The sequence below is a fragment of the Bacillus sp. JJ1122 genome (assembly GCF_036964885.1).
Classification (GTDB): Bacteria; Bacillota; Bacilli; order Bacillales; family Cytobacillaceae; genus Mesobacillus.
The window spans coordinates 305,935-363,605 of record NZ_JBALQL010000014.1 but is presented as its reverse complement, the minus strand read 5'-3'; the positions used below and the strand labels follow the sequence as shown (position 1 = coordinate 363,605).

Below are 57,671 nucleotides of genomic sequence, written 5' to 3'. Positions count from 1 at the left end.
CAGCAGACAAAATTCGTGATCACTGGTTACACACAGGGGATATAGGCTATTTAGACAATGATGGTTTCCTGTATGTCCTTGATCGGCGTTCTGATTTGATTATTTCTGGCGGAGAGAATATATACCCTGCTGAGATTGAAGGTGTACTGCTTTCTCATCAAGGCGTTGCGGATGCCGGTGTGATCGGAGCAGAGGATGAACAATGGGGACAGGTTCCGGTTGCGTTTATTGTTCAGAAGGATGGAGTTGATGACTTAGAGGAAGAATTACTCGAGCTTTGCGGGCAAAAGCTTGCAAAGTACAAGCTTCCGAAAAAAATCTTACTTGTCGACAGCCTGCCCAGAAATGCTGCAAAAAAATTGTTAAGGCGAAAGCTGCGGGAATGGCTTGAATTGGGGCGTCCATGAATATTAAGTCAATCAAATTATCTTTGATAAAAATGCCATTAAAGCAGCCATTTACAACCCACTTAGGTACAGTAACCGAAAGGGAAGCAATTATTGTTGAAGTGGAGGGAAAAGATGGCGTCAGCGGTTTCGGTGAAGGAGTTGCCTTTTCCTCACCCTGGTACACAGAAGAAACTGTTCAGACATCCTGGCATGTACTTAAGGATTTTATCATTCCACTACTCAAGGAGAAAGGAATAGTCCACCCTGATGAAGCCCTTGCTATGTTCAGTTCAATCAGAAGAAACCAAATGGCAAAAGCGGCGATTGAAACAGCCTTGTGGGACATGCAGGCGAAGCGGGAGGGTAAGCCGTTATCGAAACTGCTGGGAGGGACGGTCGACACCATTCCTTCTGGCGTTGTCGTAGGGAATCCTAATTTGCCAGCTGCGATCTCTCAGATAGAAAGCTATCTAGAAAAAGGTTATACTCGTGTGAAAGTGAAAATCAGCCCGGAAAATGACATTCAGTTTATCGCAGGGATTCGAAAAAAGTTTCCGGATTTGCTATTGTTGGCTGATGCGAACTCCGCCTATACATTAGAAGATGCCGAGCGCCTTAAGGCTCTGGATGAATATGGCCTGCTGATGATTGAGCAGCCACTGGACTATGATGATATTGTTGATCATGCCAAGCTCCAGTCTCAAATTTCGACGCCAATTTGCCTTGATGAAAGCATCCTAACCTTTAATGATGCAAGAAAAGCAGTCGAGCTAGGAAGCTGTAAAGTCATTAATATAAAAATTGGCCGGGTAGGCGGCTTAGGGGAAGCAAAGAGGATCCATGATTTTTGTGCAGACAAGGGTATTCCTGTCTGGGCAGGTGGAATGATCGAATTCGGAATATCCAGAGCCCATAATCTCGCTCTAGCTTCAATGCCAGGGTTCACCATTCCAGGTGACATTTCCGGTTCTGACCGCTATTGGGAAAAAGATATTATCGATCCTGAAATTAAAGTCCAAGGTGGTTCCATTACATTGCCGGATCGTCCAGGAATCGGTTTTGAACTTAACAGGAAGCGTCTGAAGGAAGTAACGATTTTTGAGGAAAAAATTATATTTTAGGATAACAGCACTGGTTTTTTCGTGCTGTTTTTTTATTTAAAATTAGCCCGAATTAACTATTTTGCGATAGTGTGATTTGCATCACTTACTCGCTATGTGTAATTTTATATAATCACTATGGGAATGAGGTTAACGCCTCTGCAAAATAGATAAGACATAAGGGAGTGTAAAGAATGCTAAACGCTAAAACAATTGAAATCATAAAATCTACAGTACCTGTACTAGAAGTTCATGGTGAACAAATCACAACTGTTTTTTACAAAACAATGTTCGAAAACCATCCAGAACTTCTTAATATTTTTAACCATGCTAATCAAAAGCAAGGCAGACAGCAAAGGGCATTGGCTGGGACTGTTTATGCCGCTGCAAAATATATCGATAACCTGGAAGCGATCCTTCCGGTTGTGAACCAAATCGCACATAAGCACCGCAGCCTTGGAATCAAACCAGAGCATTATCCGATTGTAGGAAAGCATTTGCTCCTTGCAATTAAAGAAGTGCTTGGAGAGGCAGCAACGGATGAAATTATCAATGCATGGGCAGAAGCATATGGTGTGATTGCAGACGCCTTTATTTCAGTGGAAGCAGAAATGTATGATGCAGCTGCGAACCAAAAAGGCGGCTGGGATGGTTTCCGTCCTTTCATTGTCGATAATAAAATTGAGGAAAGTGAAGTCATCACTTCATTTTACTTAAAGCCAGTTGATGGAAGAGCCATCGCTGATTTTAAGCCTGGCCAGTATATCAGCATCAAGCTTGAGGCAGAAGGGGAAGAGTTTACACATATCCGCCAGTACAGCCTGTCTGATGCACCAGGAAAAGGCTACTACCGTATCAGCGTAAAAAAAGAAGCGGGTATGCAAACTCCAGACGGCAAAGTTTCCAATTATCTTCACAGTAATGTAGAGGAAGGCGAAATTCTTCATATTAGTGCTCCAGCAGGCGACTTCTTCCTGGATAGTGAGAAAAAGTCACCAGTTGTGCTGCTTAGCGGAGGGGTTGGCTTGACTCCAATGGTCAGCATGCTGAACACTCTGGCAGATCTTCAGCCAGAAAGAGAAGTCACTTTCGTCCATGCTGCCGCAAACGGAAAAGTACATGCCTTAAAGGATGAAGTAGCAGCAACAGCTGAAAAAGCAAAAGTAAATTCATTCGTATTCTATGATGCGCCGACAGAAGAAGACCGCCAGAACAACAGTTTTGACGCACAAGGATATGTAACGAAAGAATGGCTCCAGGAAAATGTAAATCTTGAACAAGCAGATTTTTATTTCTGCGGACCTGTCCCATTCATGAAATCGATTAACGCATCCTTAAAAGAGCTTGGAGTTACTGAAGATCGAATTCACTTCGAATTCTTTGGACCAATGGCAAGCCTTGAAGCATAAAAAAGAGATAAAACACCCCTGTAATAAGGGGTGTTTTTCATGTTCTTTTTGATATTTTAGCTATTCTAACGGCTCAAATGTATGGCAGTCGGTTTCCCTGGTGCTGTCCGCCGTTTCGCCTGTATGGCTGACAACGTATATTTGATCAGCACTGCAGCGGTTGCCGTGCTTCCAATATTGACAGTTATTTACCTCACATAAAACATCCTTCGCCATGATGTACCACTCCTTTTTTGGTTGATACACCATTAGCATGCAATTTTCACAGCATAGCTATTCTAGCTAAAAAAAGGCAGAGAATCAGGACTGTTCTTTTACTTTTTTTTGTCTTAAATATCGCTTGTCCTGCATGAAAAGGCTCCAGAAGTAAACGAACCCTGGGAAAAGTATCAGGAAGCCTACTATATATGTCGTAAACACGGCCCGAAAGGAATTCGGGTCTGTGAACGCTGACTGGATGGTAACCTCAGGATATACGATGTAGGGAAGATGTGCTTTTCCATAAACATAGCTCGCTGCAAGATACTGAAGTGTAATCATGATGACCGCAACTCTTGGCATGCCGCGCAGCTTTTTTTTGCCTATGGATGGTACGACAAGTGCCAATCCGCCGATGATGAACATTATAACTGAAGCAACCAAGATAGTAAGGTCTTCCATCATTTTTGTATAAATCCACTGTGCTTCATTTCTTAAAGTGAGCATGATTGAAAATGCCATCACGAGTGAGATGGGCCCAAGAATTAACGCATCCCTCCGATATACGTAATAGGCAGCAATTTCATCGGATGCTTTAGAATAATCCGCAAGCAGGAGGGAGGAAAGGAACAAGGTGCTGCTGACAGCAAAACCGATAAAGGCATATTCATTTGGGCTGCTGAACAGCCTGACCAGATTCAGGTTCTGGAAACCATCAGCAAAATCTACGAACCCGCCATGAGTGATTGGCAAAACGCTTATAAGTAAACCGGGTATAAGGATGCCGCATATTCCTGAAATATACGTGAGCACTTTGCGATAATCTTCCGCAATGTTTGAGAACACAAGAAAAGCACTTCTGACAGACAGCAGCAGCAAAATCATGCTCCCAGGAATCAACAGCACAGTACCGAGCGTGTAAGCTGCCTTTGGAAACATACTATACACAGCGACAACGAGAGCAACGATGAAAGTATTGGTTACTTCCCATGTTGGAGATAGATAACGGTTGGCGATATTCGTGGCCTTTGTCTTCGTTTTATTAATATAAACCATCGACCAGAAACCTGCACCGAAATCCATCGTTGCCATCACGGCATAAATAAAAACAAATCCCCATAAGACGGTTATGGCAGTAAGAGCATCAGTCACATCTTTTCAACCCTTTCACGTGTTTGACCCATACAGAGGAATCTCTTTTTGGTGCGCTCTGTTAAGATCATCCGCGACTGTATTTTTACGGAAATAGTAGCGAAGGACGATAATTTCCATAACACCAAGCAATACATACACTGCGGCAAACAGCACAAATAGGATGCCGAGATTTGTCGCTGTTGTTGCTGAATCCTCAGTCGTTAAGACATGGTAAATATTCCACGGCTGTCTTCCGGTACAGGCAAAAATCCAGCCAAATTCGATTCCGAGTATGGCAAGCGGACCTGATAATACAAAAAGCCACATTAAAAAGCGAGGGAATTTCTCCTTTTTCAATAGCTTGTTCCAGGCAAACGCAATCATGGAGAGAGTGATCAGCAGCATACCAACTCCGACCATTGCGTTAAATAAAGTATGTATGAAGAGCGGCGGCCAATGTTCTTCCGGGAAGTCATTCAGCCCTTTCACTTCGGTTTCAAATGAATTTCCTGCAAGGAAGCTTAGGGCCCATGGAATCTCAATTCCCCATTTTACGGATTCCGTCTCCCTGTCTGTGATTCCGCCAATTGCCAAGGGAGCGTATTTTTGCGTTTCAAAAAGTCCTTCTGCTCCCGCGAGCTTTTCAGGCTGGTATTCATGCAGGTATTGAGCAGCCGCGTGGCCGTTAACGGCTGTCAGGATAGAAAAGACACCACCAATCATCAAACTTGCCATCAATGCTTTATGATGAAACTTGTACAGCTTCGAACCAAAATCTGCTTTCAGCATCTTATAGGCTGCAACGGTGGCAATGATAAAGGCTCCTGTCGTATAAGCTGTAAAAACGACATGAACAGCGGTTACTCCAAAGCTTGGATTAAAGAATGCAGCCCATGGGTCAATGTCAACTAATTCACCGTTTTCGATCCTGAATCCAGCAGGAGTTCCCTGGAACGCGTGGACGTTTGTAATGAGCACTGCAGAAGCAAGGGCCCCGAGTGCTACAAGTGAAAGGCTGACAATCCGCATCCACGGAGCAATTCGATCCGCAGCATAAACATAAATAGACATAAATAATGCTTCAACAAAAAAAGCATAAATTTCAATTTGGAATGGCAACGCCATAACTCTCCCAATGACCTCCATAAAACCTGGCCATAGAAGCGAAAGCTGGACTCCGGCGATTGTACCAGTAGGAATGCCCACTCCAAGAGTGACAGCGAAAGCCTTCGTCCATCTTTTAGCCATTACCGCATAATCAACATCTTTCGTTCTTTGGTATAAAAGCTCAGCTGCTAGAATCATCAACGGCAGTCCAACACCTATGGTTGCATTAATGATATGGAAACCCATCGTAGTTCCAAACAGTGAGCGAGCGATTAATATATCATCCATCGTTCATCTTCCTTTCGCATTTATGCATTTCACTATTTTCTTCATTTCTCGGAAAAATATGTAATCAATACCATTTAAGACAACAAAAAAACCTCCCAAAAAGGGAGGCTTTCACAAATTATTCATTTAATGCCTTCTTTAATGTGGCAATATTGTCTTCCATCAAGGTAAAATACGTATCCTTGTTTTTTATGTTTTCATCTGTCAGTACAGCGAGGTTATGAAGAGTCATCGATTTAGCGCCTAGTTCCTCCTGTACCATCTTTGCCAGTTTTGATTCAAAGTTTTGTTCCTTTAAAACATATTTTATTTTTTCGTCTTTAGCGTGAGCTATTAATTTTTGAAGTTCTTTTTGAGACGGTTCATTCGTCGTTGATTGGCCCGAGATGCTGATTTGATCAATGCCATAACGTTTCTCCCAATAGCTGTATGCGGAGTGAGCTACGATGATTTCTTTACGTTTTGCTGATTCAGTAACCTCGGCAAATTGCTGGTCAAGTGCTTTAAGTCTGCCAGATAGTTCTGAGTAATTCTTTTCAAAAGTCTCTTTATGTTCTGGCATTTGTTCGGCCAATTGATTTTTAATAACTAAAGCCAGTTCATTTGCGTAAATTGGATCAAGCCAGACATGCGGATCGACATCGCCATGTCCGTGACCATCTTGGCTGCCCTCTTCGTGGCTGCCATGGTCTTCAGCAGCAGCTTTATCTTTGTGTCCGTCTTCCTCCAAATGTAATTCTTCGGCAACCGGCACTAGTTTTACATCTTCATTCTCCAAACTATTGCCGGCTTTATCAACAAACCCCTCAAGACCAAGTCCCACGTATAAAAATAAATCTGCATCAGCAAGTGCCATCATATCTTTTTGCGAAGGTTCAAAGGTATGCTCATCAGATCCAGGCGGATAAATGGTTTCAACATTGACATATTCACCGCCAATTTGTTCTGCAAAATATTGAAGCGGGTAAACAGTTGTATAAACCTGCAGCAGATTTTCATTTTTCTTTTTTGTATCCGCAGACTCTTTTCCGCAGCCGCCTAAAAAAGTGCCGATGATAATAAGTATGGAAAAAATTAAAGCAGTTCTTTTCATTATAGAAGCCCCCTGATTATTAAAACGGACTCATTACGATTTAGAAACGAATTTTTTAGCAATATTAGTTTACAAATTCAAGTATGAATTTATTAATTCGTAATGGTTACGATTTATCCTTTGTATCTTACAAAATGTTTGAAGTAAATGCAAGTAAAAAATTTGGGATAGAGGACGGTTTGCGGTATCCTATAAATATGAGAATATTTTTTAAAAAGGAGTAGTCATAATGAAAATGCTTGAAGAAATTCTAACGTTTAATGAAAAATTCGTAGCAGAAAAGAAATATGAAGAGTTTACCACCACAAAATTCCCTAATAAAAAAATGGTGATTTTAACATGTATGGACACTAGGTTAGTTGAACTTTTGCCTAGAGCTTTAAATCTCAAGAATGGCGACGTGAAAATCGTCAAGAATGCCGGTGCGCTGATCATGCATCCATTTGGCAGTATCATGAGGAGCCTGCTGGTGGCTGTTTACCAGCTTAAAGCTGAAGAGGTAGCCATCATTGGTCATTACGACTGCGGAATGAGCGGGATGAAGCCGGATGTGGTCATTGATGAAATGAAAAAACGTGGGGTTTCAGAAGAAACATTCGGAACGTTAAATTATTCAGGAATAGATGTAACCGAGTGGCTTCATGGCTTTGACAATGTGAAAGACAGTGTTTCACACAGTGTTGAAATCGTCAAAAACCATCCATTAATGCCGAAAGACGTACCAGTCCATGGATTGGTAATCGATCCGGCTACAGGCAGGCTCGATCAGGTCATCAATGGTTATGAGGCTTAATTTTCTTCTTTGACGGCCATTCATCCGGGACTGGATCCATTCCTCCTGGATGGAAGGGCTGGCACTTCAGAATGCGGACAATCGTAAGCCATCCGCCTTTTATAGGACCGAATCTCTTAATCGCCTCGAGGCCGTAATGGGAACAGGTAGGATAGAAGCGGCAAGTTGGCGGTTTTAATGGTGAAATGACAACCTGATAAAATCGAATGATACCAATCATGGCTTTTTTTAGCATAGTTATGCTCCTTTCTTATCGAGAAACATATCATATTTTCTGCCGACAGTCTAAAAGGAGCTGATATCAGCTCCTTTAATTATTTTGACCTTCAGTTTCATCTGCTGGCGGTTTGGCTGTATCTTGGCTGCGGTTGCTTTGATCTTGTTCGACAGGGTCGACGGTATGTTTGAATTGATAGGCTTTAGATGTAGTCACAACGCTTAACACCAAAACGATGATGACAATGATGACTGCGATAATTAAAACTGTATACATAAAAATGCCTCCTTTACTTCAAAATTATTGTAGCATGTTCTTTTCTGCCATAGGAAAAAAGTTGCGGGTTCTATGTTTTTAATTGTGGCGGCAGGGGAATATACAAGCATGAGGAGGATGAACTATTATGGCAAAAAAAGATGTTATTCAAGCAGTTAATCAGCAGGTAGCAAACTGGACTGTCCTGTACACTAAAATTCACAACTATCATTGGTATGTGAAAGGACGTCACTTCTTTACGCTGCATGTGAAATTTGAAGAGTTATATAATGAAGCAGGCATGATCATAGATGAGTTTGCTGAAAGAATTCTTGCTCTTGAAGGAAAGCCTGTGGCAACTCTTAAAGAATGTCTGGAAATGTCTACAATCAATGAAGCAAAAGGGAATGAAAAGGAAGAAGACATGGTCAGCCAACTGCATGACGATTTCTCCAAACTAGTGGACGAACTTCAGCAGGGCATCGAAGTTGCTGAGCAGGAAGAGGACGCAGCTACAGCGGACATGCTGACTGAGGTTAAAAAGAGCCTGCGTAAGCATATGTGGATGTTCAAGGCTTATCTTGGATAAAAATAAAACTGGCGATTTGGCCTAACGGGTTCTTTTACTTGTTATAAAAATCCAATATGTATATTAAAATGACCATCAATCTGTATGTGAATTTGATGGTCATTTTTTAATGATATAACGCAAATAATGATAAAAATAGGCTTGAAAATGTGTTCCAATTTGTATCTCCAAATGTAAGATTGCAGAGATTTCTGTTACCTCATAAATCGGACTGCAAAATGCTGTGTTTTTTATTTGCTAAAATACGTTTTTCTTTGGCTCTGTAATGATTCATTGATGATTTTCGTATAGGTATGAGAATGAATAAGCGGAGAATTTCCGGCTAATGTATATTGAGGAGGCTTAACAATCAAAGATAAGCGGAGGAATTCCGGTTAACTGCTCTAAATAAGCTGAAACCCAAAGGCTTGAGTCATATAAGCGAAAAAACTCCGCTTATTCTTAAGGAAATATGGGTGTTTCCCAATTTAAACGGAATTTTTCCGGTTATTTTTCTAACACCGTTCAGTTTTATAACAATACTTTGGTCATAAAACGCATTATACATTAGGTGGCCATTTGTAATATTCTTACATAACAAAAAGCCCTGCATTTTGCAGGACAAAGTATATAACAAATTTAAGCGGATTTTTAAATGTATTTTTATAAAAAATGGCTGGTATCCGAACTCGATACTTTTGGCCAGTTTTTTATGTGTTTTGAAGAGTTCCAAAGCCCATATTTAATTTTAAGCCGAAAGTAAACACTTAGAGAATGTTAAAAGAGCAAAAAAAAACCGGCTGGGAGCCGGCTGTTTATGTATAGTCTATTACAAAATAAGGTCAATGTATATTGCGTGAGGGATATGAGTTGACTGAACGAGCCCCGAAATCATCCTGAGCAAACTTTCCTTTTAAGCTCTCGATTAAATAAAGGCCCATCAAATCATAAAGCTCCTGCTTATCGAGGTCCTGTATAATTTTTAACAAGTCTTCGCGGCTCATTTCCTCGAGAAAGGCAAAAGCCAGCATATCAATATCCTCTTCATCACCGGTCAATTTGTTGCGATATAGCTCGTATAGCTCATCAATAAGTTTCAATTCATTTCACCTCTCATTCTTTCGTCCAAACCATTTGTATCTTATATTTATTAAATACCCTCAATAGGAAAAAATATGCCTTGAAATTGAAGTATTTTCCTGAGGATCCACCCTGCATCTATCTCTGTATTTGGTTTTCATTTTAACATAATACCAGCTTGAAAAGTAATCAGCGGACTGAAAAAATAAATAATTTTAACGTTATTCAGTATAAACAAATATGCAGGCAGGGAACGATATGCATGAGGTGAGCCACATGACAGAAGGCAAAAAAACATACTATATAAATATTAGTGAAGGTGAAATTTCGAGCGTATCGACTGCCTCTCCGTGGAATTTTAAAATTGAAGCTAGTGACGAAGAAATCACTGGGTTGAGAGAGATTTTTGAACAAAGCTATTCGACTGGATGGCAGGGCTTCCTAAGAACGCATGTACCATATGTTCAATATCATTATGACAGAGAAAATGACGCTTTGGACCGGCTCCTCGTTCAAGCATATGGAATGATCTACAAGCTCGGAGATGATGAAGCAAAGAAGCATATAGAAAGCATGGGAATCCTTCCTGAAGAATAGAATCCACGTGGCCGCAGGCGATAGCCTGTGGTTTATTCATTTTGTTTCACCCCACGAGCGTTATTCCTTATAATAAAGACATGTTAAAGTCGGGGGAGATTACTTAATGGAGAAGTTTACAGATCTGAATGGAGCAATAGTCACCCTTGCTTTCCAGGAAAACGTCTTTGAAAAAAGACCCAGGCATATCCTGGTAATTTGCAGATATAACGATGCATGGCTGCTGACGAGGCACAGCAATAGAGGGCTTGAATTTCCTGGTGGAAAAGTTGAGGAAGGGGAAACCCTTGAAGATGCTGCCCGCCGTGAGGTTATCGAGGAAACTGGAGGCATATTAGGGAACCTTGTCAGCATTGGGGAATACAAAGTAGCTGATGGAGCCGGGTCTTTTGTAAAGCGTATTTTCTATGGTGAAGTAATCGAACTTGTCCTGCGGGATGATTACCTTGAAACAGCAGGACCAGTCCTGGTAAATGGAGATTTGCTCACTGAAAGGATGAAGGAAGGGTATAGTTTTATTATGAAAGATAATGTGGTAAAAAGGAGCTTGGAGTTTTTAGCGGAGAAGTTTGATCTAGAATAAAAATAGGGCTGTGCTGGAGTTTAGGCTGCTTTGTCTCGTATGAAAATAGTTTGGATTTGTCAAATCCTCCCCCAAAAAACAAAACCGGACAGAGCTGCCCGGTTGTTTCGTTACTGATTATTTTTAATAAGCTTCTTTTCCAGTAGCTCCACCAGCTGATACATAAGTGTTGCGAACACGGCTATGACGAATAGAGACAGGAAAACCAATGTGAAATTGAAAACCTGAAATCCGTAGATAATCATGTATCCAAGCCCTCGTGCGGAGACGAGGAATTCTCCGACAATGACCCCTACCCATGAAAGGCCGACGTTGACCTTCAGAGTTGAAATGATGGTCGGGAACGATGCAGGCAGGATCGCTTCCCGGAAGCATTGTGTTCTCGTTGCTCCGAATGTCTGCAATACCTTCAAGTAATTGGGATCGACCTCTTTAAATGCAGTATAAACAACAATTGTCGTAATAATGATTGAGATAATCGCGCCCATTGCCACGATGGAGGTTAAGTTTGTTCCGAGGGCAACGATTAATATCGGACCCAGTGCTACTTTGGGCATTGAGTTGAGTACGACCAGATAGGGATCCAAAATTTTTGAAAGAATGGGTGACCACCACAAAAGGGCTGCAAGAACAGTACCCATTAGCGTTCCGAGGATAAAGCCCAAAACAGTTTCTGCCAGTGTCACCCCAATGTTCACTGCAAGTGATCCATCCAGCGTCTTCTCGATAAGCAAGTTCCAGATCTTTGAGGGAGAGCTGAACAGGAGCGGATCAATCCACTTATATTGACTGGCTGCTTGCCAGCTAGCAAAGAAGGCAACAAATATTAAAAGCTGATAAATACGTACGATATTTTTTTCACGCCGGATATCTTTTAAATACTGCTTGTGAAGGAGTTCAGTATTCTTCTGGTTCAAGGGATTCCAGCTCCTTCCATATCACCTGGAATAATTCATTATATAAAGGGTGGTTCCTTGCTTCAAACGGCCGAAGAGTTCGTAACTCTTCCGGAATGATGAAGGTTTTGTGCAATCTGCCTGGCCGAGGTGAAAATAGAAAGATTCTGTCGCTCATCGCTATCGCTTCCCCGATATCATGAGTAACAAGGATTGCAGTCTTCTCAAATGCTTTGAAAGTAGTTGCGACCAGATCCTCAAGCTTTAGTTTCGTTTGGTAATCCAATGCAGAAAAAGGTTCATCAAGCATGAGCAGCTTTGGCTCCGTCGCTAGTGTCCTGACCAGGGCCACACGCTGGCGCATCCCGCCTGAGAGCTGTTTAGGATAGAGGGATTCGACGTTGCCTAATCCCATTTGCCCTAGCAGGTTCAGAACGTCTTTTTTTCTGACATCATTCAATGTGCCGCTTATTTTTAAGCCGAGGAAGATGTTTTCTTCAATCGTCTTCCATGGAAACAAATAATCCTGCTGTAACATATAGCCAGTTTTATCAGCAGCATCCTTAACTGATTTTCCTTCAAGTGCGATTTGGCCATCTGTAGGTTCAATCAGTCCTGCAATGATCGAGAGCAGCGTTGTTTTGCCGCAGCCGCTCGGACCCAGGAAAGAGACAAATTCTCCTTCCTGGACATCGAGTGAAATGTCATTTAAAGCAGTGACTGCAGAAGTTTTTGTGAAATATGTGTGATGGATTCCCCTTAATGTCAAAAAGTCCATTGGGCTGCAACCTCCTGTGTTATTTCATGACTTTTCCTGCAACCTCTGTATTGACTAGAGTTTTGTGGTCGACTTCTTTAGGAAGTTCTCCTGCTTCATCCATGATATCCTGCAGGTTATTCCATTCTTCCTCATCAAGAATCGGATCTGTTGCGAATGATCCCTGGCTCTTATACCTTTCAACTACTGTTTCGATTAACGCAAGATCTGTATCTTTAAAAAAAGGCTGGATTGCTTCAGCTGTCTCTTTCGCGCTGTGAGTTTCTACCCACTGCTGAGCCTTGTATATGGCACGAGTGAACTTCTCGATTGTTCCAGGGTTTTTCTTCATATAGCTTTGCTTTGCCATAAATGTGGTATAAGGAACATGACCGGATTCCGTTCCGAATGAAGCAACAATATGTCCTTTGCCTTCTTTTTCAAACAAGCTTGCAGTTGGCTCGAACAGCTGAACAAAGTCTCCTGTTCCGGATGCAAAGGCGTTTGGAATATTCGCATAATCAATATTTTGGATCATTTTTAAATCTGATTTAGGATCGATTCCGTGCTTCTTGAGTACGAATTCGCCAACCATTTGCGGCATCCCGCCTGTGCGCTGTCCAAGATACGTAGACCCTTTTAGCTGATCCCATGAGAAGTTATCGATTTTGTTTCTGGAAACGAGGAAGGTGCCGTCTGTCTGTGTCAATTGCGCAAAATTGATAACGGGGTCATTGGATCCTTGGGCATAAACATAAATCGATGTCTCGGAACCAACAAGGGCTACATCTGCTGCGTTTGAAAGAACTGCGGTCATGGTCTTGTCGCCGCCCCATGTCGTAGTCAACTCAACTTTTAAACCTTCATCCTCAAAAAATCCTTTTTCAAGGGCAACATACTGAGGAGCGTAAAAAATCGAACGTGTTACTTCTGCAACCTTGACTGTCTGTACCTTGTCTTTACCGCAAGCTGCAAGAGGTATAATAAGTACAGCAATCATCAATAAAGCAAAACCGGCTTTTAGCCACTTTTTCATAAAAATGCCTCCTCATAAATGGGCTGATTTTTAACTTACGATATCGTATGAAACGGGAAAAAATGTGTGAATGCCCAGTGGCAAAAATGAAAAAATTTCATATTAGAGGAGTGGTCTTGTTGGATAATGATGGGCAAATCATATCGGCATATAAATTCCCATCCCCAAACCATGCTGTCGATCTGGAGATGGTCACCTATTACGCTGGGGGCTTAAGGGTAAAGGGTCTTTTGGCAAAACCTTTGGACGGAAGCGGTACAGAAGGCTTTCTTTACTTGCGAGGAGGGATCAAAAATGTCGGGAAGGTTCGGCCGGCAAGGATTGCTCAATTCGCATCCGAAGGATTTACGGTATTTGCGCCATTTTACCGTGGAAACCAGGGGGGAGAAGGGGACGAGGATTTTGGAGGAGAAGACCGGGTCGATGCATTTGCTGGTTTCGAGCTTCTTCAATCATTGCCCTGGGTAAATAATATACACATCTTTGGTTTTTCCCGGGGTGGCTTGATGGCGTTGCTGACAGGCATTAAATTTCCTGAGGCTGCTTCCGTTGTGACCTGGGGCGGTGTGACGGATATGTCCTTAACATATGTAGAAAGAAAAGATTTGCGTAGAATGATGAAGAGGGTTATTGGCGGAACTCCAACCAAGTATCCGAAAAGGTATAAATTCAGGACACCTTTGTATCAAATTGAACATCTGAAAGCACCAGTTCTGCTGATTCATGGAAGGATTGACCACAATGTTTCAATCGAACATTCCTATCGTATTGAGAAGAGGCTGAAGGAATTGGACAAGCCCGTGGAAAGCTGGTATTTTGATGAATATACGCATTATTTTCCGCCCGTAATGAACCGGAAAATTGTAGAGGATTTAACGAATTGGATGAAAACACAATCACAGCAATGATAAAATGGATGTATAAGTACCAGGAAGAGGAGCGAGAATGATGGGAATGCCATTAGAGTTAAATACAATGATCGTAACAAAGGGCCGGGAGCAGCGGCTCGAAAACAATTTCTTCTCTTTGAAAAAGGAAGGCTACAGGCTTTATCCAGTTGACATTCCATTGGAAGTGAAAAAGACGATCGAGGGTGACTTGACAGGAACCGGCGTCATTAAAAAGGTCGAATGGTCTGAAAATGCAACAACACTGACATATCAATTAGTTTCATTGAACTCTACCAACTGAGCAGGGCATATTTTGTGCCTTGTTTTTTTATTGTTTAACATTGCTTATCCCTAATAATGAATGTAGTTATTTTTATTATTAAGTTTGGATATTTTCACTTTTTCAGTAAAAAATAAATAAAAAAATAAAGGAGTTATGAGTTGAAAATGGAACATAACCCTAAACTTACTTCCTCTGAGGTCGCAGCATTGTGGGGGGCTTATATGCAGAATTCGATGGCCCACTGCATAGTCCAGCATTTTGCAAAGGTAAATGAGGATCCCGATATAATTGGGCTTATTAATACTGCCTTATCTAATTGTAAACTTGTACTGGATGAGGTCAAACAAATCTTTGTAAAAGAAAATCACGCATTGCCAATTGGGTTCAATCAGGAAGATGTTAACCTAGAAGCTGATCGCTTATATTCAGACCTTTTCACTTTGCGATATGTTAAATACATGGCCGCCGCTGGAACTGTAGCTTCGTCTGCGTTTCTTGAAGTATTGGCTAGGATGGATGTAAGAGTGTTATTTGCGAAAACTTCCGAGATGTTTATGAAACTTCATAATGATGCTTGTAACCTGCTTCTTGAAAAGGGGGCCTTTGTCCGCTCCCCGACTATTCCTCCAATGGAAAAAGCTGAATATCTGCAGAATGACTCATTTTTATCAGGATTACTAGGTAAACATCGTCCTTTAACTGCGGTGGAACTTGCCCATATATCTAAAAATACGGAAACGAATTCAATTGGCAGGACATTTTTAGCCGGATTTGCCCAGACTGCGCAATCATCAGAAGTAAGGGGATATATGGAAAGAGGTTCTGAAATAGCAGCAAAGCATGAAACTATATTTAGAGAAATATTAATTGAGGATGGAGTGCCGCTCCCAAGCACATGGGATTCAGCAATTTCACAATCTATTGTCGCACCCTTTTCAGATAAGCTAATGATGTTCCATACTACTAGCCTTGTTGCAATTAGTGTCACTGGTTACGGAACAGGTATAGGAGCTAGTCTTAGAAAGGATTTAGGTGGGCATTACACAAGACTAGTAACTGAAATTCTTCATTATGCAAATGATGGCGTAAAATTGATGATTGAAAACAGGTGGTTGGAACAACCTCCGCAAAATGTAGATAGGGAAGCACTAATAAAGAGAACTGTTTAACTTTCTCCTGATAAATCAACAAAAAAAAAGCCATTTCCATAACTGGAAATGGCCTTTAGTTGTACAGTTTATGCAGTTGGTCCGCCTTTTTCTTCAATTTCAGACGGCACATTTGAGAACTTCTTGAAGTTTGCACGGAACTTCTGTGCAAGCTCGTTTGCTTTTGCAAAATAAGCTTCCTCGTCACTCCATGTTTTTACTGGCTGAAGTACATCGTCAGGAACACCCGGTACGTGAAGTGGAATGTCCAGACCAAAAATTTCGTCCTTCACTGTTTCAACATTGTTCAATTCGCCTTCAAGAGCAGCCTGTACCATTGCACGTGTGAAGGCAAGCTTCATCCGGATCCCTGTTCCATACTCTCCACCAGTCCATCCTGTGTTAACGAGGAATACCTTTGCGTTATGCTCATCGATTTTTTCGCCAAGCATCTCTGCATAGCGTGTCGCAGCAAGCGGCAAGAAAGGAGAACCGAAGCAGGTAGAGAATGTTGCCTGTGGTGACGTGATGCCGCGTTCAGTTCCTGCAAGCTTGGATGTATAGCCGCTCAAGAAGTGGTACATGGCTTGCTCCTTCGTAAGCCTCGCAATTGGAGGCAGCACTCCAAAGGCATCGGCAGTCAAGAATACAATCGTATTCGGATGTCCGGCAATACTTGGTTCAACGATATTATCAATTGCCTGGATTGGATATGCTGCGCGAGTATTCTCCGTCAGTGAGCTGTCATCATAGTCGGCTACGCGCGTTTCACTGTTAACAACAACATTTTCAAGTACAGAACCGAAGCGGATTGCGTCATAAATCTGCGGCTCTTTTTCCTTAGAAAGATTAATGCACTTTGCATAGCAGCCGCCTTCAACGTTGAAGACACCGTTTGCGGACCAGCCGTGCTCATCATCACCGATCAAACGGCGGTTTGTATCAGCGGACAATGTAGTTTTTCCTGTACCGGATAATCCAAAGAACAAGGCAACATCACCTTCACGCCCTACGTTAGCAGAACAATGCATGGATAGGATGCCGTTTTCAGGAAGAAGATAATTCATGACAGAGAAAATAGACTTCTTCATTTCACCAGCATATTCTGTACCGCCAATCAGTACGACGCGCTTCTCGAATGAGACGATGATAAATGTTTCTGAGTTTGTCCCATCTTCCTTTGGATCAGCCTTGAAGGTAGGCGCAGAAATGACAGTAAATCCCGCTTCATGGCTAAGCAGCTCCTCTGCATCCGGGCGAATGAATAATTGATGGGCAAATAAGTTGTGCCACGCATACTCATTAATGACCTGTATAGGAAGGCGGTATTTTTTGTCTGCGCCAGCGAAGCCTTTAAAAACAAAGACTTCTTCTTTTTCTTTCAGGAAATTCAAAACTTTATTATAAAGTTTCGTAAAGGATTCCTCAGAAATTGGCTGGTTGACAGAGCCCCAGTCAATCTTATCCTTAACAGATTCCTCTTCTACAATAAATTTATCCTTAGGGGAGCGGCCAGTATACTTTCCAGTAGTGGCTCTAACTGCACCTGTTGAGGTCAACAGACCTTCATTGCGATTCAAGACTTTTTCAACCAGTTGCGGAACAGATAGCTGTACCTGTATATTGCTTCCTTTTAATAAAGCTGAAAGTTCATTGGAAATTCCTACAACATTCATCCGAGAATACCTTCCTTTTTAAAAGATTGATATATTGAAAGTGTTTACATCTCGCTATTAGTATAGCACATTGCTCTAATTAATCTATACTAATGCTCGAAAAAATTCCCTCTTTTACAAAAATGTACATATATATAGAAGAAGGCCGGAGCAAGAGCCAAATAAAACTCCACACCAAGATTTTAACACACCACCGCACTGGGGGTCAGACCCCCAGGGGATTAACGCATTAACGTGTTGGGGGTCTGACCCCCGGTACTTTAAAGTGGGAAAGTTACTACATGAATCGACATTTTCTGAAGAAAAGGATTGACATGTAATTATAGGTTCGTTATGATTTTGATTTGAACGGATACTCTCTTATCCCGAGCTGGTGGAGGGACAGGCCCAATGAAACCCAGCAACCTGCAAACGAGAAATAACAGACTTGTAAAGGTATGTTTTTTTCGGGCAAAGGTGCTAACCTGACGCAAGGGGAATGCCCTTGAACGATAAGAGCGAAAGGCGCGGATTAAAGCTAAAACCTTTCCTCATGATTTCATGATTTGGAGAGGTTTTTTATATTGTTTTTTTCTGTCTTCTGTCTGCTGATCTTTTAATAATAGCAGTCGATCTGCCTTCTTTGGTGTCATTGCTCCCATGGGTAGGATTAGGAAAAGTTAACTCAGCATGAGGTTTAAACAAATTTTTCTAATAAAAACTCAGCGTTTATTTCATACTACATAGGGAATGAGTACCGTATCACACCGAGGTCTGTATTGGGACAGTCTCGATCAATTTTTTATAAATGAGGGAGGAAATCAGATGTCAACAAAACGTCGTTTGTTCACTTCTGAGTCAGTAACAGAAGGCCATCCGGATAAAATTTGTGATCAGATCTCTGACGCAATTTTGGATGCGATCCTTGCTAAGGACGCTAATGCTCGTGTTGCTGCTGAAACATCAGTTACTACTGGCCTTGTACTAGTTGCAGGGGAAATCACAACATCTACATACGTAGATATTCCAAAAATCGTTCGTGAAACGGTTAAGGAAATCGGTTATACACGCGCGAAGTACGGTTTTGACTCTGAAACTTGCGCAGTATTGACTTCTATTGATGAGCAGTCTGCTGATATCGCAATGGGTGTTGACCAGGCTCTTGAAGCTCGCGAAGGACACATGTCTGACGAGGAAATCGAAGCAATCGGTGCAGGAGACCAGGGCTTAATGTTCGGTTTTGCTTGCAATGAAACAAAAGAGCTTATGCCTCTTCCAATTTCATTGGCTCACAAGCTATCACGCCGCCTGACTTTAGTGCGTAAGGAAGAAATCCTTCCATACCTTCGTCCAGATGGAAAAACTCAAGTAACAGTTGAATACGATGAAAACGATAAGCCTGTCCGCATCGATACAATCGTTATTTCAACTCAGCATCACCCAGAAGTTTCCCTGGAGCAAATACAGCGCAATCTTAAAGAACATGTCATCAATCCTGTTGTACCGGCAGAATTGATCGATGAAAATACTAAATACTTCATCAACCCTACTGGCCGTTTCGTAATCGGCGGACCACAAGGTGATGCTGGTTTGACTGGCCGTAAAATCATCGTTGATACTTACGGCGGATATGCTCGCCACGGCGGCGGTGCATTCTCTGGTAAGGATCCTACAAAAGTTGACCGTTCAGCTGCATACGCTGCACGTTACGTTGCGAAAAACATCGTAGCTGCAGGCCTTGCTGAAAAAGTTGAAGTTCAGCTTGCATACGCGATTGGTGTTGCTCGTCCAGTATCTATCTCTATTGATACTTTCGGAACAGGCAAAGTAAGCGAAGATGTATTAATCGATGTTGTTAACAACAACTTTGACCTTCGTCCAGCTGGCATCATCAACATGCTTGACCTTCGCAAGCCAATCTACAAGCAGACAGCAGCTTACGGACACTTCGGCCGTACGGATGTTGATCTTCCTTGGGAGCGCACTGACAAGGCAGAAGCATTACGCACACAAGCACAAGCTTAAAAAAAATAGGAAAGGGAGTTGCATAAATATATGTAACTCCCTTTCCTATTTTCCGTCTTATTAAGAGGGAATTGAAAAGACAGACAGGACCAAAATACCCGCTAGAATGGAGATTCTGGTTTGTATCTAGACCAAAAGGTGTAAAATAAAGTATTCCCTTAATTTTCCCTGAGATTTTACTGCAAATTTTTTGTGTTTAATGGTAGTATTAGATGGTATGTTTTTAGAACGAATGAACAATAAATTTTTTCTGAAATGGAGAAGGTGAAGTACATAATGTGTGGCTTTATCGGTTGTGTACATGAAAAGGCACAAGAATTCAGCAGCGAACAAAAGCAGCTGTTTAAAAATATGAATGATATCATTACCCACCGTGGACCGGACGATGATGGGTATTATTATGATGAGCATATCCAATTTGGCTTCCGCCGTCTGAGCATTATTGACATTGAGGCGGGACACCAGCCATTAACTTATGAAAATGAAAGATATTGGATCATTTTCAATGGCGAGATTTACAACTATCTTGAGCTTCGCGAGGAATTAATTGAAGAGGGGCTTAAGTTTGAGACTCACTCTGATACTGAAGTCATCATTGCTCTCTACAGCCATTATAAAGAGCACGCTGTTGATAAGCTTCGCGGAATGTTCGGTTTTGTCATCTGGGATAAACAGGAACAAATTCTTTTTGGAGCGCGCGATCACTTTGGCATTAAGCCATTCTTCTATTTTGAAGACGGAGACCGCACATATTTTGGTTCTGAAAAGAAGAGCATTCTCCTTGCATTAGAGAATGACGTCCTTGATTACAAAGCATTGCAGCATTATTTGACCTATCAGTTCGTTCCAGAACCGAATACAATGTCAGAGGGCATTTACAAGCTTGAGCCAGGGCATTATTTTACGAAGAAAATTGGTTCTCCAATGGAGATCAAGCGCTACTGGAAGGCAAGCTTTTCGCCAATCCATAAAACTGAAGAGGAATTCACGAAGGAAATTAGAGATGTGTTATTCGAATCAGTGAAGATGCATATGCGCAGTGATGTTCCGGTTGGTTCATTCCTTTCAGGCGGAATCGACTCTTCGATCATCGCTTCGATTGCCAAGCAGTATCACCCTGCAATCAAGACATTCTCGGTTGGATTTGAACAAAACGGATTCAGCGAAATTGATGTTGCCAAAGAAACGGCTGACAAACTCGGTGTTGAAAATATCAGCTATGTGATCAGCCCGCAGGAATACATGGATGAACTTCCAAAAATCATGTGGCATATGGATGACCCGCTAGCCGATCCAGCGGCAATACCTTTGTACTTCGTTGCCCGTGAAGCTAGGAAACATGTAACAGTTGTCCTTTCGGGTGAAGGAGCTGATGAGCTTTTCGGCGGCTATAATATTTATCGTGAACCACAGGACCTTGAAGTCTTCAATAAAATTCCTGGAGTTGGAAAATCTATGCTTAAAGGCATTGCAAAAATGATGCCTGAGGGAATGAAAGGAAAGAGCTTCATTGAACGCGGCGTGACGCCGATGGAAGAACGCTATATCGGCAACGCGAAAATGTTCACGGAAAAAGAGAAGAGCGAGCTTCTGCATGTGTACAATGGCCAGTATGATTACAGAGATATCACGAAGCCTCTTTATCGAGAGAGCAGAGGATATGATCCTGTTGATACAATGCAATATATCGATATCCATACATGGATGCGCGGGGATATTTTATTGAAGGCTGATAAAATGACGATGGCTCACTCACTTGAGCTTCGCGTTCCATTCCTTGATAAGGTTGTATTTGAAACAGCTTCTAAGATTCCAACAACCTTAAAAACGGCTAATAATACAACTAAGTATATTTTGCGTAAAGCAGCTGAAGGCGTTGTACCTGACCATGTTCTGACTCGCAAAAAGCTTGGGTTCCCTGTTCCGATCCGCCACTGGCTGAAGGACGAAATGAACGAATGGGCCAAGAACATCATTAAGGAAAGCAGCACGGATCATCTGTTCAATAAGGCTTATTTGTTGAAGCTTCTTGATGACCACTGCCAGAACAAAGCAGACAACAGCCGTAAAATCTGGACTGTGTTAATGTTCATGTTATGGCATGATGTTTATGTCGAAAAAAAATACTCCTTCCAGAAGGAGTATGAAACGCAAAAAGTATTACAGTCATTAAAAGGTTAATCATTAGGGAAGGAAGGTAATTGCCTGCCTTCCCATTTGCACCCATGCTTCTGTGAAATCATGCATGGGTGCTTTTTTATTTTTCTCACCCGTCAGCGGGTCATTAAAATATACATATTTCTGGTCATATCCCGTCACGAGCACAGAATGCTCCTTTGTCGTGACCGAGACTGCGCCTCTCGGGGTGTACCAGGTCTGGAAAAAGCTATCATCTATCCTTTTATACTCGGTATTGATGATGAGCCATACAGGACGGCTGTCCGAAAGGTGAACCTTCAGCTCAAGGAAATCAGTCCCGGTAAGATCTTTTATTTTACCAGGAAGGTACTTTTCAGCCAGTTCAGCTATAGGTTTATGATAGACACCAAGCCCAGGCTCAGAGTAGGTATACATATTGCCGACAAAGCCTTCGTTTGGGTCGCCAAAATAAATATTCCCATTAGCCAGCTTGTATTCAGCTGGATTTTTCTTAATTTCCTTTGCTAGTGTAAGCTTGTCCACCGATATTCCCTTGTACTGCAGGAGCATGGCAAGGCTAGTGACCTCACAGCCTCTTGGCAGTTCAGGCATTTGCCAAATTTCCGGTGCGTCTATTAAGACGGATTCCTTGATTGGAATAATCTCAACCTGGTAATCATCCTGGACTGTTGGAGCCGATTTTTCTTTCGGAGAGTCCAGCCAGTTTTTTACTGACTCAACAGCTTTTGCGACATGTGCTGACTGAATGTTTTCCAGCAGAAACGCACCAGCCACTGACACGAAAACGAGCACGAACATCAGGATGGATTTTATCATGCTATTTTGTTTGCTGATCATGAGCAAAAACAAAGCTAGCAGCGGTATAATGGCCGCGATTGATAAATATAATGGGTTCATCATCCATCACCTGCTCTCTCCGCATAAATAAAATTATTTACGGGTATAGTATATAAATTAATATCGGTTTGAACAGGGATTTTTTAAGAGCAAATGCTATTCTTCCTTATTGTTTTGCAGCTGTTTATAGTACTGCCCTTTTTCTGCGTACTCTCTTGAAATCCGTTCCATATCCAGGATATCTTCCTCAGTAAGTTCACGGATTACTTTTGCTGGTCTTCCGAAAGCCAGGGTATTCGGCGGGATCTTTTTACCCTGGGGAACGAGGCTGCCAGCTCCAATAAATGCCCCTTCCCCAATTTCTGCCTGGTCAAGGACGATGGATCCCATTCCAATAAGCGCTTTTTTCCTGATGATGCAGCTATGCAGGATGACCTGATGCCCAATGGTAACTTCGTCTTCAAGGATGAGCGGATTATTTGGGCTTTGATGCAATACGGAATTATCCTGAATGTTCACCTTGTTTCCAATGATGGTTGGTGCGACATCTCCGCGTATGGACGTGTTGAACCAGACGCTTGATTCATCGCCAATTTGAACATCGCCCGTAATCGTTACATAATCTGCAATAAATACGGATTTTGATATTTTAGGTGTAATTCCTTTGTAAGGGTAGATCATTATACACTCTCCTGTAAAAAATAGATTATAGAATGCTTTAATTTTTATTTTTATCTAATTATATATTATAGTTCTTTTAAAGAACCTTGATAAGTAGTGTGAAACACTGTCATTCACAAAATGAAGGAATACTAACAACAAAGATAAAGTAATAACTGGGGGAATAGTCATGTGGAAATGGGAAGCAGACGGAGAAGCTAAGGCTGTTATCGTTATGGTCCACGGCGCGCTTGAGCATCATCGCCGATATGGCTGGCTTATTGAAATGTGGCGCTCATCCGGCTTTCATGTCATCATGGGGGATCTTCCGGGACAGGGTATGACAACTAGAGCGAACCGTGGCCATATTGATTCATTTGATGAATACATCATTGAAGTAAAAGAGTGGATTCAGGCAGCATATGATTTTAATCTGCCGGTATTCTTATTGGGACACAGTATGGGTGGACTTATTGCCATCAGGATGCTGCAGGAGGAGCATATGGAGCTTGCTGGACTGATCCTGTCTTCACCTTGCCTGGGATTGGTTAAGTATCCTTCAAAATTTTTAAATATGCTCTCGCATGGCATCAATATTGTCATGCCTACGCTGCGAATGTCTCCTGGTTTAACGGTAGAAATGGCGACGAGGAACGAAGATGTCCTGGCAATTGATCAGAATGACTCACTTTATATTACCAAGGTGTCGATTAGATGGTACCGTGAGCTAGCCGCCGCAATGGATCTTGCCTTTGAAAATATGGAAAAAATACAGGATGTTCCCACGCTGCTGATTCAGGGTGGGGACGATAAAATTGTCGATAAGCGTTCAGTGAAGGAATGGTTCAACCATGCTCCGCTTTCTGAAAAGCGGTATAAAGAATGGCCGAAATGCTATCATGAGGTCTTCAATGAACCGGAACGTGAGGAAGTATTTAATTACTCGATGGATTTTGTCATGAGCCAGCTGAAATCAATTGGATATGTGTATTAACAAGAATTTGTGTTAGAAAGGGGGAAGGTGTATACATGATCATTCCATCCATGCCGCTTAGTTTAATGTACCGTGTATACCGTCAAGTCCTGCCGCAAGTACACCGCGAGCTCTCTTACTGGAAAAGCAGGGCTGAGGAAATCCCAAACCCTGAATTAAGGAAACAGGCTCTTGCAAGTATCGAGCATAAGACATTCCATTGTGAAGGCGGGTCAATTTTAAGCCTTACCGCCAAAGGGAAATATAAGCAGGCGATCAGGTTTATAGTGGCTTACCAGACGATCAGCGACTATCTTGATAATCTTTGTGATCGGAGCACCTCCCTTGATCCCGCAGATTTTGCCGCTTTGCATGAATCTATGGCTGACTCCCTAAGCCTCGACAGCCAATTGAAAAATTATTATCGAGAGCGGGAAGACCAGGACGATGGAGGCTATCTGATTGAGCTTGTAACAGTCTGCCGTGAAGTTTTAGCTGAGCTTTCAAGTTATCGCCACATTCAGGAGCATCTGGGTGAGCTCTGCAATTATTATTGTGATTTGCAAATCCACAAGCATGTCCAAGTAAAAGAACGTGTACCTAGGCTTCAAACATGGTTTGACGGACATCGAAATGATATTCCGGATATGGAATGGTATGAATTTTCAGCCTGCACTGGATCCACACTTGGCATCTTCTGTCTTGTGTCATATGCCCTTCGTGATGATTTCAAACCAGAGCACGCAGATAGTATCCGAAACGGATATTTTCCTTACATACAAGGCCTTCACATCCTGCTTGATTATTTTATTGACCAGGAAGAAGACAAGGCAGGCGGCGATTTGAACTTCTGCTTCTACTATGAAAACGAAGAAGCACTATTTAATCGTTTGAGGCATTTTGTAAAAAATGCAGATTACCATACATCCAAGCTGCCGCATCAAAAATTCCATAAGCTGATCAATCGCGGTTTGCTGGGAGTATATCTATCGGATGAAAAAGTAAGACACCAGGAAAGAATAAAAAAGCTCGCTCGCGAAATGATCAGGACAGCAGGACCTGTCAGCTATTTCTTTTATATAAATGGACGAGCATATCGTACCTTGCAAAAGTGGGTACCGTCCGGCGTTGTGAGAGCTTTTATAAAGTAAAAGAAACAGCCAGGGGATTTTTTTCTCTGGTTGTTTTTTATTGGTGGTGATGGGATGTAACTCGTATTAAAACTGTTTCAACATAAAACTGCTTCAATCGGAGATAAAACTGATTCAACCGAAGATAAAATGTCCCAACCCGTAATAAAATTGTTCCAACCGTGAATAAATCTGTCCCAACCAGGAATAAATCTGTTCCAACCGTGAATAAAATTTTTGAACAGTGATCAAAAGCCTACCAAAGTGAGAAAAAATTAATCTAACCAGGATATAATCCTTCGAAAAATGATGATTTTACATTTCTGCAATAAAAAAAGGGTTTCTCATCAAGAGAAAAACCCTTTTTGATTACCTTTTTTCAATCGCAATAATAAATGGCGGATTGTTTTTCTGGTTCAAAAATCTGTATTCCAGAACATGTGCTGTATTTTGATCCAGAGATTTTACATAACGAAGAAGATAATCACGTTCGACTGCTCCTTCTGGATGGCCATGATAAATAACAATAACGATGATGCCCTCTGGTGCCATGATTTCCAGGAGCTGATCGATGGCTTCGATTGTTGTTTGCGGTACGGTGACAATGCTCTTATCCCCGCCAGGCAAATAACCAAGGTTAAAAATGGCTCCGGTTATTTTTCCGAAATGCAATGGAGGGATGCTATCCATTATCTGTTCATGGCCTGTATGAAAAAGAGTAACCCGATCCTGCATGTCATGTTCTCTAAGTTTCGTTTTGCAAGACAAGAGAGCCTCATCCTGGATATCAAAGCCATAAATCCTGCCTGCTGGTCCGACCAGGTTAGCTAAAAAAATCGTGTCATGTCCGTTCCCAACTGTTGCGTCCACCGCAATATCTCCTGGTTTTACAGCGAGTTCCAGCAAATTCCTCGCGAATGGAAGAATGCGTTCTAGCTTCATTCTGAGATCACCACTTTATTTCCTGCATAAAATTTTCCTTGCCAGCTGTCACGTCGCTTCATTTCGGCATCAATTGAATTCAGCACTTCCCATTTATTCACGCTCCACATCGGACCGACCATTAATTCGATAGGGCCATCTCCGGTAATTCGATGGATAATCATTTCAGGGGGAAGGATCTCCAGCTGGTCACAGACTAGCTTTACATATTCCTCTAAAGTAAGGAACTCAAGCAATCCTTTTTCATATTGCTTTACCATTGGTGTTCCCTTCAATAAATGGAGAAGGTGGATTTTGATCCCCTGGACGTCCAGTTTAGCGACTTCACGGGCAGTTTCCATCATCATCTCAGGTGTTTCCATAGGAAGCCCATTGATGATGTGTGAGCAAATCCTGATGCCATGCTTGCGGAGCTTGTCCACCCCTTCTTTATATGTCTCATAATCATGTGCACGGTTGATTAGATTGGCTGTTTTTTCATGGACGGTCTGAAGGCCAAGCTCAACCCATAAATAAGTGCGTTCATTTAGTTCGGCAAGATATTCAACGACATCATCGGGCAGGCAATCTGGCCTTGTCGCAATCGAAAGGCTAACAACGCCTTCTTCCTGCAGAACCGTTTCGTACTTCTCCCGCAGTACTTCTACCGGTGCGTGTGTATTCGTGAACGCCTGAAAATACGCCATGTACTTGCCGTCTTTCCATTTAGTATGCATTTTTTCTTTTATTTTGCTGAATTGGGTGCCGAGATCCTCGACTCTGTCACCTGCAAAATCGCCAGAACCAGATGCACTGCAAAAAGTACATCCGCCGTGTGCAACCGTGCCGTCACGGTTGGGACAATCAAAACCGCCATCAAGGGCGACTTTAAAAACTTTATGTCCAAAATGATTGCGCAAATGATAGTTCCATGTATGGTATCGTTTATCATCTGTAGCATATGGAAAAGGGTTGGTCTGTGCCATGCCAGATACCTCCTTATTGCTTCTGTTCCATTATTTCATAAAGGAATTGTACCACTTAGGAGGGGTGATTCCAATTGCAAAAAGATTACAAAGCCATCTGGCTCTAGAGGATTTTCTGCTGTTTTTACTGCTTCCTTATAATTGGAATCATTAAACATCGCCAAAATCGTGATAGGAAAAAGCATTGTGAACAAAATAAAGAAGAAGCAGACTTTGCTTCAGCATCAAGTAAAGGAGGGTCTAATATTGGCTACACGTCAATCGGTTGACCAGCTACTTCAGCAATGTGAGGATGCAATCAATTTAGCCCAGGAGCAGTATAAAAGCGCCAGCATGCAGCAGCATTATAATGATGGTGATTATACGAATGCCCTGCAAGCTCTTGAAGACGCTTATAATGATCTTGCCAAGCTTGCTTTCAGTGCAAACGCCCAGCAGCGGGACCAGCTGCACAGAATGCGGCTGCAGCTGCAAAATGTACAGAACAATATGATTCTGCTTGATCATTAAACAGGAGGGGAAAACTTTGAAGAAACGCTCAAAGCAAAATAATCCTGAACAAAAGACGCGGAATGGCATCAACAACCAGGATCTTGAACTTGGAATGGAGCATGATCCGGTAAAAGAATCGAAAAAGAAATATGAACAAAGCGGCGGCCAGCCAGTGAAGTCAAAGTTTCATCCAGAACCAGGGCAATCTTCATAAATGTGAAACACCCTCACTTCATAAAAGAAGTGAGGTTTTTTTGTGCAGATTCCTGCAAAATTCATAGCAGGAAAAGAAAATTAATGCTTTTGCACAATACCCTTCGTTCATAAATCGAATAATACCGCGAACTCCTCAGGGAATTGCGCAAGAGAACTGGAAATTTGAGTAGGATTTTCCAGTTTACTTACCTATAATACAAAAGGTATTCTTTGATCCCGCAACTTTCTGTCGAATTCCCGCAAGACTGAGCCATCATTCCGTAAAAATGCAACCTTATTCCGCGACTTTTTGTCGAAATCCCGCAACATGGAAATTATCAGCGATATTTTCCAATTTATCCACCTGAAAAAATAGAAAATTCCCACTTTAAAACCTAGTAAAAATACCTATTGCAACCCTAGATAAAAACCACTAAAATTACTTTGGTATTCGAAATTTTTAACATGAAAAGGGGCGTTTTTTATGCCTAGAGCCCTCTGGCTTTTAATTATCGGGATGGCAGTCAATGTTACTGGCTCTTCTTTTTTATGGCCTTTAAATACAATCTATATCCATGACCATCTTGGCAAGTCGTTATCGGTTGCCGGAATCGTTTTAATGCTGAATTCCGCTGCCAGTGTAATCGGTAATCTGTTTGGCGGCAGCCTGTTTGATAAAATTGGCGGCTACAAGTCCATTATGCTGGGAATTGGTATCACGATTCTTTCTTTGATCGGCCTTACCTTTTGGCCGGGTTGGCCACAATATATATTCTTTTTGACATTGGTTGGCTTTGGTTCGGGAATCGTCTTCCCTGCCATGTATGCTATGGCAGGATCCGTATGGAAAGAGGGCGGGAGAAAAGCATTCAACGCCATATATGTTGCCCAGAACCTCGGGGTGGCTATTGGTGCCGCATTAGGCGGACTTGTTGCCTCCTATTCATTCCAGTTGATCTTCATGGCAAATGCTGTTATGTATGTGATTTTCCTGATGATTGCTGTTTTTGGCTATCGCAGCATCGATACACGCGCTACCAAACAAACGAACATTCTCCAGGAAAATGGCACGGTCAAAAGCCGTACGAAGCTGTATGCGTTATTGATCTTATCCATTGGATATCTGCTTTGCTGGGTTGGCTATGTGCAGTGGCAGACGACGATTGCAGCCTATACGCAGGAACTTAACATTACGTTGAATCAATACAGCATCCTCTGGACAATCAACGGTGCACTGATTGTATTGGGGCAGCCAGTTATCAATAAACTGATCAAGCCGTTCCAAAACAAGCTTAAGCTTCAAATTGTCATCGGTATGGTCATCTTCATGGTTTCTTATGCTGTTGCGGCCGGTGCTCAGCAATTTTCAGGCTTTATCGCAGGGATGGTTATCCTGACGATTGGCGAGATGCTGATCTGGCCGGCTGTGCCGACCATTGCAAACACGCTGGCGCCAAAAGGGCGTGAAGGCTTTTACCAGGGAATCGTCAACAGCACTGCTACCGGCGGAAGGATGATTGGTCCTTTGATGGGCGGAATCCTTGTCGACCTGAATGGAATGCCGATTTTATTCGCTGTGCTGATTGGCCTCATGTTTATTGGTATTTTTACTACGGTGATTTATGACCGTAAAATAAAGGAAGCGCCGAATATGGCAGCAAGTGCATAAAAAATAGGAAAGAAGCTGGAACGAGTTCGCCAGCTTCTTTTTTACTGTTCATATTTTATGCATTTTTTCTTGATAAAAAATGCATATTTTACGTCTAATATAAGACTGTGTAAATGTGATATAATCATCATTTGAAAGACAGGGGGTGAATGGGTTGAAAGTTAAACTTCTTACAGTTGCCTTTTTAGCTGCCGGTTTGCTATCTGGCTGTAATGGCGGAAAAGAATCTGCAAAAACAGAAAAACAGCAGCAAAACATAAAGGAATTGGTGAGTGATCTCAGTGCGGGCAAGGTTAACAGCGACAATGCTTCCATCACCTCACACGAACTGGTCATAGCTGACAGTGAGGGAGACAAGCAGGTCTATGACTTCTCTGAAGAGGACTTCTTCGTCTCAATCGCACCATATGAAAATCAAACCCACCCTTGAACTAATCATAGCTTGACAGGTTGTCAAGGTGAAATGGTTGAAGAAGAGTTTGATGTATATATTGAAGACATGGACGGCAAAGTGATCGTTGACGAAACATTGAAGTCTCAACCTAATGGTTTTATCGATCTATGGCTGCCGCGTGACCAGAAGTATCAGGTAACGATCGAGCACAATGGCAAACAGGTGGAATCAGAAATCTCTACCTACGAAAATGATGCTACATGTATTACCACCATGCAGTTGATGTAAAAAAGCACCTCAATAATAAAGAACTGTTTTTAAAAAATAAATAGCATACGAATTAGCAGTCATATTCTTAACTGAATTGGCTGCTTTTTTTAGATAAGTATTGTAAAGAAGACAGGGGTATTAATACTTTTCTAAAACCCTATTCAACAAACTTGCTGGAAAAAAGGAAGGAATTTCCATTTATTCATCGTATTTAATCTAAAAAGGAGTGTGAATATGAATCAATACCTGATAGGGATCTATAAGGGTGTTTTATCAAATCCTCAGCTAACTGAATTAATGGAATTCTCCTCTAATTTTTCAAATAACTTAATAACTACGATATCAATTTCTGCCCCAGAAAATCTCACCTTATTTTTAGGTATAGAAGAGTCACAATTAACTGCGGGACTTACTGACCAATTTTACTTACTAATTAATGAGCTGCAAAAACTGGAAAAATATGTTAGGAATTTCTATTTTGTTTATGATTATCGGAATAGAAAATTAGTGGAGAATCCTATGGAAAAGTGTTTTCCTTTAATTGAATTAACACTTACTGGTTCCAACCTGCAAAACTTAATTCAAACAGTAAAAGACATAAAACAAGATGTATTCGCAGGTTTCAAAATAAACTCTGAAGAATCGGGCTTACTGAAGGTTGAAGTGCTGCTTACGTCTCCGTTATTAGAAATGATTCATAGTGGTGGAGCCATACCTGAATCCTTACGAAGTGATAAACATTATTTATATTTAAAAAAATTAACAGATTTACTATCTAATGATGCGTTATGTAGTTCAGTCCAAACAAAGGTAATAACAGGTTAGAGATAACGTGTTTTTAAGCTAGAATCGCAAAGTACAAATTGAGGGAAAGGGGATATAAAAAAAGAAAAACATGAAGATATGGAATTTAGGAAGTGGAAGTTGGATGGCGGACAATACGTTCTTTATTCTTTTTATGATAAACACGATAAGCTTAACTTTGCTTATCAATATATGTTTAGAGAATGGCTGCCAAATAGCGATTATGGGTCAGTCTGGTCTAAAATGGGGAGAAAGCATTGATTAAGATAAAGATAATAGCAAGTAACATTCTGTTTTATTGACGGGGTACGATGATTCAAGGAAGGATTGCCGCACTTTTTTGTTGAACTTATGAGCAATTGAATCAGCATTCAAAAAGAAATAGCTAATAAAAAGAAAACTCGCCTTAGATGAGCGAGTTTTGACTTTTCGTTTTCCAACATAAAGTGAAGATCATCATTCAATTGTATTTTTCATTGCATTGTACAAATTTGCTACGTGCTCATCTACTTGATCTCGTGACATGCGTAATCTTTCCACTGAACTGCCATATCCAATTTCTTGTTTACCCTCTGCCAAACCTTTGAAAATCCCATCTGCGAATGCATCTAGCGGTTCGCCATGAGTATGCAGTCCTGCTCCGCCTAAGTCTGTATTCACTGCAGGAGGAGCAACTTCAATTACCTCTACAGATGATTCAGAAAGTTGGTGACGCAAACTCACGGTAAATGAATGAAGTGCGGCTTTTGTTGCTGAATAAATTGGAGCAATGGCAAACGGAGTAAAAGCTAAACCAGATGTGACATTAATGATTGTCGCCTCTTCTTTTTTAGCAAAAAACGGAGCGAACAGCATAGAAAGATGGAATGGTGCTTCTATATTGGTTGTGATTTCTTTATTGAAATAATCCCAATTCTTCTTCGCATCTGCTTTCAACAAATTATAGCGTTGTTGAATCCCTGCGTTGTTCACTAACACATTCACTTCAGGATAGGTCTCTGTTACCCAATCAAATAATGATACACGCTCAGATTCGGTACTCAAATCACTTACACGGGTAATAAGATCTGGAAATTTTTCTTTTGCATTTTGAAGGACATTTTCACGTCGTCCAGTAACGATGACTGTATTTCCAGCTTTTAAAAAGCGCTCTGCGAAAGCTAATCCTATTCCAGCACTGCCGCCTGTAATGAGTATTGTATTCCCTGAAAGTTTCATTTGAGTTCCTCTTTTCGAATTTTTATCTTCTCTTATCTTCTAAGAAGTACGATTTTCATAACGCGTAATTTTCAGATCAATCATCAACAAAGATCGAAGTTCAATCATATTGTCTCTTTCTGCTACCCAAGCAATATATTCCTATATACCACAAAATGCATATGCGTAAATTTTAAACCATGAGACATCCATATTTAACTTTTTTCAGCCAACAGGTTTATGATACGACTCAAACCGTGGTTTAAGTCAACAAAAATACTAAAGAAATTGAATGCAACAATACATAACAAACATCGTCTAAATAGATAGACAGATCCCTACTCGGAAATTGGAACAGGATAGGAGGAGATAATCATGAAGAAAAGCTTCTTAACCATAGCTCTCATTGGGTTAATCATATCTGGGTGTGCAAATAGTGATTCGACAGAAGAAAAGCTTATTCCGCCTAAAGCCTTTATAGAGGTAGCTAACGAAAGATACGAAACCATACTTGGAACTTATTGTTGGTCGTCGGCAGGTCAAGCCAAATGTGTGGATAAAACGGGTCCAGTTGAGCTATTGGAAGGTAGTGAACCAATTGAAGTGAATCCTGGTGAAAGTATAACTTTAATTATGGAATATGAACCAAAACCAAATAAAATTCATGTTCTGCATATAAGCAACAATGAAGAAACAGAAGTTAAAGTAAGTAACAATCATTTTTCAGCACCTACACAAAAAGGGACTTATTATTATTCGTATGGAGCACGGTGGATGGATGAAAAGAAAGAGAACGTATCTAATGGAGATGCTAGTTACGTATTTGCAATAGAAGTAAAGTGATTATTTTCAAGAATTAGATTGATTTAAGAAAAGGGAGCTTTATTCCAAATCCTTAATATGCTAAATAGGCAGGTTTATTTAACAAAGGGAGCAAAAATGATGAAGTACATTTTAATTGGAGCATTATCGTTGATATTATTATCAGGTTGTTCTTCCAACCCTGCTTCTAGTTCATATGCTTCAACAATGATGATTAATGGAGATTACTATGATGCTATAGGTGGCCAAAGTTCAGATTATACAATAGACAAGGAAATTGGGGAATTGAGAAGAACATTCCACCAGAAGAAACTTGATTTAAAGAAGACTTTCTTTCAAATTCTTTGAAAGAAGGCACACTTATTTACACCTCGAAAGAAGAGTGAAAGTTTTACTTGCTAAAACAGAAGATGGGAATCATGCATCTAAAGGCTAAATTACAAACATGTAGTCCAGAGTAATTTTTTTATGTGGAATGATTAATGTGGGTAGCTAAAAGAATCCCAACCATATATAGGAGGTGAATGCCTATGATAATATGGTTTCGACCCTTACCCCAGATAAGTATGGATTTGTCAGAATGGACTCCTTTTATTCAAAATAATTGGTATCGAAAACATTACATGAAGTTTGTATATCTTTTTCAGATCATCATTTTACTATTACCACAATTCTTCAATACAAGATTTGGATTAACTAATATAAATGTGTAAATAATTCTCTCGCGTTACCTTTATTTATCGGGTGCAGGAGTTGAAATCGAATGACAGGGTTTTAGGGGGGCTTATGAAATTCTTTAATAAAGTAAGTGATTTCTTTGGATTTACAAAACTTAAAGTGAGATTATATTGTGAAGATAAAGAGGGGATTTCAGAAGCAGATATGGAATATATAAATCGGATCAAGGGACAAAACCCTTTCGGTACCTTAACATTGTTTATAGGTGGGATATCTTTTGCCTTTGGACCAATTTATGTTGCTTTTCCCATTATCACAATCATCCTTTGTTTTTTAACTTATGGAACTTTTGATAGAGAAAAAGAAGATAATCCATGGCCTTTTATTATCGGTTTTTGTTTGGCTTTAATAGGCTTATTTATGTATTTAAGTGGCGTAGTCCATGAGCTAATAATATAAAGAAAGTGCCCTAAAGTATTACTGGCGAAAATCCAGGAAAGTATATTGCTTCGTGGGTTTGGTGGTTTAGTTCACCAATCAAGCCCCGGCTTTTGCATGCCTTTGTGTGCAAAAGCCGAAGACAAAAACCAATTAGCAAAGCAATCGAATCGGTTCTCTTAAGGCATTGCCATATAAATTTTAAGGATTAATCGTATATTACAGCTTTCCCTTGTTCACGTAACTTTTTCAAGGATGTAAGCATATGATTTATTTCTTCATCGGAATGTCTTTCCCATGAACTTAATTCTGCTACAATCTTCAAAGGAGATTTAGACCTATAAGAACGAGTTGGGTTGCCAGGAAATCTTTTGTCAGTTAAGTTGGGATCATTTTCATAATCACCTAATGGTTCTACAATATAAATTCTTTCTTTTGATGTAGATGTTGCTAATTCAGCACCCCACTTAGCAGCATCCAATGTTGCAGTAAAGTAAATATAGTTAGATTTTTTATCTTGGTAATTTGATAAGTGTTGAGGTTCTAATAAATCTCCAATTTTTAATGCTGCTTTAGTACCATGAAAAAAAGGACCTTTATCTAAGACATCTTTTTTGTCAGTCATACTGTTACCCCCTTTTGATTTGTGTATATCAGTATATTATTGGAATTACAGAAAGAGTAGTCTATAAATTATTTATACACCGTTGTATAATGTAAGTAGAGATTAACTACTATTTACGTTTTAAATCAGCATCATCATTTTGGGTTGTTGTGGATTTTGGGACATACATATAGTTTTATACTTAAAGATAATAAGCAATAAGGTGAGTTGATCCAGATGGATTAACCGCCTTTTTTTCATTAACGTTAAAATCATTATGTGATAAAAATGAAACGAACAATGACTAACAGAGAATTCCTTAAAAAACAAAGTTTTCGTTTAGAAGACACTTAAAAAGGTCTGCCCTAGGATACTTTATTTGCCATTATAAAGGTATAAAAGCTGTATGAGCTGAATAAGTCATAGTGATTATGGTTTTTGTGTATTCTCAAAATAAAAGAATGGAGCATAAAATGAAGGTAATGTTATGCGAAGGAATGGCTTTTTCTAAAAAGGATTGAGGATTATTGTTCATCGTCGCACGTTATTTTCGGACTACCCTGTCAGATATTTCTTGTCTTTTATCTTTGAAAGATTACTAACAGTGAGGGAGTGGTTGTATGCAAGTTGTAACCAAAATGTTTTTAGAACAACTCGACATGCATTGCCATAAGAATGAATGGTTTGCATCCATGGATCAGGCGCTGCATGGAGTCACCGCATCTGAGGCAGCTTGGACAAGTTCGGGAGGCAGCAATTCGATTTGGCAGATTGTCAACCACCTGATATTTTGGAATGAAGATGTAATCCACCGAATTAAGGGCACAAATAATCCGCAGAAGGCAGAAGACAATGAAGAAACCTTTGGAAATCCGGGGGATCCAGAAGACGACATTGGGTGGGCCCAGACAGTGCAGCACCTTAATGATGTCATGAATAAATTAAAAACGGTCATTGCGGGCCTGGACGATGAAAGGTTAAAAGCTCCGTATGCAGCTAACAGGTACTCTATTGAGCGTTTACTCAGCCATATCATGATGCACGATACGTACCATCTCGGCCAAATTGTTCTGTTGCGAAAATTGCAATCCTCTTGGGCTGGCGTTGATTGGTCCTAAAGCACATGTCTAGTGTTGGGAATTCACATGTTAAAAATAATTTATTAAAGGTGAAGGAAGCAAAAAATTGCTTCCTTTTGAATTAATTATTTATAGTATAAGAATTATTAATATGCGATGCCTACACGAGATTTTATATGATCGCTTGCTTTTATTTGTTTAAAAGTAAACTCTGCTGTATCCGGTACTGATATTTCAGCTCCACCCTCTGGCAAAAAGTCTTGGTTTATTCGATATTTGCCTATCCTTTCTCCATTCGGCAAGTAAGTAGGGCAGACAATCGTCCATTCCAGGTTTGATTGTTTGAGCATATCATAAACTTTATGATGTTCTTTCGCTGCACGAGTTGACTTCTGCTTTGATTCACTTGATTGATAACGCAGAGAATTTGGAGCGATTCTACTTTGCAGAATACCCGCAGTCCCTACAGTTATTATTCTTTTTATACCTTCGTTTTCCATTGCTTCGATAATAAGTTGCATACTTTCTGATAGAGTCTTTGTGCCATCAGTATTTAGTGCACTAATTACTACATCAGTCCCATGCATTGCACGTACTATATCATCTTTATTTAAAACATTCCCTTGAATAATGGTTAACTGTTCATTATATATTTGAATTTTCTCTGGAGTGCGAACTAATACAGTAACATGATGTCCGTCATGAAGGGCATAAGTAACGATTTGACTGCCAACTCGTCCAGTTGCACCAAAAACTAAAATATTCATAAGTATGAGGCTCCTTTTGTAAATACAAATATTTTACTATAAAAATCATTTTATTATTTTGTTTATAACGGGTTGTGGATCCAGGAAGGATAACGCTTTTTTGTTAAAGAATAGGAATTATGTTATTTATACCTTTAGAAAGAAAATTTTTAAAATACTAAAAATAGTATTGACGATGGAATGAATCCTCTTTATAATCTTGTTCATACTCAATTAGCAAGTAATACCAAAACCAAAAATCAGATCTCTTATCAAGAGCGGCGGAGGGATAGGCCCGATGAAGCCCGGCAACCTGCAGGATTAGACTGTAAAGGTGCCAATTCCTACAGATTCCATACGAATCTGGAAGATAAGGGGAGGAGCATGATTATTTAGCCCTCTTCTTAAAAAGAAGAGGGCTTTTCTGTATACCTCTTTCTTTTCCGCTTATCTCTCTCAAGTGAATCTTCAACTAAGATGAATTATTCCTACGCTTAAAGTGGAAGGTCGATAAAAGGAGGCTGAATGATGTCAACGATTAATGTGGCAATACTGGGGTTCGGAACGGTAGGGCAAGGAGTCTGTGAAGCAATCGATACTCATCAGGACAGATTGAAGGAAGTACTAGGGAAAGAGGTAAAAGTAAGGGCAATTCTTATAAAAGATCCCACTAAAGAGAGGAACATTGAACCATCCATCACCGTCACAACAGATTTCCAAGATATCCTGAATATCCCGGACCTGCACGTGATTTTTGAAGCGATCGTGGGAGAGGAGCCAACCTATACGTATTTAACCGAAGCCATTGAGAAGGGAGTTCATATCGTCACGGCCAATAAAGCTATGTTTGCCAAATATGGTCCGGGGCTATTGGAAAAAGCGAAAAGGAACGGGGTATCGGTCGGGTTTGAAGCCACGACAGCCGGAGGAATACCGGTGATCGGCAGTATCAGACAGCTTCTGAAGGTGAATGAAATCAGACAAATTCAAGGGATTTTGAATGGGACGTCCAACTTCATCCTATCTCAAATGAGAAAAAGAGGTCTTGCCTTTGATACAGCATTACAGATTGCTCAGGATAAAGGGTACGCTGAAGCCGATCCGACAAATGATATCGAAGGCCATGATGCGTTCTATAAATTGCTAATTTTAAGTCAAACAGCCTTTGGCAAACAGCCTGATTGGAAAAATGTTAAACGTAAAGGAATATCGCACCTGACTGCAGAGTGGCTTCAAGCAGCTGAATCCTTTCGATTGCGCTTCAAGCACGCAGGTTCTCTCCGGCGGGATTCAGTCGATCATATCAAAGGTGAAGTTGAGCCCATTCTTGTTCATGATACCCATCCTTTTTACGGTGTGGAGGATGTAGAAAATGCCATATCTTTAAAGGGGAGTCTTGTAGGAAGGATAACCTTGCTTGGTCCAGGAGCTGGAAAATTGCCTACAGGCAGCGCCATGGTAGAGGATTTTCTGTCGTTGATCGAGAGGAAGTACACTGCCTCTGCCGAAAGCATAGCGGGGACCGGGGAGATTCCTGTTGATAGTACCCACCAATGGGTTCTAAGAATCCATGAAGATGATGAGTATCATAACTGGATTCCGTCGTTCACTTTGAAGGATCATATTCAGCTTGGCGATTACTTGTACGTATTTGTAGAAGGCAGGAAAGAAACACTTGAATCGCTTCTTCGAACGCATGATTATATTCAGGCTGTGCCTATTCTGAATGAAATCCCTTTGGAAAATGAAGTGAAGACTGAAGCTGCAGTTTCTTAAAAGTAATCATTAATAAATATGGTCTGATAGAAAGTAGGGGTATCATTGGGTATGATTGTTCAAAAATTTGGTGGAACCTCTGTTGGAACAACAGATCGAATCAAGCGTATGGTCTTTCATGTCAAGAAGGAAAGAGAAAAAGGTCATGATGTTGTCGTAGTAGTATCAGCAATGAATAAAACGACAGATACACTCGTAAGGTTGGCAGGGGAACTCTCTGCAATGCCAAGTAAGAGAGAAATGGATATGCTCTTAAGTACAGGTGAGCAGGTGACGATCTCCCTTTTGACAATGGCTCTGCAGCATACGGGGCTGGAAGCCGTATCCCTCACAGGCAGACAGGCGGGCATCCAAACAAATGGGGTATTTGGGAATGCCAGGATTACCTTCATTGATACCGGTCGGATAAAATCGGAGTTATCAAAAGGACGAATTGTCGTGGTAGCCGGTTTTCAAGGAATCACGGATAAAGGAGAAGTGACTACATTAGGCAGGGGCGGATCAGATACGACCGCAGCTGCTCTTGCTGCTGCTTTAAAAGCGGATAGGTGTGATATTTATACGGATGTAGATGGGGTGTATACTTCGGATCCACGAATCGTTCCCCAGGCAGCAAAAATTGACACCCTCTCCTATGATCAGATGCTGTGTTTAGCTGCCATGGGAGCTGGTGTCCTGCATCCGAGAGCGATTAAACATGCGAAGGAACATCATGTGCCACTTGTGGTTTGTTCGAGTTTGATTGAGGGACTGGGGACAGTCATTAGTGAAAGAACACAGAGAAATGACCCTATTCTTGGGATAGCCTACCAGAAACACATTTCTGTCATGACCATCTGTGGCTGTCAGGGTGGAGAATCACTGATTCTTTATGATCTCGATTCGCATTATGTTGAGACAGAAATAATTAAATTCAAGGACAACCTTATCCTCATAGTAAAAGATGAGGATTTTCCAGAAGTAAAGAGAATCGTTGGACAATATAATCAAGCCTATTCTTATATAGAAGAGAGAGAAGATCTATCAAAGGTGTCCGTGATAGGGCGCATTAACTCAACACAAGAGGTAAAAAAGAACGTTACCAGCGTTTTTCATGACTACCATATTGCGAAGGAATCCATATGGGAATCCTCGGTTGGATTAAGTGCGCTTGTGGATAAGTGTGATGTTGAAAAGGCTGCCAGGGTCCTTCATATGCACTTTGGTTTGGATAATCTAGAATCAAGGAGAGCTGTTTTGTAATGGGATAGCTAAGTGATACATTCTGTCTCTCATTACGTCTTAAATGTAAAAAAGTGTATAGGCAGCCCTATACACTTTTTACTTAAGGCTGATCAAAACAGGCTTACCGAATGGGTGCTTGATCCAGGAAGGATTATGCACCTTTTTTATTGAATTCATTATGAAACATACGGAGCAGCATTCCTGTAATGAAAGAAAATGGAGTTTGTATAAAAAAATAGCCTCTTGGTAGAATGAGAGAGTCCTGAAGCTGGCCAGCGAAAAGGACAAAACTCATATACCAGGAGGCCGTGTAATGAATTATAACCAAAATGATAAAATTGCTCAAATTACTTCTCAGACTTTAATTATAGGTGTTGATATTGCGAAGTTCAAACATGTCGCACGCGCGCAGGACTATAGAGGTATGGAGTTTGGATCACCTTGCTTTTTTGATAATACCAAGCAAGGATTTCAACTTTTTCTCGACTGGATCCTTCAACTTAAAAAGGATCAAGAGATGGAACAAGTGATTGTAGGCATGGAGCCAACCGGTCATGATCTTTTTCTTTTACGCCATCAATAATGGCTATTGTTGCATAAAGACAAATTAAAAATACACTGATCGTAATCAACCAAGCTACAAACATGGTATTTCCCCCTTTTAATGAACTTAAGGATATTTTAAGAAATTCTTAGTTATTTCTGAGTGATATAAGTCACAGAAAAGGGGGTTAGATATTGCGATTTTATGAACGATTGGAAACTTCTATATTATTTAAGTAAAGATTAAAGCAATTCATCATGGACGTTACTAGCCCGGTTGATCTTATCAAAAACCTTAGTTATCAGAAAAGTATGATAAAATGAAAGAAAAAAACAGGTGACGAATGATGAATGCAAAGCTTTTACATATTCCAGCTGACATTATAGAAACAATTGTTGAGAATGCCTTCGAATGGCTCGTCGTTGTCGACAGAGAAGGCAGGATTATTTATATTAATCATAATTATTGTGAATTCCTTGAGGTTAACCGGGAAGAAACGATTGGCAGGCATGTGACGGAGGTAATCGAGAATACAAGGATGCATATCGTCGCTGAAACTGGCCAGGAAGAATTAGCGGACCTTCAATATATTAAAGGTAATTACATGATCGCCAACCGGGTTCCCATCATTAAGAACGGAGAAGTCATTGCTGCGTTTGGTACTGTATTTTTCAGGGACACTCAGGAATGGATGAAGATGGACAGCCATGTAAAAAGCCTTCTGACACGAATGCAGCCGTACATTCAGAAAATTGATTCCGGGGTAAAATATTCACTCGATGATATTTTAGGGGAATCCAAGCAGATTTTAAGTTTAAAAGAAAAAGTGAAGCTGGTGTCCAATAGCGATATTTCCGTCCTGATTAGGGGAGAAAGCGGTACAGGTAAGGAATTATTTGCGCACAGCATCCATCAGCTGAGCAGCAGGAGCCAAAAGCCTTTTATTAAAGTGAATTGCGGTGCGATTCCAGAAAATTTGCTTGAATCAGAGCTTTTTGGTTATGAGGAAGGTGCTTTTACAGGGGCAAAAAAAGGTGGAAAAAAGGGGAAATTTCAGCTCGCTGACGGGGGGACTTTGTTCCTCGACGAAATCGGAGATATGCCGCTTAGCATGCAGGTAAAGCTTTTGAGAGCACTGCAGGACGGTGAAATAGAGCCCATTGGTTCAACGAAATCTGTATCAGTTGATGTGCGGATCATTGCGGCAACGAACAGGCCATTGGAAAATATGATAGAAGAGAAGCGCTTCAGGGAAGATTTATTTTATCGGATCAATGTCGTTCCTTTCAGTGTGCCTTCGCTAAGAGAAAGAGCAGAAGACTTGAGCTTGCTGATCAGGCATTTTATCGAGAAAGTCACAAACCGTTTAGGCAAGCGAATCGCAGGGATTGATCATGAGGTAATGACCGTTCTTAAATCTTATAGCTGGCCGGGGAATATAAGAGAGCTTGAAAATGTGATCGAAGCTGCGGTCCATCTGACATTAGGAGAGCGTGTCACAGTTGAATCCTTACCAGATTATCTGCAAACAAAGAACGTTTTCTACCGATTTAATAACAAGAAGCTGAAGGATATTCTTGAGGAAACGGAAAAATGGGTCCTGCAGCAAAGCCTGGACCGGAATAATAATGATAAAGCTCTTGTGGCGAAAGAACTCGGTGTCAGCAGGTCAACGTTGTATGAAAAACTAAATAAATTCGGCTTATTATAGTCCGAAAATCCGGATTGGTGTCCGGGTTTTCGGATTTTTATTTTTCTATTAAATTATTTGAAGGTTTTCACTGTAAGAAAGGTAATAAACCAATTGAAACGGGACAGGTTTTTGTAAAGAAATTCTACTAAGTTAAATGGAAGAAATGATAATAGAATCCGAAAATCCGGATTTAAATAACTGAAAATTTAGAATAAACGTTGAATCCGACTGTTAAATAAAGTTGGCACGAAAGTTGCAATATTGTTTATCAGCAATTTTATTTCATTGTTTCTCGTCATGAGGTTTTATGTAAGCGTTGACATTATTTTGTGAAATGAGGTGGGAACAGCTGCTGGCTATCTTATTTAAGATTACTAAATGAACAAGGGGGAAAAGGAATGCTAAGTATGATTGGTTTGATTGGCGGATTGGCATTATTAATTTTTCTGACGATGAGGGGAATGAACTTACTTATTGTCGGTCCAATCTCTGCTTTATTTGTAGCATTGTTTAGCGGAATGCCGTTATTTCCGCAGCTGGCCGAAGAAGGCGCAGCCAATTTTGTCGGGAACTATATGACAGGTTTCTCTGGATTTGTTACTGCATGGTATCTGATGTTCTTGCTCGGAGCGATATTCGGAAAGGTTATGGAGGATAGCGGCGCAGCTGACAGCGTGTCCGAGTATATTGTCGGAAAGTTCGGCATGAAATATGCAGTCCTCGCAATCGTTATCGCCTGTGCAGTTTTGACGTATGGCGGTGTAAGTTTGTTCGTCGTTGCATTTTCAGTCTATCCAATGGCGCTGAGCTTGTTCAAGCAGGCCGATCTTCCAAGACGTTTTATCCCTGCTGCACTCGCATTCGGTTCTGTTACCTTTACGATGACTTCTGCAGGTTCTCCAGAAATCCAAAACTGGATTCCGATTGAATTCTTGAACACAACTCCATATGCAGGCTGGGAGGTCAGCTTAATTGTCGCTGTCTTCATGATGGTTTTCGGTTATTGGTGGCTGAAACGAATGATCACGAAAGCTGTTGCTAAAGGAGAAAGATTTGTTTCGAGAGAATCTGATCCTGTCAATGAAAAACGCACATTGCCTAATCCATGGATGGGTCTCATTCCATTGCTAGTCGTTCTCGTTATCGCATTTGTATTCCATGATTCATTAAAGCAGTCTGCCTTGATCATTGCACTTCTCGGAGGGGTAATCACTACCTATGTGTTAAACCGAAAATACTTCAAAAACTTCTGGGAGGCGATTTCCGAAGGAACTCTGGGTGCCTTGATCGCAATTGGTAATACAGCTGCTGTTGTAGGATTCGGCGGCGTTGCCAAAGCAGTGCCGGCGTTCCAGGCAGCTGTTGATGCGATGACAAATATTCCGGGAAGTCCATTAATCGGTGCTGCAATTGCAGTTTCTGTGATTGCGGGGATGACTGGCTCTGCTTCCGGCGGCCAGGCAATTGCGCTTCCGCTCCTGGCACCACACTATATGGATATGGGTGTAAATCCAGAGGCGCTTCACAGGGTTGCCGCAATTTCTTCTGGTGCGCTTGATTCACTTCCACATAACGGCTACGTAGTAACAACAGTAAGGGCGATTTGCGGTGAATCACATCAGGACGCTTATAATGCTGTCGGTGCAGTAACAGTTATTGTTCCAGCGCTTGGTGTCGTGCTGGCTATTATTCTATTCTCGTTTGGTGTGGGGATTTAATATAGTTGATTTTTACCTAGCCTAAAGGAAAGGAGTTTCATGATGGTAAAAGATAAAGTAGTGCTCATAACCGGTGCCGCTCAGGGAATCGGTTATGAGATTGGCAAAAGCTTTGCTGAACATGGAGGGAAGGTTTTCCTTACAGATTTGCAGGCTGATGCCGTCGAGAATGCAGCAGCCAGCCTGCGAGAGCTTGGATTTGAGGCTGCAGGATTGAAATGTGATGTTACAAAAGAGGAAGAAATCGCACAGGCTGTTGCGAAATGCGTTGAGCAGTATGGGCAGGTCGATGTCCTCATCAATAATGCTGGATTGCAGTATGTGTCGATGATCGAGGACTTCCCGACGGAAAAATTCGAATTGTTGATAAAAGTCATGCTTACTGCACCTTTTGTAGGATTGAAATATGCTTTGCCTGTGATGAAAAAACAGGGCTTTGGCCGCGTCATCAATATGGCTTCGATCAATGGTCTCGTCGGCTTTGCAGGCAAAGCAGCATATAATAGTGCCAAGCATGGGGTCATCGGGCTGACGAAGGTTGCAGCACTGGAAACGGCCCAGCACGGCATTACTGTAAATGCGGTATGTCCAGGATATGTGGATACACCTCTTGTGCGCAATCAGTTATCAGACCTTGCAACGACCCGCAATGTCCCGCTTGAAAAGGTTCTTGAGGAAGTCATCTTTCCTCTCGTTCCGCAAAAACGGCTTCTGGCTGTCGAGGAAATTGCTCATTATGTCCTGTTCCTTGCGAGCGATGCAGCCAAAGGAATTACGGGGCAGGCTGCAGTCATTGACGGCGGCTATACGATTCAATAATAAAATGAGCCGGCATCCATTGAAGGAAGCCGGCTCATATTTTATAACAGGGTTGGTTATGGTAAAAGTTTTATAAAGGGCATCAATGTAGTGTTTTAAGTGTCATTCATGCCTTCATTAGTAAAATTTTTAAGCCTTTAAATCGTTTGTAATATCTTACAGGTCATCAATCACGATATAGGTTGCTTTCACTGGTCCATGCACGCCGACAACCAGGTTCAGCTCAATGTCAGCTGAATTGCTTGGTCCGGTAATAAAGTTAATGCATGATGCTACCTGTTTGCCAGAGTGGTGCAATTCGCGCAATTTGCGCGCTGCCTGTGTAATCCTTGGGACGATGGTGCTCTTAGGAATAAGCGCAATATATGTGGCTGGAAGGAAGCTGACTGTCCGGCCTTTGTCTTTATCACTGAATAACACAACCGTGCCTGATTCGGCGAGCGTCATTTCACTGATTGTGATGCCCACATTCGCTTTTTCCGCCTGGCGGATATTTTCCTCTCCGTTCCTATGATCCCACTCATAAACTTCAATATTTTTAGAAGGCCATTCATCTTTCATAAGAGAATCAAGTCCCCATTTTGAAAAACGGTCATCCTTCCAGGAAACGACTGGGCCGCCTCCATAGTTTGACACAACCTCATTCAATGTTTCAGGCAAATTCTTCGAATCAGTCATGACAAGGCTTGTATGAATTTTAAGGCATTGAGTTTTTAGGACCTCAATCAATTCATCAGGAGTGGCTCCGTTTAAAACCTGGTCCTGGGGGCGATGTTTCCAGGCAGGTACTTTAACGCCGCTCGATAATCGGCCTCTTCCAAGTGAACTTGCAATCTGCTCTAGAAAGGCTTCACGGTTTTGGATTGTTCCTGTCATGATTCTTTGCCTCCTTTTTCCCGGTTTTTGAACCAGTCTCTGAATCTTTCTTTATTAGGAGCAGGGAACTCCCTAATTTCTGTCCATGCTTTTAGCGGGCCAGGCCCTTTTGAGATTTTATCACCGACAGTGAACGGGTTCATGGCTGCAGGAGCAACCTTGGATCCGAGCTTGTAAAGCATTGGCGAAGCAGCTCCGAGACCAAATGCCTTCATGGCGAGCTTTTCGGAAATTGGCGCTTTGCCTTCCTGTTCAACTATAACCTGTCGATGTTTATGCAAAAGCTCATGCAGCGGTATTTTTACAGGGCATACATCTGTACAAGCTCCACAAAGGGTAGAAGCATATGGAAGCTCCTTGTATTCGTCGTATCCGCCAAGCAATGGTGACAATACGGCACCAATTGGTCCTGAATAAATAGATCCATATGAGTGGCCGCCTACATGTCGATAGACAGGGCAAACATTGATACATGCTGCACAACGGATACATTGAAGCACAGACTGGAATTCACCGCCAAGGATTTTTGATCTGCCATTATCAACGATCACAAGATGGAATTCTTCTGGTCCATCAACGTCATGCTCTTCACGCGGACCTGTCAGGACAGTGATATAGCTTGTAAGCTTCTGGCCGACTGCACTTCTTGTCAGCAGGCTGACGAGGACTTCCATCTCTTCAAATGTTGGTACAAGACGCTCCATTCCCATTACCGTGATTTGGGTTTTTGGGAGGGAGGTAACCAAATCGGCGTTTCCTTCGTTCGTCACAAGGCTGAAGGATCCTGTTTCAGCAACCGCGAAATTACAGCCTGTGATGCCGATGTCTGCTGTCAAATATTCCTGGCGCAGCATTTCACGTGCATGCCAGGCTAACTCTTCGGGCTTCTCCGTTTTTTGATAGCCCAGCTTCTTTGTAAAAACGTCCCTGATCTGCTCCTTGTTTTTATGCAAGGCTGGAACAACAATGTGTGACGGCGGATCATGATCGTCCACCTGGAGGATGTATTCCCCGAGGTCCGTTTCAACGACAGTGCAGCCAGCCTCTTCAAGCGTTGCGTTAAGGCTGATTTCTTCTGTAACCATGGATTTGGCTTTAACGACTTTTTTGGCATTCTTTTTGGCAACTACGCCTTTTATATATTCATTCGCCTGCTCTGCAGTTTGGGCAAAGAATACATGCCCTCCGCGTTTGGCTACATTTTCACTAAGCTGCTCCAGATAATAGTCCAAATTTTCAAGGACGTGCTGGCGGATTTCTTCACCATGGCTGCGCCATTCTTCCCAATTTCCCAGTTCCTCTGCCGCGTTTTGCCTGCGGACGCCCATGCTGTTCTGGGCACCGGCAACCGCGCCGCGCATGAAAGAATCATTTATGCCATTGTCGACACGTTCTTTAAAGTTATCAGTTCCAATCTTCATTGCCATGCGGAATATTCCCTCCTTTTTCATCAGGAAAAATAGTTTTTTATTATGGTAGAGTGATTATCGGCTGTTTAACACTTCTGCAATATGGAGAACTTTAATAGGCTTTCCTTGCCTTTCAATTCGTCCGCCGATGTTCATAAGGCAGCCAGCGTCCGCTCCAATTAAATACTGTGCTCCTGTTTCTTCAACATGCATAACCTTTTCATCAACCATCTGCTCAGAAATCTGCGCCATCTTGACAGAGAAGGTCCCTCCAAAGCCGCAGCATTGCTCCTTGCCAGGTAGCTCAGTGAACTCTAGGCCCTTTACATTGCTTAATAGAATCATAGGTGCCTTTTTGACACCTAACAATCTAGTCATATGGCAGGATGTATGGTATGTGACCTTGCCTTCAAAACGGGCACCTACATCTTCAATCTTTAAGACATCGACAATAAACTGAGTTAATTCAAAGGATTTAGCCGCAAGCTTCTTCGCCTTTGGCTCCCAAACAGGATCTTCCTTGAATACATGTGGATATTCATGGAACATTGTGATGCATGATCCGGAGGGGGATACAACATACTCTGCATCTATAAATGTATCGATCATCGATTTCATTGCTTCTTTTGCTTCTTTAACATACCCACTGTTATAGGCTGGCTGACCGCAGCAAACCTGAGATTCAGGAAAGTCGATTTCACATCCGAGCTTCTCCAGCAGTTCCACTGTGGCTTTTCCCGCATTGCTCTGGAACATGTCGACCAAACAAGTTGCAAAAAGAGTTACCTTCATTTGTTCAACCTCTTTCCTAACGATTGATATAAACAGAGATTAACAGGTCATCTGATGACCTGAAAATCACATGGCTTCATTAAAACTAATACTACTATAAAAATATATTTTTTTGAAAGGGGTTTCAGAAATTTTTTTATTAAATAAAAACCATACCTCTAGAAAAGAGGTATGGAAAATGGATTTATAATGGATTCCCTTTAGACTGGTTGATGTACTTGAGAAGAATATCCTCTACACTTTCAATATGACTTAGCATCAGGCTTCTCGCAGTTTCTGCATCTTGTTCTTTTATCGCCTGGTAAATGGCGTAGTGCTCATCATGAAGACGATCTGTCGTTGTTTGCTTAGAGTAAAGCCAGAGGCGTCGTGTTTCCTTCATTGTTTCACCCATTAAGCCGGAAACATGATTCATTAAGCTGATTAATAATGGATTTTGCGAACTCTCTGCAATGGCCAAATGAAATTGCAAATCTGCTTTTTCACCAAGCTCCTCATTGCCATTTGCGCGCTTCATTTCCTCCAAAGCGTCTTCCATAGCCTTCAGCTGAATGTCGGTGCGCTTCTCAGCTGCAGAGAAGACAGTTCCCGCTTCAAGAATTTTACGAACCTCTAATAGATGTGCTGTGTCTTCAGGATTCATCAGGATGGCAGTGGATAAAGGGAAGCTGATCTGGGCTGTTTCGAATTCTCTTACATATGTTCCTTCGCCCTGCCTGATTTCAATTAATCCCATTGCTCTTAAAGCAGTAAGCGCTTCCCTGATAGCGGAGCGGCCAACCTGGAAGTTTTCTGCCAGCTGCTGTACTGAATCCAGTTTGTCACCAGGCTTTAGTTGTCCAGAACGAATCATACCATGAATCGCTTCTGCCACTTCTTCATATATTTTTTTAGGTTTGATTTTTTTATATTGCAATATAAAGCCCCCAAGTTTGTTCTCTTAGCATTCATTATACAATTTTTTGCGGGAAGGGGAAGATTCTTTCAGCATGAAATGGGTTTTAAGTGGTAAATTACAGTTAAAAAAATCACATGAAGATATAAATATATTTTACTAAATTTTAAAAAAGATATTGAAAATTTTGTAGAGGCGACCCTATAATTCAAATAACAGTCATGTTAATGACCTAGTCATCAGATGACCTTATCATATTATGTAAGCGATTACTCGATAAGGGGATGGCCAAACAGTTGGGGAACTGTTTCATTATGACAACTTGATAATAGGGGGTAAATTATGTCGTTCACACAAAATTTCACAGCGGTAGGTGATAACCTCGCCTTATCCGCGATCGTTGCACTGATTCCTATTTTGTATTTCTTCTGGGCCCTCGCGATTAAAAGAATGAAAGGGCATATTGCGGGCTTGACTACACTGGCTGTCGCAATTATTGTAGCCGTTATTGCGTTTAAAATGCCTGCCGGTCTGGCGCTCATGTCGGCTTCACAAGGTGCTGTTTACGGTATTTTGCCAATCGGCTGGATCATCATTACGTCCGTATTTCTTTACAAACTGACTGTGAAAACAGGACAATTTGATATTATTCGCAATTCCGTCTTGTCGATCACAGAAGACCGCCGTTTGCAAGCACTTTTGGTAGCGTTCTCATTTGGTGCGTTCCTTGAAGGAGCAGCAGGATTTGGAGCGCCAGTAGCTATTTCGGCAGCACTTTTAGTAGGATTAGGGTTTAACCCTCTATATGCAGCAGGACTTTGCTTAATAGCAAATACAGCACCGGTTGCCTTCGGAGCAATTGGGATTCCAATTATCGCAGTTGAGGGACCAACAGGGATCCCTGCAATGGAAATTTCAAAAATGGTCGGCCGCCAGCTGCCATTCTTGTCCGTTTTCATTCCGTTTTACTTAATCGTCATCATGGCTGGCTTTAAGAGAGCTTTAGAAGTATTGCCGGCAATCCTTGTATCAGGTATATCATTTGCAGCAACACAGTACTTCACATCTAACTTTGTTGGACCAGAGCTTCCGGATATTCTTTCTGCGCTCGTTTCCTTGTTTGCACTTGCGATCTTCCTTAAATTCTGGAAGCCTAAGACAATCTTCAGATTTGAGGCTGAACAGGAGCTGGCAGCAACTGCGGCAGTAAAAATGCCAGCAAAAACTAAGCAAGCACATACTGGTGCACAGATTTTCAAAGCATGGTCTCCATTTTTGATTTTGACTGCCATCATTTCAGTCTGGGGCATTCCGACAATCAAGCTTGCCCTTACTGGTCACTATGAAGGAACAAATGCAGTCTTAAAAGCGATCAACTCACTTGGTCATGCCTTAACATTTGTGCCTGAAGTACCGTTCTTGAACAATAACATTATTAACACAGCAGGAGATCCAGTTGCTGCAGTATATAAGCTGGAAGTGCTTGGTGCTGCGGGAACAGCGATCTTAATTGCAACCATCATCACGAAATTCATTGTTGGTATCTCATGGAAGAAATGGGTAGTAACCTTCGGTGAGGTAATGAATGAATTGAAGTTTCCTGTGCTGACTATTGGTTCAGTTGTAGGTTTCGCTTATGTAACAAACGCGTCTGGCATGAGTACTACATTAGGTATGACTCTAGCAAAAACAGGTGCAGTCTTGTTCCCATTCTTCTCTCCATTCCTTGGATGGCTTGGTGTATTCATTACTGGATCTGATACATCAGCGAACCTTTTATTCGGAAACCTGCAGAAGATTACCGCTACTTCAATAGGCATGGATCCTGTTCTTGCCGTAGCAGCAAACTCTTCCGGCGGGGTTGCCGGGAAGATGATTTCGCCGCAATCAATCGCTGTAGCCTGCGCAGCAGTTGGACTGGCTGGAAAAGAATCCGATCTGTTCCGCTTCACGATCAAACATAGTTTATTCCTGGTAACGCTCGTCGGCATTATTACATTCTTGCAAAATAGCGTTTTATCATGGATGATTCCTTAATTAATAAGTTGTAAAAAATGCAAAATTATCCCAGGCTTCTGTCATAATGATAGATGCCTGGATTTATTTATCTTCACAAGGGGGAATATCATAATGCTTACAACAGCAGTAAGAGAAAAAATCATTTCAGTCGTTTCTGCAGCTAATTTTGATGATACGAAAACAGGACGCCTTGTCTATTCATACGATGCAACACCTAATTTTCAATCAATGCCAGATGGGGTAGTGAGTCCAAGGAATAAAGAAGAAGTTTCTGAAATTGTTAAGATCTGTAATGAGTATAAAATTCCGATTGTGCCACGTGGGTCCGGAACAAATCTTTGTGCCGGCACCTGCCCGACAGAAGGTGGGATTGTGCTGCTTTTTAAACATATGAATAAGATTATTGAAGTAGATGAAGAGAACCTGACTGCTACTGTTCAGCCTGGGGTTGTGACGCTGGATTTAATCAACGCTGTTGAAGCAAAGGGGTTATTTTTCCCACCAGATCCAGGTTCTATGAAAATATCAACAATCGGTGGAAATATTAATGAAAATTCAGGCGGACTTCGCGGATTGAAATATGGTGTAACAAGAGACTACGTGATTGGTCTTGAAGCAGTCCTTCCAAATGGAGACATTATCCGTACAGGTGGAAAGCTTGCCAAAGATGTAGCAGGCTACGATTTCACAAGATTGTTCGTCGGTTCTGAAGGAACGCTTGGCATCGTGACAGAAGCGATCCTGAAACTAATTCCTGTTCCAGAAACAAAGCAGACGATGCTTGCTCTTTATCAGGACCTCGAAGCGGCAGCGAAATCTGTTTCAAAAATCATTGCAAGCAAAATCATCCCGGCCACGCTTGAATTCCTTGATCAGCCAACACTAAGGGTTGTCGAAGATTTTGCTAAAATTGGCTTGCCTACTGATGTAAAGGCAGTTTTATTGATTGAACAAGACGGTCCTCCTGAAGTTGTCCAGCGGGATATGGCGCGGATTGCCGAGGTGTGCAAGGAGGAAAAAGCTGTTTCAGTACAGGTCGCACAGTCTGAAGCAGAGGCAGAAGCGTTAAGGACAGCACGTCGCAGCGCCTTATCAGCACTTGCCCGCTTGAAGCCTACGACGATCCTAGAGGATGCTACAGTTCCAAGATCCGAGATTGCTAGAATGGTAAATGCCATTAATGAGATTGCCGTGAAATATGATTTGAATATCTGTACTTTTGGCCATGCAGGTGATGGGAATCTTCACCCAACCTGTCCAACAGACTCCCGCAACCATGAGGAAATGGAGAGAGTGGAAAAAGCTTTCGCGGAAATTTTTGAAAAAGCAATTGAGTTTGGCGGCACGATCACAGGTGAGCATGGCGTCGGCGTCATGAAAGCACCGTACCTTGAGTTGAAGCTTGGCAAGGAAGGGGTCGCTGCCATGAAGGCTGTGAAGGCAGCGCTTGATCCAAACAACATCATGAATCCAGGCAAGATATTCGCGAAAGACAGCAGGAAACGAGTGGTGGTTTCTAGATGACAACAGTTCAAGAACAGCAAAGAATCCAAACACAATTTCAGGAAAAAATGAATCAGGATGAACTATTGAATTGCATGCGATGCGGCTTTTGTCTTCCAACCTGCCCGACATATATTGAATCAGGCTATCAGGAGTCCCATTCACCACGCGGACGCATCGCTTTGATGAAGGCGGTAGTCGATGGCTTGATCGAGCCAGATGAGGATTTTGAAAGATCACTCGATCTCTGTCTTGGTTGCAGGGCATGTGAGCCTGTCTGCCCATCAGGTGTGAATTATGGACATCTTCTCGAGGAAGCCCGTGATATCGTTAATCAAAACAAGAAGTTTTCGATGCCGGTTCGGGTTGTTCGAAAAGCTGTATTCAAGGGGCTTTTCCCTCACCAGAACAGAATGAGGGGACTTACTGGACTGATTGGTTTCTATCAGCGATCAGGGCTTCAGAAGGTTGCGCGTGGTACTGGAGTGATGAAGCTGTTCCCGGAATCCCTGGCCACTATGGAAAAAGTACTGCCGAAGGTGCCAACGTTGAAGGAAATGAGAAATCGTCCTCAGCATCTTGAAGCGATCGGTACTAAAACCCATAAGGTCGCCTTTTTCAGCGGCTGCTTGATGGATACGATGTTCCTTGAGACAAATAATGCGACCATGAAGCTGCTTCAGCTGGCAGGCTGCGAAATCGTCATTCCGAAAGAGCAGGCTTGCTGCGGCGCGTTGCATGGCCACAGCGGTGAAAAAGATGATGCGAAAGCACTGGCCCGTCGTAACATTAAAGCCTTTGAGGATACTGGCGTAGATTTTATCATCACCAATGCTGGCGGTTGCGGTGCCTTCCTAGTCGACTATGACCATCTGCTCAAGGACGAACCGGAATGGAACGAACGCGCAAAGTCATTTAAGGATAAAATCAAGGATATATCTCAGATTTTAGTAGAGGTAGGCTTCCATGAAAAAGTGAAGCTTGAACTGCCGCACCAAGTCGTGACTTACCAGGATTCATGCCATCTTCGCAACGTGATGAAGACTGCCTCAGCGCCAAGAACGCTGCTGAAAGCTATTAATGGTGTAGAATTCATCGAAATGCAGAATGCCGATCGTTGCTGTGGTTCTGCTGGAATTTACAATATAGTCGAAAGCGAAATGTCCATGCAGTTGCTAGACTCCAAAATGGTCCAGGCAAAAGAAACCCACGCAACGACAATCGTCACCGCGAATCCAGGGTGCCTGCTCCAGATGAAACTCGGAATCGAACGTGAAGGCTTGTCTTCAAGTATGAGAGGTATTCATATTGTTGATTTGCTTGTGGAAGCTGTGAAAGAATAGTTTAATTTTGTGAGACCCTATTCGTGATTTCTTTGCGGATGGGGCCTTTTTTTGTCTAGCTCCAGCCGAGTCGCTTCGGTCCGCCCTTCGACGGACACGATGTACTAGTGCCGACGTTGTAACAGGACTTGGCGTAGTTAGTCGCCGTTCCTTTTACATGCACTTGCGCTTTTCTTAGTTGAAGAAATCTTTGGGGGGGTGGTACAGCCTGTTTCTAGTAGTGCCAGTAGAAATGAGGTTAAGTGATTTTAATAAATGAGTTGCGAAATCATCTGAGTTTACTTGAAGAAATACACGTAATTGTTTATTCGATAAGGTGTTCCCATATAATAGAAAGTAATCTTTAATTGCGGCGGTGTGTGCGTCTTTTGAGGTGTGGCTACAGGATTTGCAATACCAATTGCCGTGGATACGCTCCATCCCCAAGGCAGAGCATCTTGGACATTGGATTCCCAGATTAAGGTCTTTAATAGGAATATTCATCGCACTCACAGCAGGGATAAGTGGTTCATGTTTTTTTAATAACAATTTGGTTATTTTTTTGATGTCTTTTCCGGACCAATTCACGTTTTTATATTTAGACCTCAAATCGGAAATTTTGTAAGGGATTCTTGCCGTTCGGCAGACTCTGTAGGCAACTTCTTGACTCCTGCCTGGATTTAAGATGAGTGTTTGAGGGTTGCTGATTGTAACGAAGTATTCTAGTGGAGAAGAGGGGAAATGATTTTTAGATAACAAGGTATGGAGATGTGATGTTTGGATTTTAGCTTGCAGGACTGGGCTGGAATAAACCTTTGTACTTCCATCGAATCTTTGAATCATTTGATCAAATTCAGTATTAAACTCGATTTCTCCAGCGTGATTTTTGGCTTCCATATTTACGATAAAGCATGGACTTAGAAGGAGAGTGTCTATTTGGAAATGGGTATCTTTGTGGGGAAGCCGAATACTCTGGATTATGGTGAAATCGTCATCAGGCAACTGTGAAAGATAGTAATCAAGTTCTTTTTCTCCTTTGAATCCGGATCTCCTGCGAATTAATTTTGCTTCAAACTCAGATTTTCTTGGATGTCTGTCAGGCAATCTTCTCACAACTGCTTCATAAATGAGGATTTCTAACGGGATAGTACGTTTTTTAGCAATCAAATGCATCTCTCCTTGTAAATAGTAATATTATAGTTCGATAATTAAGGGGAAAATTCCTGTTTTTTACGTAAAATCATTATTTTTTGTAAAAAAATGGGATTTGTTAAAGGTTATTCTTAAGGTCATTCCGCAGAAACTTGTCGAAATCCCGCAAAAATAGGAATGGATTCCGCAAATACTCATCCATATTCCGCAAATATTTGTCGAAATCCCGCAAACTGGAAATTTCACGGGGTTTTTTCCAGTTTTTCAAAAGAAATTCAACCAAATTAAATGGAAACCAAAGAATGACGTGGCCAAGGCTAAACCCCTGGCTTTTTAGCGCGATCTAGGCTGAAATACATAACCTAATATTTTCTCGCGGGACAATTTCGATAGAAAATCCCCACACCAATCCACCGCGAAATTCATAATATAACCTCCAAAATCATTTCTTTCATCCCCGCTTGCATCCAAGCGGGAAATTTATTACAATATCCCTATATCTATAACGAAAGACTTCGACAAGGAGTAGTAGTGGTGAAAGCCTGAGCAAGAGAGCTGGCGGTTGGTGCAAGCCAGACGGGACCATCATGAACTCGCCTTTGAGTCGCGAGCGTGAACCTTTAGTAACGCTTGCCGTATTCCGCGTTAAGGATGAATGAAGCGAGTGTTGCACACTAATTTGGGTGGTACCGCGGGAGATTATACATATCCTCTCGTCCCTTTTACAGGGACGGGAGTTTTTTGTTTTCTAGGAGAAGAAGCACAAGCGGCTTTCATATCCAAAACTCCATCCCTTAAAATAAATCGACAAAAACAGGAGGACAAATCGATGAGCTTTAACCATCAGGAAATCGAAAAAAAATGGCAATCGTACTGGGAACAGAACAAAACCTTCCAAACAACTGAAGATAAAGGAAAGCAAAAATTTTACGCGTTGGATATGTTTCCGTATCCTTCAGGTGCTGGACTTCACGTTGGTCATCCGGAAGGGTACACGGCAACTGACATTCTTTCACGCATGAAAAGGATGCAAGGCTTTAACGTTCTACATCCAATGGGCTGGGATGCATTCGGTCTTCCGGCAGAGCAGTATGCGTTAGATACAGGTAACGATCCTGCTGAATTTACGGAGCAGAACATCAACACGTTCCGCCGACAAATCAAAGCGTTAGGCTTCTCATATGACTGGGATCGCGAAGTCAACACGACTGATCCGGGTTACTATAAGTGGACTCAATGGATTTTCTTGAAGCTTTATGAAAAAGGGCTTGCTTACATTGATGAAGTGGCAGTGAACTGGTGCCCGGCACTTGGAACTGTTTTAGCGAATGAAGAAGTTATCGATGGAAAAAGTGAGCGTGGCGGACACCCAGTTGAACGTCGTCCAATGAGACAGTGGATGCTTAAAATTACAGCCTATGCGGACCGCTTGCTTGAGGACCTTGATTTATTGGATTGGCCGGACAGCCTTAAGGATATGCAGAGAAATTGGATTGGCCGTTCAGAGGGTGCCGAAATTACTTTCACCATTGATGGACATGACGGAACGTTCACTGTCTTCACAACACGACCAGATACATTGTTCGGAGCGACTTATGCAGTACTAGCACCGGAACACCAATTGGTTGATAAAATTACGACAGCTGAGCAGCGTTCAGCAGTGGAAAAATACATTGATGAAATCAAGAGCAAGAGCGACTTAGAGCGTACAGACCTTGCAAAGGACAAAACAGGCGTGTTCACTGGCGCTTATGCGGTCAACCCAGCAAACGGCGAGAAAATGCCAATCTGGATTGCGGACTACGTACTAGCTTCATACGGAACAGGAGCTATCATGGCAGTACCTGCACATGACGAGCGCGACTACGAATTCGCTAAAAAATTCAACCTTGAAATCAAAGAAGTCGTAGCTGGCGGAAATGTAGCTGAAGAAGCATACACGGGCGATGGCGAGCACGTGAATTCTGAATTCCTTAACGGCATGAATAAGGAAGATGGAATCAACAAGATGATTGCATGGTTGGAGGAAAAAGGCATCGGAACGAAAAAAGTCACTTATCGTTTGAGAGACTGGCTGTTCAGCCGCCAACGCTACTGGGGTGAGCCGATTCCAATCATCCACTGGGAAGATGGCACCATGTCAGCTGTACCTGAGGATCAACTGCCGCTTATCCTTCCAAAAGCAACGGACATCAAGCCATCGGGAACAGGCGAGTCTCCACTTGCGAATATCGATGAGTGGGTGAATGTCGTCGACCCTGAAACAGGCAGAAAGGGCCGCAGGGAAACGAATACAATGCCGCAGTGGGGTGGCAGCTGCTGGTACTACCTTCGTTACATTGATCCGAAAAACGAGCATGCACTTGCCGACGCTGAAAAATTAAAAGAATGGCTTCCGGTCGATATTTATATTGGTGGAGCAGAGCATGCTGTATTGCACTTGTTATATGCACGCTTCTGGCACAAGGTCCTTTATGATGTGGGTGTAGTTCACACGAAGGAGCCATTCCAAAAGTTATTCAACCAGGGGATGATCCTTGGTGAAAACAATGAAAAAATGAGTAAATCAAAAGGCAATGTGGTGAATCCAGATGAAATCGTTGAAAGCCACGGTGCCGACACTTTAAGACTTTATGAAATGTTCATGGGTCCACTTGAAGCATCAATCGCCTGGTCAACAAATGGTCTTGACGGATCTCGCCGTTTCCTTGACCGTATCTGGCGTTTATTCGTTGACGAAAATGGCAGCTTAAATGAGAAAATCAAGGACAGTGATGGATCGAACCTTGAGAAGGTCTACCATCAGACTGTTAAGAAAGTAACGGAGGACTATGAAGGACTTCGTTTTAACACGGCTATTTCGCAAATGATGGTATTCATCAATGAAGCATATAAGGCAACAGAACTTCCTAAAGCATACGTGGAAGGCTTCGTTAAAATGATTGCTCCGATTTGTCCGCATATTGCAGAAGAGCTTTGGACTAAGCTTGGTAACAACGAATCCATTACTTATGCTGCATGGCCTGCATATGATGAAGCGAAGCTTGTCGACGATGAAGTAGAAATCGTTGTTCAGGTAAATGGCAAAATCAAAGCAAAAATGATGGTACCGGCAGATGCGAACAGGGAAGCTTTAGAGCAACTTGCGATGGAGGACAATGAAGTCAAAGTGCAAATCGATGGCAAGACAGTCCGCAAAGTAATTGCCGTACCAGGAAAGCTAGTAAACATCGTAGCTAATTAATTTCGGTAGGCAGAATACGAGTTAACAGTATTGCTGACCATCCACAGTTCAATTTACCAAATAGCCAAAATAAAAGGGTCGTAATCTACGGCCCTTTTATTTTAGTTAAAAGCTCTGTTAAAGCTGAAT

At 41.7% G+C, this 57,671-nt stretch carries 56 protein-coding genes, 2 pseudogenes, 2 riboswitches and 1 other annotated feature (1 of these 61 running past the window's edge); of the genes and pseudogenes, 35 read left to right on the top strand and 23 right to left on the bottom strand.

What is annotated here, in order from left to right; genetic code table 11:
* From V7201_RS09715 to hmpA, 3 genes are all read left to right on the top strand, one after another.
* Positions 1 to 407: the 3' portion of an o-succinylbenzoate--CoA ligase gene (locus tag V7201_RS09715; RefSeq protein ID WP_335376562.1), read on the top strand. The gene continues 1,075 nt to the left of window position 1, outside the view; the window shows 407 of its 1,482 coding nt (coding positions 1,076-1,482); its start codon lies beyond the left edge, outside the window; it ends in the stop codon at positions 405 to 407.
* Positions 404 to 1,510, top strand: a complete 1,107-nt coding sequence (gene menC, locus V7201_RS09710; RefSeq protein WP_335376561.1) for an o-succinylbenzoate synthase — start codon at positions 404 to 406, stop codon at positions 1,508 to 1,510. The genes V7201_RS09715 and menC overlap by 4 nt, the downstream gene beginning before the upstream one ends.
* A 173-nt stretch (positions 1,511 to 1,683) precedes the next feature.
* The gene (gene hmpA / locus V7201_RS09705) at positions 1,684 to 2,898 is read left to right on the top strand and encodes an NO-inducible flavohemoprotein (protein WP_335376560.1); all 1,215 of its coding nucleotides are present in this window, start codon (positions 1,684 to 1,686) and stop codon (positions 2,896 to 2,898) included.
* A 60-nt stretch (positions 2,899 to 2,958) separates the two neighbouring features.
* On the opposite strand, the gene V7201_RS09700 is transcribed toward hmpA, so the two are convergent.
* The 4 genes from V7201_RS09700 to V7201_RS09685 all read right to left on the bottom strand — a co-directional run bounded on the left by V7201_RS09700 (position 2,959) and on the right by V7201_RS09685 (position 6,721).
* Positions 2,959 to 3,114: a DUF1540 domain-containing protein gene (locus V7201_RS09700; protein ID WP_207500930.1), complete on the bottom strand. Its 156-nt coding sequence runs from the start codon at positions 3,112 to 3,114 to the stop codon at positions 2,959 to 2,961.
* Between the two features lie 84 nt (positions 3,115 to 3,198).
* Positions 3,199 to 4,248, bottom strand: a complete 1,050-nt coding sequence (locus V7201_RS09695) for a cytochrome d ubiquinol oxidase subunit II (RefSeq protein WP_335376559.1) — start codon at positions 4,246 to 4,248, stop codon at positions 3,199 to 3,201.
* Positions 4,249 to 4,263: 15 nt separating this feature from the next.
* Positions 4,264 to 5,625, bottom strand: coding sequence for a cytochrome ubiquinol oxidase subunit I (locus tag V7201_RS09690; RefSeq protein WP_335376558.1), 1,362 nt, complete (start codon positions 5,623 to 5,625; stop codon positions 4,264 to 4,266).
* A gap of 118 nt (positions 5,626 to 5,743) precedes the next feature.
* A complete protein-coding gene (locus V7201_RS09685; protein WP_438825040.1) occupies positions 5,744 to 6,721 on the bottom strand; it encodes a metal ABC transporter solute-binding protein, Zn/Mn family in 978 nt (325 codons plus the stop codon).
* 226 nt (positions 6,722 to 6,947) lie between these two features.
* Between V7201_RS09685 and V7201_RS09680 the strand changes: the two genes are divergently transcribed.
* Positions 6,948 to 7,511 (top strand): beta-class carbonic anhydrase, encoded by a 564-nt coding sequence (locus V7201_RS09680; protein WP_335376556.1) that lies wholly within the window; start codon positions 6,948 to 6,950, stop codon positions 7,509 to 7,511.
* Here V7201_RS09680 and yidD read toward each other — a convergent pair.
* Complete coding sequence (gene yidD, locus V7201_RS09675) at positions 7,492 to 7,746, bottom strand: membrane protein insertion efficiency factor YidD (RefSeq protein WP_335376555.1); 255 nt, start codon at positions 7,744 to 7,746, stop codon at positions 7,492 to 7,494. The genes V7201_RS09680 and yidD overlap by 20 nt on opposite strands.
* Before the next feature lie 75 nt (positions 7,747 to 7,821).
* Positions 7,822 to 8,004: a YtzI protein gene (ytzI, locus tag V7201_RS09670; RefSeq protein WP_335376554.1), complete on the bottom strand. Its 183-nt coding sequence runs from the start codon at positions 8,002 to 8,004 to the stop codon at positions 7,822 to 7,824.
* 127 nt (positions 8,005 to 8,131) lie between these two features.
* Between ytzI and V7201_RS09665 the strand changes: the two genes are divergently transcribed.
* Positions 8,132 to 8,572, top strand: coding sequence for a Dps family protein (locus V7201_RS09665; protein ID WP_335376553.1), 441 nt, complete (start codon positions 8,132 to 8,134; stop codon positions 8,570 to 8,572).
* 821 nt (positions 8,573 to 9,393) lie between these two features.
* Here the strand turns inward: V7201_RS09665 and V7201_RS09660 are convergent.
* Positions 9,394 to 9,651, bottom strand: a complete 258-nt coding sequence (locus tag V7201_RS09660) for a DUF6154 family protein (RefSeq protein ID WP_207500925.1) — start codon at positions 9,649 to 9,651, stop codon at positions 9,394 to 9,396.
* A 256-nt stretch (positions 9,652 to 9,907) separates the two neighbouring features.
* On the opposite strand from V7201_RS09660, the gene V7201_RS09655 reads away from it, so the two are divergent.
* Entirely contained in the window at positions 9,908 to 10,228 is a 321-nt protein-coding gene (locus tag V7201_RS09655; RefSeq protein ID WP_335376552.1) for a hydrolase, read from the top strand.
* 106 nt (positions 10,229 to 10,334) lie between these two features.
* The gene (gene ytkD, locus V7201_RS09650) at positions 10,335 to 10,811 is read left to right on the top strand and encodes an RNA deprotection pyrophosphohydrolase (protein WP_335376551.1); all 477 of its coding nucleotides are present in this window, start codon (positions 10,335 to 10,337) and stop codon (positions 10,809 to 10,811) included.
* Positions 10,812 to 10,921: 110 nt separating this feature from the next.
* Here the strand turns inward: ytkD and V7201_RS09645 are convergent, their stop codons facing one another.
* From V7201_RS09645 to V7201_RS09635, 3 genes are read right to left on the bottom strand one after another with little or no spacing between them, the layout of a single operon-like run.
* Positions 10,922 to 11,728: an ABC transporter permease gene (locus V7201_RS09645; protein ID WP_335376550.1), complete on the bottom strand. Its 807-nt coding sequence runs from the start codon at positions 11,726 to 11,728 to the stop codon at positions 10,922 to 10,924.
* Positions 11,709 to 12,485: an ABC transporter ATP-binding protein gene (locus tag V7201_RS09640; RefSeq protein ID WP_335376549.1), complete on the bottom strand. Its 777-nt coding sequence runs from the start codon at positions 12,483 to 12,485 to the stop codon at positions 11,709 to 11,711. Before V7201_RS09640 ends, V7201_RS09645 begins: the two co-directional genes overlap by 20 nt.
* A 19-nt stretch (positions 12,486 to 12,504) precedes the next feature.
* Complete coding sequence (locus V7201_RS09635; protein WP_335376548.1) at positions 12,505 to 13,500, bottom strand: ABC transporter substrate-binding protein; 996 nt, start codon at positions 13,498 to 13,500, stop codon at positions 12,505 to 12,507.
* Positions 13,501 to 13,586: 86 nt separating this feature from the next.
* Here V7201_RS09635 and V7201_RS09630 point away from each other — a divergent pair, with 86 nt between their 5' ends.
* The 3 genes from V7201_RS09630 to V7201_RS09620 all read left to right on the top strand — a co-directional run bounded on the left by V7201_RS09630 (position 13,587) and on the right by V7201_RS09620 (position 15,842).
* On the top strand, positions 13,587 to 14,408 hold the full coding sequence (locus V7201_RS09630; protein ID WP_438825037.1) for an alpha/beta hydrolase family protein: 822 nt from the start codon (positions 13,587 to 13,589) through the stop codon (positions 14,406 to 14,408).
* A gap of 40 nt (positions 14,409 to 14,448) precedes the next feature.
* Positions 14,449 to 14,691 (top strand): DUF2584 domain-containing protein, encoded by a 243-nt coding sequence (locus V7201_RS09625; RefSeq protein ID WP_335376586.1) that lies wholly within the window; start codon positions 14,449 to 14,451, stop codon positions 14,689 to 14,691.
* Positions 14,692 to 14,837: 146 nt separating this feature from the next.
* Positions 14,838 to 15,842 (top strand): DUF3231 family protein, encoded by a 1,005-nt coding sequence (locus V7201_RS09620; protein WP_335376585.1) that lies wholly within the window; start codon positions 14,838 to 14,840, stop codon positions 15,840 to 15,842.
* Between the two features lie 68 nt (positions 15,843 to 15,910).
* Here the strand turns inward: V7201_RS09620 and pckA are convergent, their stop codons facing one another.
* Positions 15,911 to 17,497, bottom strand: a complete 1,587-nt coding sequence (pckA, locus tag V7201_RS09615) for a phosphoenolpyruvate carboxykinase (ATP) (RefSeq protein ID WP_335376546.1) — start codon at positions 17,495 to 17,497, stop codon at positions 15,911 to 15,913.
* 357 nt (positions 17,498 to 17,854) lie between these two features.
* Positions 17,855 to 17,995: riboswitch (SAM riboswitch) on the top strand.
* Positions 17,996 to 18,301: 306 nt separating this feature from the next.
* Here pckA and metK point away from each other — a divergent pair.
* On the top strand, positions 18,302 to 19,501 hold the full coding sequence (gene metK / locus V7201_RS09610) for a methionine adenosyltransferase (RefSeq protein ID WP_335376545.1): 1,200 nt from the start codon (positions 18,302 to 18,304) through the stop codon (positions 19,499 to 19,501).
* Positions 19,502 to 19,777: 276 nt separating this feature from the next.
* The gene (gene asnB / locus V7201_RS09605; protein ID WP_335376544.1) at positions 19,778 to 21,682 is read left to right on the top strand and encodes an asparagine synthase (glutamine-hydrolyzing); all 1,905 of its coding nucleotides are present in this window, start codon (positions 19,778 to 19,780) and stop codon (positions 21,680 to 21,682) included.
* A 3-nt stretch (positions 21,683 to 21,685) separates the two neighbouring features.
* Here the strand turns inward: asnB and V7201_RS09600 are convergent, their stop codons facing one another.
* A complete protein-coding gene (locus V7201_RS09600; RefSeq protein WP_335376584.1) occupies positions 21,686 to 22,558 on the bottom strand; it encodes a C39 family peptidase in 873 nt (290 codons plus the stop codon).
* 96 nt (positions 22,559 to 22,654) lie between these two features.
* Entirely contained in the window at positions 22,655 to 23,179 is a 525-nt protein-coding gene (locus V7201_RS09595) for a gamma carbonic anhydrase (protein ID WP_335376543.1), read from the bottom strand.
* Positions 23,180 to 23,348: 169 nt separating this feature from the next.
* On the opposite strand from V7201_RS09595, the gene V7201_RS09590 reads away from it, so the two are divergent.
* Positions 23,349 to 24,152 (top strand): alpha/beta hydrolase, encoded by an 804-nt coding sequence (locus V7201_RS09590; RefSeq protein WP_335376542.1) that lies wholly within the window; start codon positions 23,349 to 23,351, stop codon positions 24,150 to 24,152.
* Between the two features lie 35 nt (positions 24,153 to 24,187).
* Positions 24,188 to 25,282 (top strand): tetraprenyl-beta-curcumene synthase family protein, encoded by a 1,095-nt coding sequence (locus tag V7201_RS09585; protein ID WP_335376541.1) that lies wholly within the window; start codon positions 24,188 to 24,190, stop codon positions 25,280 to 25,282.
* 348 nt (positions 25,283 to 25,630) lie between these two features.
* On the opposite strand, the gene V7201_RS09580 is transcribed toward V7201_RS09585, so the two are convergent.
* Together V7201_RS09580 and V7201_RS09575 are read right to left on the bottom strand one after the other, a co-directional pair.
* On the bottom strand, positions 25,631 to 26,203 hold the full coding sequence (locus V7201_RS09580; protein ID WP_335376540.1) for a class I SAM-dependent methyltransferase: 573 nt from the start codon (positions 26,201 to 26,203) through the stop codon (positions 25,631 to 25,633).
* On the bottom strand, positions 26,200 to 27,168 hold the full coding sequence (locus tag V7201_RS09575; protein WP_335376539.1) for a TIGR01212 family radical SAM protein: 969 nt from the start codon (positions 27,166 to 27,168) through the stop codon (positions 26,200 to 26,202). Before V7201_RS09575 ends, V7201_RS09580 begins: the two co-directional genes overlap by 4 nt.
* 246 nt (positions 27,169 to 27,414) lie before the next feature.
* Between V7201_RS09575 and V7201_RS09570 the strand changes: the two genes are divergently transcribed.
* From V7201_RS09570 to V7201_RS09545, 6 genes are all read left to right on the top strand, one after another.
* Positions 27,415 to 27,678, top strand: coding sequence for a YtzC family protein (locus V7201_RS09570; protein WP_335376538.1), 264 nt, complete (start codon positions 27,415 to 27,417; stop codon positions 27,676 to 27,678).
* 16 nt (positions 27,679 to 27,694) lie between these two features.
* The gene (locus V7201_RS09565; protein ID WP_251483752.1) at positions 27,695 to 27,874 is read left to right on the top strand and encodes a glycogen biosynthesis protein GlgD; all 180 of its coding nucleotides are present in this window, start codon (positions 27,695 to 27,697) and stop codon (positions 27,872 to 27,874) included.
* Between the two features lie 465 nt (positions 27,875 to 28,339).
* The gene (locus V7201_RS09560; protein ID WP_335376537.1) at positions 28,340 to 29,524 is read left to right on the top strand and encodes an MDR family MFS transporter; all 1,185 of its coding nucleotides are present in this window, start codon (positions 28,340 to 28,342) and stop codon (positions 29,522 to 29,524) included.
* 154 nt (positions 29,525 to 29,678) lie between these two features.
* Complete coding sequence (locus tag V7201_RS09555) at positions 29,679 to 30,206, top strand: CueP family metal-binding protein (protein ID WP_335376536.1); 528 nt, start codon at positions 29,679 to 29,681, stop codon at positions 30,204 to 30,206.
* Between the two features lie 216 nt (positions 30,207 to 30,422).
* Positions 30,423 to 31,013 carry a hypothetical protein gene (locus V7201_RS09550; RefSeq protein WP_335376535.1) on the top strand — a complete coding sequence of 197 codons (591 nt, stop codon included), beginning with the start codon at positions 30,423 to 30,425 and terminating at the stop codon, positions 31,011 to 31,013.
* Between the two features lie 78 nt (positions 31,014 to 31,091).
* The gene (locus V7201_RS09545) at positions 31,092 to 31,253 is read left to right on the top strand and encodes a GyrI-like domain-containing protein (RefSeq protein ID WP_335376534.1); all 162 of its coding nucleotides are present in this window, start codon (positions 31,092 to 31,094) and stop codon (positions 31,251 to 31,253) included.
* 195 nt (positions 31,254 to 31,448) lie between these two features.
* Here the strand turns inward: V7201_RS09545 and V7201_RS09540 are convergent, their stop codons facing one another.
* Positions 31,449 to 32,210, bottom strand: a complete 762-nt coding sequence (locus V7201_RS09540; RefSeq protein WP_335376533.1) for an SDR family oxidoreductase — start codon at positions 32,208 to 32,210, stop codon at positions 31,449 to 31,451.
* A gap of 354 nt (positions 32,211 to 32,564) precedes the next feature.
* Between V7201_RS09540 and V7201_RS09535 the strand changes: the two genes are divergently transcribed.
* The 4 genes and pseudogenes from V7201_RS09535 (at position 32,565) to V7201_RS09520 (ending at position 34,148) form a co-directional block, all read left to right on the top strand.
* Positions 32,565 to 33,032 carry a hypothetical protein gene (locus V7201_RS09535; RefSeq protein ID WP_335376532.1) on the top strand — a complete coding sequence of 156 codons (468 nt, stop codon included), beginning with the start codon at positions 32,565 to 32,567 and terminating at the stop codon, positions 33,030 to 33,032.
* A 96-nt stretch (positions 33,033 to 33,128) separates the two neighbouring features.
* On the top strand, positions 33,129 to 33,359 hold the full coding sequence (locus V7201_RS09530) for a hypothetical protein (RefSeq protein WP_335376531.1): 231 nt from the start codon (positions 33,129 to 33,131) through the stop codon (positions 33,357 to 33,359).
* 176 nt (positions 33,360 to 33,535) lie between these two features.
* Positions 33,536 to 33,721: pseudogene (locus V7201_RS09525) on the top strand (DUF3267 domain-containing protein); the annotation flags it as partial.
* A 76-nt stretch (positions 33,722 to 33,797) separates the two neighbouring features.
* On the top strand, positions 33,798 to 34,148 hold the full coding sequence (locus V7201_RS09520; protein ID WP_335376530.1) for a cell division protein FtsK: 351 nt from the start codon (positions 33,798 to 33,800) through the stop codon (positions 34,146 to 34,148).
* 187 nt (positions 34,149 to 34,335) lie between these two features.
* Here the strand turns inward: V7201_RS09520 and arr are convergent, their stop codons facing one another.
* A complete protein-coding gene (arr, locus tag V7201_RS09515; RefSeq protein ID WP_335376529.1) occupies positions 34,336 to 34,752 on the bottom strand; it encodes an NAD(+)--rifampin ADP-ribosyltransferase in 417 nt (138 codons plus the stop codon).
* 599 nt (positions 34,753 to 35,351) lie between these two features.
* Between arr and V7201_RS09510 the strand changes: the two genes are divergently transcribed.
* Positions 35,352 to 35,849, top strand: coding sequence for a DinB family protein (locus V7201_RS09510; protein WP_335376528.1), 498 nt, complete (start codon positions 35,352 to 35,354; stop codon positions 35,847 to 35,849).
* 107 nt (positions 35,850 to 35,956) lie between these two features.
* On the opposite strand, the gene V7201_RS09505 is transcribed toward V7201_RS09510, so the two are convergent.
* Entirely contained in the window at positions 35,957 to 36,577 is a 621-nt protein-coding gene (locus V7201_RS09505; RefSeq protein ID WP_335376527.1) for an NAD(P)-dependent oxidoreductase, read from the bottom strand.
* 245 nt (positions 36,578 to 36,822) lie between these two features.
* A riboswitch (SAM riboswitch) is annotated at positions 36,823 to 36,933 on the top strand.
* A 148-nt stretch (positions 36,934 to 37,081) separates the two neighbouring features.
* On the opposite strand from V7201_RS09505, the gene V7201_RS09500 reads away from it, so the two are divergent.
* From V7201_RS09500 to V7201_RS09475, 6 genes and pseudogenes are all read left to right on the top strand, one after another.
* Entirely contained in the window at positions 37,082 to 38,332 is a 1,251-nt protein-coding gene (locus V7201_RS09500) for a homoserine dehydrogenase (protein WP_335376526.1), read from the top strand.
* A 45-nt stretch (positions 38,333 to 38,377) separates the two neighbouring features.
* The gene (locus V7201_RS09495) at positions 38,378 to 39,574 is read left to right on the top strand and encodes an aspartate kinase (protein ID WP_335376525.1); all 1,197 of its coding nucleotides are present in this window, start codon (positions 38,378 to 38,380) and stop codon (positions 39,572 to 39,574) included.
* A 295-nt stretch (positions 39,575 to 39,869) separates the two neighbouring features.
* A pseudogene (locus V7201_RS09490) lies at positions 39,870 to 40,109 on the top strand (IS110 family transposase); the annotation flags it as partial.
* 337 nt (positions 40,110 to 40,446) lie between these two features.
* Entirely contained in the window at positions 40,447 to 41,811 is a 1,365-nt protein-coding gene (locus tag V7201_RS09485; protein WP_335376583.1) for a sigma-54 interaction domain-containing protein, read from the top strand.
* 380 nt (positions 41,812 to 42,191) lie between these two features.
* Positions 42,192 to 43,511 carry a GntP family permease gene (locus tag V7201_RS09480; protein ID WP_335376524.1) on the top strand — a complete coding sequence of 440 codons (1,320 nt, stop codon included), beginning with the start codon at positions 42,192 to 42,194 and terminating at the stop codon, positions 43,509 to 43,511.
* 42 nt (positions 43,512 to 43,553) lie between these two features.
* On the top strand, positions 43,554 to 44,330 hold the full coding sequence (locus V7201_RS09475; protein WP_335376582.1) for a 3-hydroxybutyrate dehydrogenase: 777 nt from the start codon (positions 43,554 to 43,556) through the stop codon (positions 44,328 to 44,330).
* Between the two features lie 156 nt (positions 44,331 to 44,486).
* On the opposite strand, the gene V7201_RS09470 is transcribed toward V7201_RS09475, so the two are convergent.
* From V7201_RS09470 to V7201_RS09455, 4 genes are all read right to left on the bottom strand, one after another.
* Complete coding sequence (locus V7201_RS09470) at positions 44,487 to 45,209, bottom strand: LutC/YkgG family protein (protein WP_335376581.1); 723 nt, start codon at positions 45,207 to 45,209, stop codon at positions 44,487 to 44,489.
* Positions 45,203 to 46,633 (bottom strand): LutB/LldF family L-lactate oxidation iron-sulfur protein, encoded by a 1,431-nt coding sequence (locus V7201_RS09465; protein ID WP_335376523.1) that lies wholly within the window; start codon positions 46,631 to 46,633, stop codon positions 45,203 to 45,205. Before V7201_RS09465 ends, V7201_RS09470 begins: the two co-directional genes overlap by 7 nt.
* A gap of 57 nt (positions 46,634 to 46,690) precedes the next feature.
* Positions 46,691 to 47,407: a (Fe-S)-binding protein gene (locus tag V7201_RS09460; RefSeq protein WP_335376522.1), complete on the bottom strand. Its 717-nt coding sequence runs from the start codon at positions 47,405 to 47,407 to the stop codon at positions 46,691 to 46,693.
* A gap of 184 nt (positions 47,408 to 47,591) precedes the next feature.
* Positions 47,592 to 48,323: a FadR/GntR family transcriptional regulator gene (locus tag V7201_RS09455; protein WP_335376521.1), complete on the bottom strand. Its 732-nt coding sequence runs from the start codon at positions 48,321 to 48,323 to the stop codon at positions 47,592 to 47,594.
* Positions 48,324 to 48,644: 321 nt separating this feature from the next.
* Between V7201_RS09455 and V7201_RS09450 the strand changes: the two genes are divergently transcribed.
* From V7201_RS09450 to V7201_RS09440, 3 genes are all read left to right on the top strand, one after another.
* Positions 48,645 to 50,339, top strand: a complete 1,695-nt coding sequence (locus V7201_RS09450; protein WP_335376520.1) for an L-lactate permease — start codon at positions 48,645 to 48,647, stop codon at positions 50,337 to 50,339.
* Between the two features lie 93 nt (positions 50,340 to 50,432).
* On the top strand, positions 50,433 to 51,845 hold the full coding sequence (glcD, locus tag V7201_RS09445; protein WP_335376519.1) for a glycolate oxidase subunit GlcD: 1,413 nt from the start codon (positions 50,433 to 50,435) through the stop codon (positions 51,843 to 51,845).
* Positions 51,842 to 53,167, top strand: a complete 1,326-nt coding sequence (locus V7201_RS09440; protein WP_335376518.1) for a (Fe-S)-binding protein — start codon at positions 51,842 to 51,844, stop codon at positions 53,165 to 53,167. The genes glcD and V7201_RS09440 overlap by 4 nt, the downstream gene beginning before the upstream one ends.
* 174 nt (positions 53,168 to 53,341) lie before the next feature.
* Here V7201_RS09440 and V7201_RS09435 read toward each other — a convergent pair whose 3' ends face one another.
* Complete coding sequence (locus V7201_RS09435; protein ID WP_335376517.1) at positions 53,342 to 54,313, bottom strand: nuclease-related domain-containing protein; 972 nt, start codon at positions 54,311 to 54,313, stop codon at positions 53,342 to 53,344.
* 491 nt (positions 54,314 to 54,804) lie between these two features.
* Positions 54,805 to 55,022 (top strand) — a binding site (T-box leader).
* 105 nt (positions 55,023 to 55,127) lie between these two features.
* Here V7201_RS09435 and leuS point away from each other — a divergent pair.
* Positions 55,128 to 57,542, top strand: a complete 2,415-nt coding sequence (gene leuS, locus V7201_RS09430; protein ID WP_335376516.1) for a leucine--tRNA ligase — start codon at positions 55,128 to 55,130, stop codon at positions 57,540 to 57,542.
* Positions 57,543 to 57,671: the final 129 nt, after the last annotated feature.

What these genes read in the sequence shown, in the direction of transcription:
- V7201_RS09485 (WP_335376583.1), top strand. Translation starts at nt 40,447, where the DNA reads ATGAATGCAAAGCTTTTACATATTCCAGCTGACATTATAGAAACAATT.
- V7201_RS09450 (WP_335376520.1), top strand. Translation starts at nt 48,645, where the DNA reads ATGTCGTTCACACAAAATTTCACAGCGGTAGGTGATAACCTCGCCTTA.
- V7201_RS09680 (WP_335376556.1), top strand. Translation starts at nt 6,948, where the DNA reads ATGAAAATGCTTGAAGAAATTCTAACGTTTAATGAAAAATTCGTAGCA.
- V7201_RS09480 (WP_335376524.1), top strand. Translation starts at nt 42,192, where the DNA reads ATGCTAAGTATGATTGGTTTGATTGGCGGATTGGCATTATTAATTTTT.
- V7201_RS09540 (WP_335376533.1), bottom strand. Translation starts at nt 32,210, where the DNA reads ATGAAACTTTCAGGGAATACAATACTCATTACAGGCGGCAGTGCTGGA.
- V7201_RS09595 (WP_335376543.1), bottom strand. Translation starts at nt 23,179, where the DNA reads ATGATCTACCCTTACAAAGGAATTACACCTAAAATATCAAAATCCGTA.
- V7201_RS09475 (WP_335376582.1), top strand. Translation starts at nt 43,554, where the DNA reads ATGGTAAAAGATAAAGTAGTGCTCATAACCGGTGCCGCTCAGGGAATC.
- glcD (WP_335376519.1), top strand. Translation starts at nt 50,433, where the DNA reads ATGCTTACAACAGCAGTAAGAGAAAAAATCATTTCAGTCGTTTCTGCA.
- V7201_RS09655 (WP_335376552.1), top strand. Translation starts at nt 9,908, where the DNA reads ATGACAGAAGGCAAAAAAACATACTATATAAATATTAGTGAAGGTGAA.
- hmpA (WP_335376560.1), top strand. Translation starts at nt 1,684, where the DNA reads ATGCTAAACGCTAAAACAATTGAAATCATAAAATCTACAGTACCTGTA.
- V7201_RS09545 (WP_335376534.1), top strand. Translation starts at nt 31,092, where the DNA reads ATGGAATTTAGGAAGTGGAAGTTGGATGGCGGACAATACGTTCTTTAT.
- V7201_RS09600 (WP_335376584.1), bottom strand. Translation starts at nt 22,558, where the DNA reads ATGAACCCATTATATTTATCAATCGCGGCCATTATACCGCTGCTAGCT.
- V7201_RS09550 (WP_335376535.1), top strand. Translation starts at nt 30,423, where the DNA reads ATGAATCAATACCTGATAGGGATCTATAAGGGTGTTTTATCAAATCCT.
- V7201_RS09665 (WP_335376553.1), top strand. Translation starts at nt 8,132, where the DNA reads ATGGCAAAAAAAGATGTTATTCAAGCAGTTAATCAGCAGGTAGCAAAC.
- V7201_RS09590 (WP_335376542.1), top strand. Translation starts at nt 23,349, where the DNA reads ATGTGGAAATGGGAAGCAGACGGAGAAGCTAAGGCTGTTATCGTTATG.
- V7201_RS09500 (WP_335376526.1), top strand. Translation starts at nt 37,082, where the DNA reads ATGATGTCAACGATTAATGTGGCAATACTGGGGTTCGGAACGGTAGGG.
- V7201_RS09440 (WP_335376518.1), top strand. Translation starts at nt 51,842, where the DNA reads ATGACAACAGTTCAAGAACAGCAAAGAATCCAAACACAATTTCAGGAA.
- V7201_RS09585 (WP_335376541.1), top strand. Translation starts at nt 24,188, where the DNA reads ATGATCATTCCATCCATGCCGCTTAGTTTAATGTACCGTGTATACCGT.
- V7201_RS09690 (WP_335376558.1), bottom strand. Translation starts at nt 5,625, where the DNA reads ATGGATGATATATTAATCGCTCGCTCACTGTTTGGAACTACGATGGGT.
- V7201_RS09520 (WP_335376530.1), top strand. Translation starts at nt 33,798, where the DNA reads ATGAAATTCTTTAATAAAGTAAGTGATTTCTTTGGATTTACAAAACTT.
- V7201_RS09700 (WP_207500930.1), bottom strand. Translation starts at nt 3,114, where the DNA reads ATGGCGAAGGATGTTTTATGTGAGGTAAATAACTGTCAATATTGGAAG.
- V7201_RS09580 (WP_335376540.1), bottom strand. Translation starts at nt 26,203, where the DNA reads ATGAAGCTAGAACGCATTCTTCCATTCGCGAGGAATTTGCTGGAACTC.
- V7201_RS09560 (WP_335376537.1), top strand. Translation starts at nt 28,340, where the DNA reads ATGCCTAGAGCCCTCTGGCTTTTAATTATCGGGATGGCAGTCAATGTT.
- V7201_RS09465 (WP_335376523.1), bottom strand. Translation starts at nt 46,633, where the DNA reads ATGGCAATGAAGATTGGAACTGATAACTTTAAAGAACGTGTCGACAAT.
- V7201_RS09575 (WP_335376539.1), bottom strand. Translation starts at nt 27,168, where the DNA reads ATGGCACAGACCAACCCTTTTCCATATGCTACAGATGATAAACGATAC.
- leuS (WP_335376516.1), top strand. Translation starts at nt 55,128, where the DNA reads ATGAGCTTTAACCATCAGGAAATCGAAAAAAAATGGCAATCGTACTGG.
- V7201_RS09620 (WP_335376585.1), top strand. Translation starts at nt 14,838, where the DNA reads ATGGAACATAACCCTAAACTTACTTCCTCTGAGGTCGCAGCATTGTGG.
- V7201_RS09460 (WP_335376522.1), bottom strand. Translation starts at nt 47,407, where the DNA reads ATGAAGGTAACTCTTTTTGCAACTTGTTTGGTCGACATGTTCCAGAGC.
- V7201_RS09635 (WP_335376548.1), bottom strand. Translation starts at nt 13,500, where the DNA reads ATGAAAAAGTGGCTAAAAGCCGGTTTTGCTTTATTGATGATTGCTGTA.
- ytzI (WP_335376554.1), bottom strand. Translation starts at nt 8,004, where the DNA reads ATGTATACAGTTTTAATTATCGCAGTCATCATTGTCATCATCGTTTTG.
- V7201_RS09640 (WP_335376549.1), bottom strand. Translation starts at nt 12,485, where the DNA reads ATGGACTTTTTGACATTAAGGGGAATCCATCACACATATTTCACAAAA.
- metK (WP_335376545.1), top strand. Translation starts at nt 18,302, where the DNA reads ATGTCAACAAAACGTCGTTTGTTCACTTCTGAGTCAGTAACAGAAGGC.
- arr (WP_335376529.1), bottom strand. Translation starts at nt 34,752, where the DNA reads ATGACTGACAAAAAAGATGTCTTAGATAAAGGTCCTTTTTTTCATGGT.
- asnB (WP_335376544.1), top strand. Translation starts at nt 19,778, where the DNA reads ATGTGTGGCTTTATCGGTTGTGTACATGAAAAGGCACAAGAATTCAGC.
- V7201_RS09505 (WP_335376527.1), bottom strand. Translation starts at nt 36,577, where the DNA reads ATGAATATTTTAGTTTTTGGTGCAACTGGACGAGTTGGCAGTCAAATC.
- yidD (WP_335376555.1), bottom strand. Translation starts at nt 7,746, where the DNA reads ATGCTAAAAAAAGCCATGATTGGTATCATTCGATTTTATCAGGTTGTC.
- V7201_RS09625 (WP_335376586.1), top strand. Translation starts at nt 14,449, where the DNA reads ATGGGAATGCCATTAGAGTTAAATACAATGATCGTAACAAAGGGCCGG.
- pckA (WP_335376546.1), bottom strand. Translation starts at nt 17,497, where the DNA reads ATGAATGTTGTAGGAATTTCCAATGAACTTTCAGCTTTATTAAAAGGA.
- V7201_RS09530 (WP_335376531.1), top strand. Translation starts at nt 33,129, where the DNA reads ATGATGAAGTACATTTTAATTGGAGCATTATCGTTGATATTATTATCA.
- V7201_RS09535 (WP_335376532.1), top strand. Translation starts at nt 32,565, where the DNA reads ATGAAGAAAAGCTTCTTAACCATAGCTCTCATTGGGTTAATCATATCT.
- ytkD (WP_335376551.1), top strand. Translation starts at nt 10,335, where the DNA reads ATGGAGAAGTTTACAGATCTGAATGGAGCAATAGTCACCCTTGCTTTC.
- V7201_RS09510 (WP_335376528.1), top strand. Translation starts at nt 35,352, where the DNA reads ATGCAAGTTGTAACCAAAATGTTTTTAGAACAACTCGACATGCATTGC.
- V7201_RS09630 (WP_438825037.1), top strand. Translation starts at nt 13,587, where the DNA reads ATGAAAAAATTTCATATTAGAGGAGTGGTCTTGTTGGATAATGATGGG.
- menC (WP_335376561.1), top strand. Translation starts at nt 404, where the DNA reads ATGAATATTAAGTCAATCAAATTATCTTTGATAAAAATGCCATTAAAG.